General features: G+C 35.5%; 59 protein-coding genes, 1 tRNA gene and 2 pseudogenes (2 of these 62 running past the window's edge). 25 read left to right on the top strand and 37 right to left on the bottom strand.

Going from position 1 to position 57671, the window contains the following annotated elements; translation table 11 throughout:
• From AAGD74_RS07055 to AAGD74_RS07045, 3 genes are all read right to left on the bottom strand, one after another.
• Nucleotides 1–198, bottom strand: partial view of a uroporphyrinogen-III synthase gene (locus tag AAGD74_RS07055; RefSeq protein ID WP_341810641.1) — the 5' end (the start) only. The gene continues 510 nt to the left of window position 1, outside the view; only the first 198 of its 708 coding nucleotides appear in the window; it begins with the start codon at nucleotides 196–198; the stop codon falls past the left edge of the window.
• 244 nt (nucleotides 199–442) lie between these two features.
• The gene (locus tag AAGD74_RS07050) at nucleotides 443–940 is read right to left on the bottom strand and encodes a hypothetical protein (protein WP_338482550.1); all 498 of its coding nucleotides are present in this window, start codon (nucleotides 938–940) and stop codon (nucleotides 443–445) included.
• A gap of 70 nt (nucleotides 941–1010) precedes the next feature.
• Nucleotides 1011–1095 (bottom strand) — tRNA-Leu (locus AAGD74_RS07045).
• Nucleotides 1096–1157: 62 nt separating this feature from the next.
• Here AAGD74_RS07045 and tldD point away from each other — a divergent pair.
• Nucleotides 1158–2576: a metalloprotease TldD gene (tldD, locus tag AAGD74_RS07040; protein WP_341810640.1), complete on the top strand. Its 1419-nt coding sequence runs from the start codon at nucleotides 1158–1160 to the stop codon at nucleotides 2574–2576.
• 286 nt (nucleotides 2577–2862) lie between these two features.
• Nucleotides 2863–4110 carry an IscS subfamily cysteine desulfurase gene (locus AAGD74_RS07035; RefSeq protein WP_077188391.1) on the top strand — a complete coding sequence of 416 codons (1248 nt, stop codon included), beginning with the start codon at nucleotides 2863–2865 and terminating at the stop codon, nucleotides 4108–4110.
• A gap of 51 nt (nucleotides 4111–4161) precedes the next feature.
• Here AAGD74_RS07035 and AAGD74_RS07030 read toward each other — a convergent pair whose 3' ends face one another.
• The 10 genes and pseudogenes from AAGD74_RS07030 to AAGD74_RS06985 form a co-directional block, all read right to left on the bottom strand.
• On the bottom strand, nucleotides 4162–5544 hold the full coding sequence (locus tag AAGD74_RS07030; protein WP_341810549.1) for an IS66-like element ISWen3 family transposase: 1383 nt from the start codon (nucleotides 5542–5544) through the stop codon (nucleotides 4162–4164).
• 80 nt (nucleotides 5545–5624) lie between these two features.
• A protein-coding gene (locus tag AAGD74_RS07025; RefSeq protein ID WP_338482219.1) for an IS5-like element ISWpi1 family transposase occupies nucleotides 5625–6457 on the bottom strand; the annotation gives its coding sequence in 2 pieces (ribosomal slippage) (nucleotides 5625–6088 and nucleotides 6088–6457; 834 coding nt in all).
• 96 nt (nucleotides 6458–6553) lie between these two features.
• Nucleotides 6554–7354, bottom strand: a complete 801-nt coding sequence (locus AAGD74_RS07020) for an Rpn family recombination-promoting nuclease/putative transposase (protein WP_341810520.1) — start codon at nucleotides 7352–7354, stop codon at nucleotides 6554–6556.
• On the bottom strand, nucleotides 7351–8898 hold the full coding sequence (gene ltrA, locus AAGD74_RS07015; RefSeq protein WP_341810519.1) for a group II intron reverse transcriptase/maturase: 1548 nt from the start codon (nucleotides 8896–8898) through the stop codon (nucleotides 7351–7353). The genes AAGD74_RS07020 and ltrA overlap by 4 nt, the downstream gene beginning before the upstream one ends.
• A gap of 8 nt (nucleotides 8899–8906) precedes the next feature.
• Nucleotides 8907–9173, bottom strand: coding sequence for a hypothetical protein (locus AAGD74_RS07010; RefSeq protein ID WP_338482311.1), 267 nt, complete (start codon nucleotides 9171–9173; stop codon nucleotides 8907–8909).
• A gap of 350 nt (nucleotides 9174–9523) precedes the next feature.
• Nucleotides 9524–9769: pseudogene (locus AAGD74_RS07005) on the bottom strand (PD-(D/E)XK nuclease family transposase); the annotation flags it as partial.
• Between the two features lie 283 nt (nucleotides 9770–10052).
• A complete protein-coding gene (gene dxr / locus AAGD74_RS07000; RefSeq protein WP_077188384.1) occupies nucleotides 10053–11216 on the bottom strand; it encodes a 1-deoxy-D-xylulose-5-phosphate reductoisomerase in 1164 nt (387 codons plus the stop codon).
• An 82-nt stretch (nucleotides 11217–11298) separates the two neighbouring features.
• Nucleotides 11299–11796, bottom strand: coding sequence for a hypothetical protein (locus tag AAGD74_RS06995; protein WP_338482564.1), 498 nt, complete (start codon nucleotides 11794–11796; stop codon nucleotides 11299–11301).
• Between the two features lie 320 nt (nucleotides 11797–12116).
• Nucleotides 12117–12818 carry an ABC transporter ATP-binding protein gene (locus AAGD74_RS06990; protein WP_006279859.1) on the bottom strand — a complete coding sequence of 234 codons (702 nt, stop codon included), beginning with the start codon at nucleotides 12816–12818 and terminating at the stop codon, nucleotides 12117–12119.
• The gene (locus AAGD74_RS06985) at nucleotides 12811–13593 is read right to left on the bottom strand and encodes an MlaE family ABC transporter permease (RefSeq protein ID WP_015589313.1); all 783 of its coding nucleotides are present in this window, start codon (nucleotides 13591–13593) and stop codon (nucleotides 12811–12813) included. Before AAGD74_RS06985 ends, AAGD74_RS06990 begins: the two co-directional genes overlap by 8 nt.
• A 332-nt stretch (nucleotides 13594–13925) precedes the next feature.
• Between AAGD74_RS06985 and rpmF the strand changes: the two genes are divergently transcribed.
• The 3 genes from rpmF to AAGD74_RS06970 are packed head-to-tail and all read left to right on the top strand — an operon-like array spanning nucleotide 13926 to nucleotide 16105.
• Nucleotides 13926–14108: a 50S ribosomal protein L32 gene (gene rpmF / locus AAGD74_RS06980; RefSeq protein WP_065094662.1), complete on the top strand. Its 183-nt coding sequence runs from the start codon at nucleotides 13926–13928 to the stop codon at nucleotides 14106–14108.
• 10 nt (nucleotides 14109–14118) lie between these two features.
• Nucleotides 14119–15156, top strand: coding sequence for a phosphate acyltransferase PlsX (gene plsX, locus AAGD74_RS06975; RefSeq protein ID WP_236515196.1), 1038 nt, complete (start codon nucleotides 14119–14121; stop codon nucleotides 15154–15156).
• Nucleotides 15149–16105 carry a beta-ketoacyl-ACP synthase III gene (locus tag AAGD74_RS06970; RefSeq protein WP_077188381.1) on the top strand — a complete coding sequence of 319 codons (957 nt, stop codon included), beginning with the start codon at nucleotides 15149–15151 and terminating at the stop codon, nucleotides 16103–16105. The genes plsX and AAGD74_RS06970 overlap by 8 nt, the downstream gene beginning before the upstream one ends.
• A gap of 779 nt (nucleotides 16106–16884) precedes the next feature.
• On the opposite strand, the gene AAGD74_RS06965 is transcribed toward AAGD74_RS06970, so the two are convergent.
• A protein-coding gene (locus tag AAGD74_RS06965; RefSeq protein WP_338482219.1) for an IS5-like element ISWpi1 family transposase occupies nucleotides 16885–17717 on the bottom strand; the annotation gives its coding sequence in 2 pieces (ribosomal slippage) (nucleotides 16885–17348 and nucleotides 17348–17717; 834 coding nt in all).
• 59 nt (nucleotides 17718–17776) lie between these two features.
• Here AAGD74_RS06965 and AAGD74_RS06960 point away from each other — a divergent pair.
• Nucleotides 17777–18776 (top strand): annotated as a pseudogene (locus AAGD74_RS06960) (transposase); the annotation flags it as partial.
• A 9-nt stretch (nucleotides 18777–18785) separates the two neighbouring features.
• Here the strand turns inward: AAGD74_RS06960 and AAGD74_RS06955 are convergent.
• Nucleotides 18786–18995, bottom strand: a complete 210-nt coding sequence (locus AAGD74_RS06955) for a hypothetical protein (protein WP_015589377.1) — start codon at nucleotides 18993–18995, stop codon at nucleotides 18786–18788.
• Nucleotides 18996–19125: 130 nt separating this feature from the next.
• Between AAGD74_RS06955 and der the strand changes: the two genes are divergently transcribed.
• The 5 genes from der to AAGD74_RS06930 all read left to right on the top strand — a co-directional run bounded on the left by der (nucleotide 19126) and on the right by AAGD74_RS06930 (nucleotide 23650).
• On the top strand, nucleotides 19126–20451 hold the full coding sequence (gene der / locus AAGD74_RS06950) for a ribosome biogenesis GTPase Der (RefSeq protein ID WP_010963041.1): 1326 nt from the start codon (nucleotides 19126–19128) through the stop codon (nucleotides 20449–20451).
• Entirely contained in the window at nucleotides 20448–20969 is a 522-nt protein-coding gene (locus AAGD74_RS06945) for a disulfide bond formation protein B (protein ID WP_077188363.1), read from the top strand. The genes der and AAGD74_RS06945 overlap by 4 nt, the downstream gene beginning before the upstream one ends.
• A complete protein-coding gene (locus AAGD74_RS06940; protein WP_006279362.1) occupies nucleotides 20944–21486 on the top strand; it encodes a demethoxyubiquinone hydroxylase family protein in 543 nt (180 codons plus the stop codon). The genes AAGD74_RS06945 and AAGD74_RS06940 overlap by 26 nt, the downstream gene beginning before the upstream one ends.
• 580 nt (nucleotides 21487–22066) lie before the next feature.
• On the top strand, nucleotides 22067–23047 hold the full coding sequence (mraY, locus tag AAGD74_RS06935) for a phospho-N-acetylmuramoyl-pentapeptide-transferase (protein ID WP_065094848.1): 981 nt from the start codon (nucleotides 22067–22069) through the stop codon (nucleotides 23045–23047).
• Nucleotides 23048–23053: 6 nt separating this feature from the next.
• Complete coding sequence (locus AAGD74_RS06930) at nucleotides 23054–23650, top strand: ribonuclease HII (protein ID WP_015589381.1); 597 nt, start codon at nucleotides 23054–23056, stop codon at nucleotides 23648–23650.
• Nucleotides 23651–23664: 14 nt separating this feature from the next.
• Here AAGD74_RS06930 and virB9 read toward each other — a convergent pair whose 3' ends face one another.
• From virB9 to AAGD74_RS06915, 3 genes are all read right to left on the bottom strand, one after another.
• Nucleotides 23665–24450, bottom strand: a complete 786-nt coding sequence (gene virB9, locus AAGD74_RS06925; RefSeq protein WP_338482565.1) for a P-type conjugative transfer protein VirB9 — start codon at nucleotides 24448–24450, stop codon at nucleotides 23665–23667.
• A 185-nt stretch (nucleotides 24451–24635) separates the two neighbouring features.
• A complete protein-coding gene (gene mlaD, locus AAGD74_RS06920; RefSeq protein ID WP_006280054.1) occupies nucleotides 24636–25091 on the bottom strand; it encodes an outer membrane lipid asymmetry maintenance protein MlaD in 456 nt (151 codons plus the stop codon).
• Nucleotides 25092–25093: 2 nt separating this feature from the next.
• Nucleotides 25094–25408, bottom strand: a complete 315-nt coding sequence (locus tag AAGD74_RS06915; RefSeq protein ID WP_006280055.1) for an NADH-ubiquinone oxidoreductase subunit NDUFA12 family protein — start codon at nucleotides 25406–25408, stop codon at nucleotides 25094–25096.
• Between the two features lie 64 nt (nucleotides 25409–25472).
• On the opposite strand from AAGD74_RS06915, the gene AAGD74_RS06910 reads away from it, so the two are divergent.
• From AAGD74_RS06910 to purF, 3 genes are read left to right on the top strand one after another with little or no spacing between them, the layout of a single operon-like run.
• Nucleotides 25473–26939 (top strand): proton-conducting transporter membrane subunit, encoded by a 1467-nt coding sequence (locus tag AAGD74_RS06910; RefSeq protein WP_341810639.1) that lies wholly within the window; start codon nucleotides 25473–25475, stop codon nucleotides 26937–26939.
• Nucleotides 26940–26992: 53 nt separating this feature from the next.
• Nucleotides 26993–28096 carry a rod shape-determining protein RodA gene (rodA, locus tag AAGD74_RS06905; protein WP_236515121.1) on the top strand — a complete coding sequence of 368 codons (1104 nt, stop codon included), beginning with the start codon at nucleotides 26993–26995 and terminating at the stop codon, nucleotides 28094–28096.
• A 25-nt stretch (nucleotides 28097–28121) separates the two neighbouring features.
• Entirely contained in the window at nucleotides 28122–29507 is a 1386-nt protein-coding gene (gene purF, locus AAGD74_RS06900; RefSeq protein ID WP_077188367.1) for an amidophosphoribosyltransferase, read from the top strand.
• 19 nt (nucleotides 29508–29526) lie between these two features.
• Here purF and AAGD74_RS06895 read toward each other — a convergent pair whose 3' ends face one another.
• From AAGD74_RS06895 to AAGD74_RS06885, 3 genes are all read right to left on the bottom strand, one after another.
• On the bottom strand, nucleotides 29527–30036 hold the full coding sequence (locus AAGD74_RS06895; RefSeq protein WP_236515117.1) for a DNA-3-methyladenine glycosylase: 510 nt from the start codon (nucleotides 30034–30036) through the stop codon (nucleotides 29527–29529).
• A gap of 107 nt (nucleotides 30037–30143) precedes the next feature.
• Nucleotides 30144–30779: a transposase gene (locus AAGD74_RS06890; protein WP_082246250.1), complete on the bottom strand. Its 636-nt coding sequence runs from the start codon at nucleotides 30777–30779 to the stop codon at nucleotides 30144–30146.
• Nucleotides 30763–31092 (bottom strand): transposase, encoded by a 330-nt coding sequence (locus tag AAGD74_RS06885; RefSeq protein WP_007548762.1) that lies wholly within the window; start codon nucleotides 31090–31092, stop codon nucleotides 30763–30765. The genes AAGD74_RS06890 and AAGD74_RS06885 overlap by 17 nt, the downstream gene beginning before the upstream one ends.
• Before the next feature lie 787 nt (nucleotides 31093–31879).
• Here AAGD74_RS06885 and htpG point away from each other — a divergent pair.
• The 3 genes from htpG (at nucleotide 31880) to hemA (ending at nucleotide 37852) form a co-directional block, all read left to right on the top strand.
• Complete coding sequence (gene htpG, locus AAGD74_RS06880) at nucleotides 31880–33775, top strand: molecular chaperone HtpG (protein ID WP_338482795.1); 1896 nt, start codon at nucleotides 31880–31882, stop codon at nucleotides 33773–33775.
• 38 nt (nucleotides 33776–33813) lie between these two features.
• Nucleotides 33814–36579: a hypothetical protein gene (locus tag AAGD74_RS06875; protein WP_341810638.1), complete on the top strand. Its 2766-nt coding sequence runs from the start codon at nucleotides 33814–33816 to the stop codon at nucleotides 36577–36579.
• Nucleotides 36580–36643: 64 nt separating this feature from the next.
• Nucleotides 36644–37852 carry a 5-aminolevulinate synthase gene (gene hemA, locus AAGD74_RS06870; RefSeq protein ID WP_338482574.1) on the top strand — a complete coding sequence of 403 codons (1209 nt, stop codon included), beginning with the start codon at nucleotides 36644–36646 and terminating at the stop codon, nucleotides 37850–37852.
• A 118-nt stretch (nucleotides 37853–37970) separates the two neighbouring features.
• Here hemA and AAGD74_RS06865 read toward each other — a convergent pair whose 3' ends face one another.
• The 4 genes from AAGD74_RS06865 to AAGD74_RS06850 form a co-directional block, all read right to left on the bottom strand.
• Nucleotides 37971–38666, bottom strand: a complete 696-nt coding sequence (locus AAGD74_RS06865; RefSeq protein ID WP_006279720.1) for an inositol monophosphatase family protein — start codon at nucleotides 38664–38666, stop codon at nucleotides 37971–37973.
• A gap of 8 nt (nucleotides 38667–38674) precedes the next feature.
• Nucleotides 38675–39241 (bottom strand): elongation factor P, encoded by a 567-nt coding sequence (gene efp, locus AAGD74_RS06860; protein ID WP_006279719.1) that lies wholly within the window; start codon nucleotides 39239–39241, stop codon nucleotides 38675–38677.
• A gap of 62 nt (nucleotides 39242–39303) precedes the next feature.
• The gene (rimM, locus tag AAGD74_RS06855; RefSeq protein ID WP_006279718.1) at nucleotides 39304–39810 is read right to left on the bottom strand and encodes a ribosome maturation factor RimM; all 507 of its coding nucleotides are present in this window, start codon (nucleotides 39808–39810) and stop codon (nucleotides 39304–39306) included.
• A gap of 14 nt (nucleotides 39811–39824) precedes the next feature.
• On the bottom strand, nucleotides 39825–41000 hold the full coding sequence (locus AAGD74_RS06850) for an aspartate aminotransferase family protein (RefSeq protein WP_065094478.1): 1176 nt from the start codon (nucleotides 40998–41000) through the stop codon (nucleotides 39825–39827).
• Between the two features lie 66 nt (nucleotides 41001–41066).
• On the opposite strand from AAGD74_RS06850, the gene AAGD74_RS06845 reads away from it, so the two are divergent.
• From AAGD74_RS06845 to recF, 3 genes are all read left to right on the top strand, one after another.
• On the top strand, nucleotides 41067–42485 hold the full coding sequence (locus AAGD74_RS06845; protein ID WP_341810637.1) for a HAMP domain-containing sensor histidine kinase: 1419 nt from the start codon (nucleotides 41067–41069) through the stop codon (nucleotides 42483–42485).
• 189 nt (nucleotides 42486–42674) lie between these two features.
• A complete protein-coding gene (gene bcp, locus AAGD74_RS06840; RefSeq protein ID WP_006279715.1) occupies nucleotides 42675–43142 on the top strand; it encodes a thioredoxin-dependent thiol peroxidase in 468 nt (155 codons plus the stop codon).
• Nucleotides 43143–43158: 16 nt separating this feature from the next.
• Nucleotides 43159–44256, top strand: a complete 1098-nt coding sequence (gene recF / locus AAGD74_RS06835) for a DNA replication/repair protein RecF (RefSeq protein WP_338482577.1) — start codon at nucleotides 43159–43161, stop codon at nucleotides 44254–44256.
• Nucleotides 44257–44537: 281 nt separating this feature from the next.
• Here recF and AAGD74_RS06830 read toward each other — a convergent pair whose 3' ends face one another.
• Together AAGD74_RS06830 and AAGD74_RS06825 are read right to left on the bottom strand one after the other, a co-directional pair.
• Nucleotides 44538–44681, bottom strand: coding sequence for a hypothetical protein (locus AAGD74_RS06830; RefSeq protein ID WP_341810636.1), 144 nt, complete (start codon nucleotides 44679–44681; stop codon nucleotides 44538–44540).
• A gap of 268 nt (nucleotides 44682–44949) precedes the next feature.
• Nucleotides 44950–45279 carry a TrbC/VirB2 family protein gene (locus AAGD74_RS06825; protein ID WP_338482578.1) on the bottom strand — a complete coding sequence of 110 codons (330 nt, stop codon included), beginning with the start codon at nucleotides 45277–45279 and terminating at the stop codon, nucleotides 44950–44952.
• Nucleotides 45280–45414: 135 nt separating this feature from the next.
• Between AAGD74_RS06825 and AAGD74_RS06820 the strand changes: the two genes are divergently transcribed.
• Both AAGD74_RS06820 and AAGD74_RS06815 read left to right on the top strand, forming a co-directional pair.
• The gene (locus AAGD74_RS06820; protein WP_006279712.1) at nucleotides 45415–46230 is read left to right on the top strand and encodes a YihY/virulence factor BrkB family protein; all 816 of its coding nucleotides are present in this window, start codon (nucleotides 45415–45417) and stop codon (nucleotides 46228–46230) included.
• Entirely contained in the window at nucleotides 46217–46972 is a 756-nt protein-coding gene (locus AAGD74_RS06815) for an SDR family oxidoreductase (protein WP_006279711.1), read from the top strand. Before AAGD74_RS06820 ends, AAGD74_RS06815 begins: the two co-directional genes overlap by 14 nt.
• 124 nt (nucleotides 46973–47096) lie before the next feature.
• On the opposite strand, the gene AAGD74_RS06810 is transcribed toward AAGD74_RS06815, so the two are convergent.
• Nucleotides 47097–47270 carry a hypothetical protein gene (locus tag AAGD74_RS06810; RefSeq protein ID WP_167471214.1) on the bottom strand — a complete coding sequence of 58 codons (174 nt, stop codon included), beginning with the start codon at nucleotides 47268–47270 and terminating at the stop codon, nucleotides 47097–47099.
• 138 nt (nucleotides 47271–47408) lie between these two features.
• On the opposite strand from AAGD74_RS06810, the gene carB reads away from it, so the two are divergent.
• The 3 genes from carB to AAGD74_RS06795 all read left to right on the top strand — a co-directional run bounded on the left by carB (nucleotide 47409) and on the right by AAGD74_RS06795 (nucleotide 51740).
• Nucleotides 47409–50783 carry a carbamoyl-phosphate synthase large subunit gene (carB, locus tag AAGD74_RS06805; RefSeq protein ID WP_338976859.1) on the top strand — a complete coding sequence of 1125 codons (3375 nt, stop codon included), beginning with the start codon at nucleotides 47409–47411 and terminating at the stop codon, nucleotides 50781–50783.
• A gap of 376 nt (nucleotides 50784–51159) precedes the next feature.
• Nucleotides 51160–51366 (top strand): hypothetical protein, encoded by a 207-nt coding sequence (locus AAGD74_RS06800; RefSeq protein WP_077188452.1) that lies wholly within the window; start codon nucleotides 51160–51162, stop codon nucleotides 51364–51366.
• Complete coding sequence (locus AAGD74_RS06795) at nucleotides 51363–51740, top strand: hypothetical protein (RefSeq protein ID WP_077188453.1); 378 nt, start codon at nucleotides 51363–51365, stop codon at nucleotides 51738–51740. The genes AAGD74_RS06800 and AAGD74_RS06795 overlap by 4 nt, the downstream gene beginning before the upstream one ends.
• A 175-nt stretch (nucleotides 51741–51915) precedes the next feature.
• Here AAGD74_RS06795 and AAGD74_RS06790 read toward each other — a convergent pair whose 3' ends face one another.
• From AAGD74_RS06790 to AAGD74_RS06750, 9 genes are all read right to left on the bottom strand, one after another.
• Complete coding sequence (locus AAGD74_RS06790; RefSeq protein WP_010082050.1) at nucleotides 51916–52896, bottom strand: SGNH/GDSL hydrolase family protein; 981 nt, start codon at nucleotides 52894–52896, stop codon at nucleotides 51916–51918.
• Nucleotides 52897–53036: 140 nt separating this feature from the next.
• Nucleotides 53037–54989, bottom strand: coding sequence for an RNA polymerase sigma factor RpoD (gene rpoD / locus AAGD74_RS06785; RefSeq protein ID WP_341810635.1), 1953 nt, complete (start codon nucleotides 54987–54989; stop codon nucleotides 53037–53039).
• Between the two features lie 138 nt (nucleotides 54990–55127).
• Nucleotides 55128–55439 (bottom strand): cation:proton antiporter subunit C, encoded by a 312-nt coding sequence (locus tag AAGD74_RS06780; protein ID WP_006279706.1) that lies wholly within the window; start codon nucleotides 55437–55439, stop codon nucleotides 55128–55130.
• On the bottom strand, nucleotides 55436–55855 hold the full coding sequence (locus AAGD74_RS06775) for a Na(+)/H(+) antiporter subunit B (RefSeq protein ID WP_338482584.1): 420 nt from the start codon (nucleotides 55853–55855) through the stop codon (nucleotides 55436–55438). Before AAGD74_RS06775 ends, AAGD74_RS06780 begins: the two co-directional genes overlap by 4 nt.
• Nucleotides 55848–56375: a DUF4040 domain-containing protein gene (locus AAGD74_RS06770; RefSeq protein WP_006279704.1), complete on the bottom strand. Its 528-nt coding sequence runs from the start codon at nucleotides 56373–56375 to the stop codon at nucleotides 55848–55850. The genes AAGD74_RS06775 and AAGD74_RS06770 overlap by 8 nt, the downstream gene beginning before the upstream one ends.
• A gap of 1 nt (nucleotide 56376) precedes the next feature.
• Nucleotides 56377–56664 carry a monovalent cation/H(+) antiporter subunit G gene (mnhG, locus tag AAGD74_RS06765; RefSeq protein ID WP_338482585.1) on the bottom strand — a complete coding sequence of 96 codons (288 nt, stop codon included), beginning with the start codon at nucleotides 56662–56664 and terminating at the stop codon, nucleotides 56377–56379.
• Between the two features lie 6 nt (nucleotides 56665–56670).
• Nucleotides 56671–56916: a monovalent cation/H+ antiporter complex subunit F gene (locus AAGD74_RS06760; protein ID WP_007548527.1), complete on the bottom strand. Its 246-nt coding sequence runs from the start codon at nucleotides 56914–56916 to the stop codon at nucleotides 56671–56673.
• Nucleotides 56917–56944: 28 nt separating this feature from the next.
• A complete protein-coding gene (rpoZ, locus tag AAGD74_RS06755; RefSeq protein ID WP_341810634.1) occupies nucleotides 56945–57352 on the bottom strand; it encodes a DNA-directed RNA polymerase subunit omega in 408 nt (135 codons plus the stop codon).
• A 60-nt stretch (nucleotides 57353–57412) separates the two neighbouring features.
• Nucleotides 57413–57671, bottom strand: the 3' portion of a protein-coding gene (locus AAGD74_RS06750) for a helix-turn-helix domain-containing protein (protein WP_010081926.1). It continues 38 nt past the right edge of the window; only the last 259 of its 297 coding nucleotides appear in the window; its start codon lies off the right edge, out of view — the gene reads right to left on this strand; it ends in the stop codon at nucleotides 57413–57415.

Below are 57671 nucleotides of genomic sequence, written 5' to 3'. Positions count from 1 at the left end.
TTTGCATATTTGACTAAAAGCCTTTACACTGTTTTTACTTGTAGATATCACAACGTCAAATTCGTACACAGATATATCAGGATTTAAGTACTTTATTGTGAATACTGGTTCTATAAAAACTTTGTATCCATACTTTCTCAATATATTTCTTGTATTGAACGAGTCCAATAAAGGCCTCGTTAATAAAATAGACTTCATTCTGATTTATTTCACTACTAGTAAAATAGTACCCTTTATACACAAATTACTGAATAAAAACTTTTATTTTGATAGCTTGAGCAATTATTCAAGTAATTGATGTGGAAGTAGGAGTACTAAGCGCTCCTACCCCAATAAGCCCACAATTTCTGCTTACACTTTTTTGACGCTAATTACATCGAACTCTTTTGAATGGCTTCCTTCAGTGGAATTATATAGCTAATATTCCTGTATAAGTTAATACTTAAGCTTGTACTCTTGTAGTATTTGAAGAGAGATTCTCAAGGACGTTTTTTGTCTGTGGTTCACTAATCATAGTTTGAACGATATTAGCTGCCATAATAACACAGCCTAGAATAAAAAAAGGCGTAGAAACAAAATAAATAACAGAAGACTCAAAAAGCGACACAGATGCAATACCTCCTATTAGAAATGAAGCACTGGATGCTATATCAAGATAGATCTTTGTTAACTTTTTTTGTCCTGGAGTATTTTTTATGCCAGATTTCTTATTAAGATTCTGTTGTCGGGAATGATCATTTAGTGACCATATATTTAAAGCAAACGAAAGTGCACTGAATATAGTGCCGGCAATACTAAAATACAGACTTAAGACAGGAATATTCAAGACCAATGCCGCTATGTATCCAATGAAAGAGATAGTAGATAGTGTAGTAACTAAGCGTTTCGAGTAAGTTCGTACCTTCTTTCTGCAGGCTAGCTTATTTTTTTCACTATACATAGCATGAATATTACCTAATATGTTATATTATAACATTAATTAATTCAATAAGCAATATGGAAGCTAAGAGTGCCCGAGAGAAGACTTGAACTTCCACAACTTAAAAAGTTACTAGCACCTGAAGCTAGCGCGTCTACCAATTCCGCCACCCGGGCTTTTTATAGTTTACTATGTTAAAGTTAAATAATATACTTAAACAATTTTTAGTTCAAAGGTAATGCCAAATCTAGATCAAATATTTTTTGCTCAAAACAATGTTAATATTAATAACGTGTATAAAATAGTCAATAACGCTTTGAGCAATAGCGATGGTGGTGAGCTGTTTCTAGAATTTTGCCAGTCGGAGTCCCTGGTTTTTGAGGATAACATATTAAAACACATGGACTTGAATACTAGAAGGGGATTTGGTTTAAGGTCTTTTTGTGAAGATAGTACATCTTTCGTTTGTTCTTCTGAGATCAGCGAAAAAGAAATTAGTAATGCTGCTTCTATGGTAAAAAGCTCAGTGTCTTTAAACAAGACAAATTCAATAAATTTAAACGAAGAGACAAAAAGCCTATATTCGAGGATTAACCCTATAAATGAAATGGATCTGAATTCAAAGATTAAGCTACTCAATGAGGTTAATGAGTATGTAAGGTCCAAAAATAACTGCGTGAAGCAAGTAAAAATAACTCTAAGTGTAGAATGGCAAGTTGTACAAATAATAAAGGGTGATCACAGATTAAGCGATATCAGGCCTCTGGTACGTTTTAATGTGCTAGTCATTGTAGAAAAAGATGGCCGTACCGAAAGAGGTTCTGCAGGGCATGGTGGAAGGGACTCTTATAGTAAGTTTATTTCTGAGAAAAAGTGGAAAGAAGTTGCAAACCAAGCGTTAGAACAAGCACTGGTAAATCTTGAAGCAATTCCAACTCCAGCCGGAGAAATGACAGTCGTTTTAGGTCCAGGCTGGCCAGGAATATTGTTACACGAAGCCGTGGGTCATGGACTTGAGGGCGACTTCAATCGCAAAAAAGTCTCAGCATTTTCAAATTCTGTGGGTAAACAAGTAGCAGCTAGTGACATCACAGTAGTTGATGACGGAACTCTGCCCAATTTGCGCGGTTCTATCAGCGTAGACGATGAAGGCACTCCACCCAGTTATAATATATTGATAGAGGATGGGATCCTAAAAGGATACATGCAGGATCATATGAACGCTAAACTCATGGGTGTAAGCCCAACTGGTAATGGTAGAAGAGAAAGTTATAAAGAAGTTATTATGCCGCGCATGACAAACACCTATATGTTGCCCGGAAAGTATACACCGAAGGAAATAATATCTAGCGTAAAGAAAGGTCTATATGCAGTAAATTTCGGTGGTGGGCAGGTTGATATAACGTCAGGAAAATTTGTTTTTTCATCTTCGGAAGCTTACCTAATAGAAAATGGCAAAATTACACAGCCAGTCAAAGGGGCAACACTAATTGGTGACGGTCCAACAGTGTTGAAAAAAGTATCTATGGTTGGTAATGACTTAAAGTTAGATCCTGGTGTTGGCACATGCTCGAAAGATGGACAAAATGTGCCCGTTGGAGTTGGTCAGCCGACACTCAAAGTCGACGCAATAACTGTTGGTGGAACTGAGATATAGATAAGGGCTAAAACGGATTCCAGCACACGGCGCACAATTGTACAAACATTGTGATTTGGAAGCAATTGCCACCAGTAGGGTGTCATCCCAGTGTTTGGGCACTGCCTTTGTGTTTGAGGCAAAACTGGCTATAACATTTAACACACTGCTTTCGCAAATAAATGTTCGTACAGTTATGTGTCAGCTACTTGGATGACACTTTTGTACTTGATGCAAGATTATATCTTGAAAAAATTAAGTTTTAGTGCTATTAAATGGTTGTAAATTTTGTCTCTGTGGTAGCTTTATGAATGTTGAAAGTAAAAAAATACATGATGCTAAAATAAAATTACCAATATTTCTTGATTATCAATCTACTACTAAAGTGGATCCCCGTGTTTTAGAGGTGATGATACCTTACTTTGGTGAGTTCAGCAATGCACACTCTCGCAGCCATTCATTTGGTTGGACTGCTGAAGAAGCAGTGGAAAAAGCAAGGAAACACATCGCTGATCTGGTGAACGCAGATAGCAAAGAAATTATCTTTACCTCAGGTGCAACTGAGTCAAATAATACAGCAATCAAGGGCGTTGCTCACTTTTATAAAAATAAAGGAAATCATATAATCACTGTCTGCACGGAGCATAAGTGTGTTTTGGATTCTTGTCGGCATCTGGAAAATGAAGGCTTTAAAGTTACATATTTGCCTGTTAAGCAAAACGGAATTATAGATTTATCAAAGCTTGAGGAAGCAATTACTGATCAAACAATCCTGGTTTCAGTGATGATGGTAAATAATGAAATCGGAATAATTCAGCCTGTCAAAGAAATTGGTGCAATATGTAGAAAGTATAATATATTTTTCCACACAGATGCAGCTCAAAGCTTTGGAAAAGTTCCAATTGATGTTAATGAGATGCGCATTGATCTTATGAGTCTCTCTAGCCACAAAATTTATGGACCTATGGGAATAGGCGCATTATACGTTCGTAAAAAGGGCTCTCGTGTTAGATTGACACCATTGATCAGTGGTGGTGGACAAGAAAGAGGTATGCGTTCTGGAACAGTTCCAACTCCCCTTGCAGTCGGTTTTGGTGAAGCAGCACGTATTGCTAAAGAAGAAATGGAACCAGAAGCAAGCAAATTGGAAGGACTGAGAGATATTTTGTACAATAAGATAAAAGAAGCATTTCCTGATGTTGTTTTAAATGGTGACTATGAAAATAGGATTCCTGGCAACCTAAACTTGAGCTTTCCCTATGTTGAGGGTGAGTCTCTCATCATGGCAATCAAGGATTTAGCAGTAAGTTCTGGTTCTGCGTGCACATCTGCGTCTCTTGAGCCTTCCTATGTCATACGGTCGTTAAATAATGGCCATGACCTTGAGCATTCATCAATTAGATTTGGCCTAGGCCGATTTACAACCAAAGAAGAAGTTTTGTACGCAACAGATCTTATTACTAAAAATGTTGGCCGACTGAGAGAAATGAGCCCACTTTGGGAGATGGTACAAGAAGGAGTAGATTTGAACACCGTGAAATGGGACTCTCATTAAGAGGTTGTCCGGAAACAAGTAAATTCAAGCGTATCCGTTCAGGAGAGTGGTTTAAGAAACAATAGATAGGAGATTTTGGAAAGGATTGAGACCCCTTTGTTTCCAAGTTAAGTATAATGAAATTATCCGCTCAAGGAATGTATTTCCCCGCTTTGATTGTGTAAAATATGAGTTTTTGCGATAAACGACATAATGCCGAATTTGCCGTTCAGCGTGGTTATTTGTCAGCGGAATATTTTCTGGGTCATCTAAAAATTTCCACATCATTCTTTCAGATCTCAGAACATTTTTTGCAACTCGAGAGGCTCCAATTGCTTCAGGTAAACGAGATATCTCCTTCAAGTAATACTTTGTACGTTTTCTTAATTTTCTGGCACGTCTGACAAACCTCAAAACATCTATCTCACTTTTTAGTAAAGCTTTTTTTAGTGCAAATAATTCAGTGGCCACGTTTCTCAAGTAACAACCCAGAACTTTAACTTCAATATTCCAACTATGTGCTAATCTTTCAAAATCTCTTGATAAATGTGCCCAACAGATTTGCCTGTTTTTATCGGCAAAATAATTGTATGCTGCATACCTGTCAGTTATTACCAAGCTATTGCGATTGCAGAATTTACTATTTTGTAAAACTTTCATTCCTCTTGACTCTGTAAATTTTACAAAACTTGCCGTATTGCTTGCAAACATCCAACACCAAGCGAGTTTACCTTTGTTATAATGGCTCGTTTCATCAATATGTAGAACTTTACTCCTACTTATCTCTTGTTCGATCTGCTCATACATTTTTTTGCATTTTGAAGCAACTCTATGTTCACTATTTGATATGCTACCGACGCTTATGTTCAAATTGAAGATATCATTTACGACACTCGCTATTTCGCGTTTTGAATTTTTGTAGAATCCGCTGAACGCTGCAATTATTGACTTAACCCTTGGACCAAATGTATCTGGCGTAACACCTTCCGGTAACTTGCTACTTCTTCTCTTTCCGCATCTCCGACAACGGCCATGTTCTAACTGATATTCCACTACATAAGGCTTGATTTCTGGAAGATCAACTTTCTGATGAATATATGGTTTTTCACGTATTGCAATTTCTCCTCCGCATTCGCAAGTATTAGGCAACTCTATCTTTACTACTTTATCTGCATCCATGTTGGCGCGAAAACTTCCTTTATGACCAACCTGACCGCCAATATTCCTTTCGCTTTTCGGCTTATTCTTTTTTATTTTATACAACTCTTTGGAACTTGGTATTGATGAATTTTTTGAGCTTAAACCGAGTCTTTCTCTTAACTCAGCATTTTCTATCTTTAAAGCCTTATTTTCTGCTTTTAAACTTTCATTCTCTTTTTCCAATCTTTCTATTTTTGCTTCTAACCTTTCTATTTTTTGCTGTAAATTTTTGCAAAGTTCTAAAAGGTTTACCATATTATTTCACTTTTGCTCTATGATTATCTTTTTAGATCACCTTGTCTACCTTATTCTGCCACTCCGCTGAACGGATACATTCAAGCATATTCCCTCTTTAACATAACCCTACTCATAGCTAGGTATATGAAATTCTCAGTGGATGTTGTGAGTAAATCATACTCCTTCGATAGCCTTCTATTCCTATTAACCCAAGCAAAAGTCCTTTCTACAACCCATCTTCTTGGCTGTACTTTAAACCCTTGTTCTCTTGTTGGTAGTAGCTCAGGTGGCGTATCTTTGTGCACCCAAAATCTACATGGAGGCCTTGTAACAATTTCAATATCTATGTCATATTCTTCCTTTGTGTGATTCTTTAAATTTCTTCCTTGGTATCCCATGTCAGCCCACATTTTTTTAACTTTAGTATATTTTGTTCTCATATTGTTTAATGCTATTTTAATACCATCTCTATCATTTTCGTTAGCAGCGCCTACGTAACAACCTAGTATAAAACCCTGAGTGTCTGTAATTATATGCCTTTTTCTACCCTTTACTTTTTTACTTCCATCATAGCCTTTGATCCCCCCTTTTCTGTAGTCTTTACAGATTGACTATCTACTATACAGGCACTCGGCTGCTCATTCCTTCCTATTTTTCTTCTACTATATTTTGTAATTTCATAATTCATTTTCTCAAAAATTCCCTGCTTCTTCCATTGCCTGAACTGCTCATACACAGTCTTCCATAGCGGAAAATCATTTGGTAAATACCGCCATTGACACCCTGTACGCAATACATAGAAAATTGCTTCTAATATTTCTCTTTTGCTATACTTTGGCGGCCTTCCTCCTTTCTTGTATGATACTCTGAAGTGTTTTTCTATTCTTGCCCATTCCCTTTCGCTTAGATCTGTTGGATACTTTTTTCTCATCTTTACCCCGTACTAAAATTTCAGATATTATAGCCTTTTACTTGTTTCCGGACAACCTCTAAATGTATCCGTTCCAACTGCAAATGCACTTTGAAATTACTCTGTACCGTTCACACTTAATTCTTCAATCTCACTAATAGAAAGGCCAGTAAACTTGACAATAGTGTTGACATCAACATTATTAGCCAGCATTGCTTTTGCAACTTCAATTTTCCCTTCAATTTTCCCTTCCTCTTTACCGATTTTGATGCCTCTTTCTTCGCCAATTTGGATGCCTTTTTCAGTAGCAAGGTCAAGTCTGTATTCAAGAATAGCTTCTTCTTTGCGTAGATCCATTATCCTTTCTTCATAGGCTACTAAATCTTTTTCGTTCCAACGAAACTTGTCTAATTCATCATATGCTAGCTTTATTATTGGCGCTTTTTCTGCTATCTCTTTTAAGTCCTCTTCTGTTGTTTCTTCTGCGTATTTAAAAAAGAAACACCACCTTTCTACTATACTTTCTAACTGCTCTACTTTATTTTTTGCGAATTTAGGCAACTCAATAAAGACAAACTGAAAATCTTTTAAGTAATGGCCGTTAGTTTTTATATCACGTATATTGTGAGTAGAAATATAATCAACTTCTTCAGGAAGTAAGTTACAATTTGATATAGCAATAAAGAAGACTTTCTTTAAATCAATGTAGTTGCCAGATTTATCTAATTGTCTTGAGTAGGCTTTAGCGGCATATAATTGAGCGCGTTTTTCGAAGCTCTTGTCTCTAGCGAGCTGGTCAGGTAAGGAAGCAGTATTACTACTACCCCCTCCCTTAGAAACGCAGCATGCAGGTTTCCCAACACTACGCTTGAGCCCCTTATCTAAGTTCTTCTTTTCTAGAACCGGCTTGTCCTTCATGATTCCTCAGGAAACATCATTCTTAATGGTGACACCAACAGTAGAGAACCTTCTCTTGAGAAAGAGCTTGCTAACATTCTTGTTCGTTTCACTCTCTCATCAAAATACTTTTTCCATTTTAAGTCAAGGGGATTTGCATCCGCTCTGATTTTAACATGTCGTCTGATAGGTATATCAATCAGCTTAAGCAGTCTTAAATACCGTATCTCTTTTGGTTTGTTCTTGCATAGGGGTGCAGCAAAAACCCATTGGCGTTGACCCATTACTTTGAAGTAACGATTCTTTATCCAACGTAATCCTTTACGAGGATGTCTTTTCTTTGCCCATTTCCATAAACTATGCCAAATTTCATTGTCGATCTTTCTAAACGCTTTTTTAGCACACACATGGTGATAGTAATTTCCCCATCCTCTCAGTAGAGAGTCGAGTGACTTAATTACTATAGCCTGAGTGTTCGCTATATTTGCTTTTATCAATGTACGTGCTTTATTAAGAAGTCTTTTAATACTTTCTTTCGAAGGTTTAATAATTAACTTCTTATTATATCTACGTACATTACAACCAAGAAAGTCAAACCCTGTTGTGATAGATGTAATCTTTGTCTTCTCTTCTGACAGAATTAAACCTCGCTCATGAAGAAAAGATGATACTAAAGGCTTAACTTCCTTTTCCAGTACTTCATGTGTGAAACCTGAAATAATAAAGTCGTCTGCGTATCTGATTACATTCACTCCACTTCTGATTTTGTTTCTTTTTCTACTGCCGAGTTTACCAAATCGACTTTCCAATAACTTTTCAAGTCCGTTTAAGGCTAAATTGGCTAGTATTGGAGAAATTATACCACCTTGCGGGGTACCTGCAGTTGTGGGATACAGAGTTTTTGATTCTAGGAAGCCAGCTTTGAACCAACTATGCAGAATTTTTTTCTCCATAGGAATATGCTTCATAAGCCATTCATGATTAATGTTGTCAAAGCATCCTTTGATATCACCTTCAAGTATCCATTGTAGTTGATTACGACTTGCCAGTAACAAATGACAAGCTACTGTAGCATCTGCACAGGATCTTTTAGGTCTAAAGCCATAGGAGTGACGATCACTGATCGTTTCAGCTATCGGTTCCAGAGCAAACAGATATAATGCTTGCATGGCTCTATCTTTTATCGTGGGTATTCCAAGAGGTCTTCTTTTGCCATTAGATTTACTGATATAAATCCGTTTTAGCGGAGAAGGTTTATATCCTCTTTGCTTTAACTGCTTTATTCCTTGAAATTTAGCATTGCAAGTTGACCATAGTTGACGATCTACACCCGCTGTGTTTTTTCCTTGGTTTTCAGTTACTCTCTTAACAGCCAAAGCTTTTCCGCTAAAAGAGCGTGTGAGAAGATGTTGTAAAGTTTTTACCTTACCCCATCTTCCTTCTTGGACAGCCTTAACAATACGTCTTTGTAGCCTCACAATAACTTTCTGGCATTTCTTCCATGGCAACTGCTTCCATGCTTCAAAGCTTTTGGTAGATGCACTTACAGGTTTACTTGTAATCATCTGCTTTCCTACCTTAAGTGGTTAACAAAGTTTCTTGTCACGAGGGACCAAACGGAAGTCTGCTCGTTTTCACGCGAATTAATGTTACAAATTCTATCCATTTCGTTACAAAATGGCATTCGCTTTCTCCATTCTCCTTTACCTGCACTTCCATCAGCATTCCTTGCGGTTTGCTTGCCATGTAGGCGAAAATACAGGCTTACCCTGTTTCTCCAGTCATACAATAGTGGGTTAGGTGGCTTCTCTATACCGGTGGAGTTATTATTTGCGTACATCTAGAAATGAAAAATGTCACATTACCTTTTGGTCAGAGCTTATCAGCATCTTTAGCTCTTTCATCGTATCGGTACTTATAAAGCTTCACTTACGTTCACCATACCACTAGCCTAGCCCTCCAACCACATGATGCTTGCAGTTTATGCCCCTCTCACGATTGAGCATCTTCTTTTTCAAGAGGAGGTTCATTGTCCGCATCGCTTGGCACCAACCGGTTGCCCGATTCGCACTGATGCGTAGACTCAGACGGCAAAACATCTGGTTTAATAAGTTTTAGAATCCTTTCAGTTTCTTTCTGAATGAATTCCTCTCCTTTTAAACAATATGACCGAAGACTTTCAGGTCGCACCATTTCAATCACATACCTGGCCCCACTAGAATCCCTGCAAAGAACATCAACTATACTTTGTTTATCAGATGCAATTTCAGGATCCATTATAGTACTGAGGAATTCCACTTCTTGTATAGTATTTATCTCAGTAAACCCTAAAATATCATTCAAAAAATGTATGAGAATATTCTTATTTTTTTCAGTGCCAAATATTTTTTTGAAGGTCAAATCCAGCTTAGGGTCGAGAAACTTAGATAAAGCCATAGCCAAAGTGCTTAAAAATATTAATAATTATACACACAATTATTCAACCATATTTTTGAAGATAGCTATGCCGCCGCGAACCGTCATACCGCCGCGGTATCTCTAGATCCCGCTAACAAGTAGCGGGATGACGAATTACTTAACCGTCATACCACCGCGAACCGTCATACCGCGATTCATTCGCGGTATCTCGGCATAGATTCCGCTAACTAGTAGCGGAATGACGATTGTGTATCGTGCTTTGCTAAAAAAAAATCACAGAATGCAGTCTGGTTACATTACTCTAGCTATACGCAACAACTTTACTTTCAACAATTTTATTAGCAATAATACGACTTTCACAATCAATATTTATTATATCAGATAGTGAATTAATATCAGTATAACTATCAAAACTTTCTATTGTTGATTCCACTATCTCTACTATTTTTAAAAAGCCAATTCGTGACTTCAAAAATTCATTAACAGCTATTTCATTTGCAGCATTGAGCACAATACTATTTGCTTGTGGAGCAGAAGAGTTTAACACTGCCATGCTAAGCTTTAGCGCAGGAAAACGTTTATGGTCTGGTTCTTGAAAGGTCAATTTTCCTTGCTCTGTTAAATCTAGTCTACAATTTAAAGCTGATCTTTCCGGCCAAGACAAAGCATATGAAATGGGAATTGCCATGTCAGTCTCTGCAAGCACAGCAAAGTTGAACCCATCCTTATAAGTTACAATTCCATGTACTATTGACTCAGGATGCACTATTGCTTCAATTTTATCCGGGCTGATGTTAAACAAGTTATGTGCTTCTATTATCTCTAGTGCCTTATTCATCATTGTTGCGCTATCAACCGAGATTTTCTTTCCCATATTCCAAGTGGGGTGACTAAGCGCCTGATCTACCATGACATTTCTTAATTGCTCAGAACTATAATTTAAGAATGGTCCACCAGAAGCAGTAAGTATGATCTTTTCTACGCATTTGTCGTCATTTTGCAAAATTTGAAAAATTGCATTGTGCTCAGAGTCAATAGGGATTATTTGTACATTTTTTTCTTTAGCTTTTTTGAGTAATAACTTTCCACCGCAAACAATGCTTTCTTTGTTTGCCAATGCAATGACTTTGGTACCGCTTTCTATAACCTCCATAACTGGCTCAAGGCCTGCAATGCCAACTATTGCAACAACTGAGAGATCAACAGGTATGGTAGCAATATTTGTAGCACCAATTGCTATTTTTACATCTGTACCAAGTAAACTTTCTTTCAAATCTTTGTAAAGCCTTTCATCGGAGATAGCAACATATTTTGCATTTAGCAGTTTTGCTTGGTGTGCCAGTAGAGCAAAGTTCGAATGGGCACTTAGTGCTTCCACTTGGTATTCTTCTTTTCTCTTTGAGAGCAAATCTACAGTCTTTTTTCCAACACTTCCTGTTGACCCTAAAACTGAAACCTTTTTCACTAAGACAAACTCATGTTAATTATAACAACAGCAACTTTTCTTATTAGGCCTTCTCGCATACTATTCAGCAGTTTTTAAGCGTTTAACCAAGTTCATGCCCGTGGTCATCACCAACAGATGGTGAAGGACCAGGTGAAAAAGATTGACCATGGTGATCACCTGCATCATGCATGTCTTGCAAACCATCAGCATTATGAGCTATTTCATTATTGGCATGAGGGTAATCATCTGAGTGAGGTCCCTCATCACCATGAGCCATATCCATTCCTTCTGATGGCATATCTTCCCCACCTCCACCTGAAAAATATTCTGCAAGGCCTTCAAGAAATTTTATGCCAAACATATTACCTGATTTTCCAAACAGCGTTACTAGACTACTACCACTCACCAAACCTTCAAACACGTTACTATAAGCAGCAATTGCTCCTTCATGAAAGTTGAACAACCATTTCATTCCATCGACAACTGTTGAAACAGAGTCACTATGACCAAGACCAAAACCACTTTTCTCACCAGCAGCCTCTTGGTGTTGCTGCTGCGCTTGCCATTCTGCAATGTTTGGACCTTGAGCTTCACTCATAAATTTTTACTCTCAACCTTAAGCTATTATTTTATCACAAATATTGCAAAATATCAATAGAGCTTTTGAATATAGCTAATACAAACAATTTCTGTCATCCTATATATAGCTAAACTGACTTACGACAATTTGAAAAACGACAAATTCGTCATTCCGCTACTAGTTAGCGGAATCTATGCCGAGATACCGCGAATGAATCGCGGTATGACGTGTTAGCTATAGGATCCAGTTTGAAAAAAATCTGAATTCCAATGTTCACTACCTTTTACAAAGTTAAAACTTAAAAATATGACTGTTAGCAATAGTGTATATATCTTTAGCTATATATAATGAATGAATTTTTTTATATATTCGTTATTAGTATTTTGTATTTCCTGAACAGTTCCATGGGAAATGATCTCCCCTTCATATAATACTGCTATTTTATCAGCTATTTTAAATGCGCTATGAATATCATGTGTAATCGTGATAATTGTAGGGTTAAGATCTCTAGATAATTTTATTATTATCTCGTTTACTATATCTGACATAATTGGGTCCAATCCTGAAGTTGGTTCATCCAAAATAATGATTTCTGGGTTGTGTGCAATCGCCCTTGCAAGTGCCACTCTTTTTTTCATTCCACCTGATAGCTCTATTGGAAACATATCTGCTATGCTTTCCTCCAGTCCAACATCATTTAACTTCTCGATTGCTAGCTGTTTTGCCTCTTTTTTGCTGATATTAAAGCGCTTTTTATAATTAAAAGATATATTTTCCCACACTGTAACGTAGTCAAATAAAGCGGAATTTTGAAATAAAACCCCAAATTTATTTTTGCTTTTACTATTTATTTTAACAGACCCTGAGTCTGGAGCAAGCAAGCCGATAATTGTTTTTGTTAATACAGATTTGCCGCTTCCTGAGCCACCAAGTATGACTAATGATTCCCCTTTTAATATATCAAAATTTAGATCTTTTAGTACTGTCCTATCATCAAAAGATAAGCTTAAGTTCAATATTGATATTATGGGGTTACGCATGTATCAAAGTAATCATGTAGTTTGCTAAAATGATCAGTATGGACGATAAAACAACAGTTGATGTTGTAGCAACACCTACTCCTCGTGCACCTTCTTTGCAATGGTAACCGTAATAGCAGCTTGAGACAGAAATTATGGCGCCAAATACAGTTGCTTTTATTAGCCCAGTTATAAAATCATACGTATTAAAGAACTGAGCTGTGTGTTTAATGTATATATTTAAATTGTGGTTAAATTCGAAGACTGCAGTGATACATCCTCCAAATATTCCTATTAAATCTGCACATACTGTAAGTATGGGAAATACTATGATTGACGCTAAAATCCTTGGTGCAATTAAATATTTGAAAGGGTTGATGTTCAAAGTTGTAAGGGCATCTATTTGCTCGGTGATGCGCATCGTACCAATTTCTGCTGCAACTGATGATCCAACCTTTCCTACCATTATTAAGCTGATCAAAACTGGTCCTAACTCTTTAATGATAGTGATCGTAACAAGTTTGGGTATTATCTGTTCTTGGTTAATTAATGGGTCACTCAAGCTACTTTGTAAAACTATTGCCGCTCCTATAAAAACTCCAGTGAGCCCAACAATTGGCAGAGAGAAAAAGCCTATCTCTATAATTTGTCTTGCTATGTTGCTAAAATAATATGGTGGCACAAGGCAGTGGTATAGAGATTGAATAAAAAATATGAATGCACTACCAAGCCTTAACAAAAAATTGATAAAGTACCTACCAATTATTCTAACACTATTTATATCAAAAAAGCTCACTTTGTATTCATTTTAGCTAGAGTTACTGATTTTATTAAAATTTTTATTAACTTTATCGCAAAGTATAGCTGAGATATGTTTTAAGTTCAATATACTTGATGTTTTAATTTAAAGCTTAACCCAAGAAAGGTTTCCCTACGTCATACCGCAATTCATTCGCGGTATAGATTCCGCTAACGAGTAGCGGAATGACGGTTTTTCAAATTGTAGAGCCACTTTAGCTATAGAACTCAATTACATAAGCAAACCTTACTTATTTTACTATCCCTGTTTACTTCCTGTAAAAAACATGTTACTAATGTATTGTATTTTGTAGTAGAATGGAGGAAATTTTGGCAGTTCCAAAAAGAAAAAAGTCAAAGTCAAGGCGTAATATGCATCGTTCTCATCATGCTATTCAGCCTAAGAATATTGTGGTGTGTTCAACAACTGGGGAATTCATGTTGCCTCATAACGTAGCAGTTGATGGCAGTTACAAAGGAAAACGGGTTTTCATTAAGCAACAGGCGGAGTGACTATTATGATATGTTACCTACGGTCAATAATAATATAGTTATTGCACTTGACGCTATGGGGGGCGATTTTGCGCCTCTTTCCGTAATTCAGGGTGCTGGTTTTTTTTTAGACAACCTTGTTGACCCAGGCATTAAAGTTTTTTTTCATATTTATGGAGATAAGGAAGAAGTATCTCCTTTGCTTTTGAAATATAAAAAAGTAAGTAACAATTCTGAATTTACTCATTGTTCTGACAATGTCCTTGCAAATGATAAGCCATCTTTTGCGCTGAGACATCGTAAAGACTCAAGTATGAAAGCTGCAATTGTTGCAGTGAAAGAAGGTAAAGCTTTCGGAGTGGTGTCTTCAGGCAACACCGGAGCATTGATGGCAATTTCCAGATTTATTTTAGGAACATTACCAAACATTTATCGTCCTGCTATTGTCTCTATCTGTCCAACTAAAACAAAAAGCTTTGCTTTGCTTGACCTTGGTGCAAATGTCGATTGTAATGCCGACTCATTATTTCAATTTGCATTAATGGGAAATATATTTGCAAAAGTAGCGCTAAAAATTGATAATCCTGAAGTTGCTTTGCTAAATATCGGCACAGAAGAAGTTAAAGGTAATGACTCAGTGCGCGGCGCTTTTGAGTTGCTTAAAAACGCTCCAGGCATTAATTTCAAAGGGTATATAGAGGCAAGTGAATTTTTAGAGGGCAATATAGATGTGATTGTTGCTGATGGTTTTGTTGGCAATGTAATGCTCAAAACGGCTGAGGCAACCGCTAATACTTTTATCAATCTAATAAAGCAGGAAGTACTGAGCTCATGGGCAACAAAGATGCTTGTTGGTATGTTGTTAAAATCCAAACTAAATAGAGCTTTAACACGTTTTAATCCCAAAATTAGAAGTGGAGCTATGTTTTTAGGGCTGAATGGTATCATCATTAAAAGTCATGGAAATTCTGATGCTATTTCTTTTGCCCATGCCATAAAATTTACAGTGAATGCAATTAGTGAAAATTTAAATCAAAAGATAATTAACGGGGTAAGTCATATTGAATAAAAGTTTCATATTAAGCACTGGATCTTACCTACCAAGAAAAATGTTGAGTAACAACGAAATTGCATCGATAGTTGAGACGAGCGATGAATGGATAAGGCAGAGAACAGGAATAGTTCAAAGGCATATAGCAGATGAAGGAGAACTAACGTCAGATCTAGCTGTAAATGCAGCAAAAAGTGCTATAGAAAAAGCTAAAATTTCAGTAGATGAAATTGATTTAATCATAGTTGCCACAACAACGCCTGATAAAACTTTTCCTAGCTGTGCAACGATTGTACAAAGTAAGTTAAAATGTAAAAACGCATTTGCTTTTGATGTACAAGCAGCATGCTCTGGTTTTATATATGCAGTTACAATCGCAGACTCGCTTATCAAATCTAACAATAGCATTAAATATGCACTAGTTATAGGTGCTGAAATAATGTCTAGGATTGTTGATTGGGAAGATAGATCAACTTGTATACTCTTTGGTGATGGTGCTGGTGCAGTGGTGATGAAATCAGAAATGGGTAGAAGCGGCATCATATCAACAAACTTACACTCTGATGGCAATTTGGACATACTATGTACGAACGGAGGGGTATCCTCTACTGGTGATTCTGGAAAAATATACATGAATGGAAGAGAAGTGTTTAAACATGCAGTGGATAAGTTAACAGCCTTAATAGAGGAAACTCTGAAATGCAATAATTTGAAAATTACTGATATTGACTGGCTCATTCCCCATCAAGCAAATATTCGTATTATTGAAGCAGTAGTAAAGAAGTTAGATTTCCCTATAGAGAAAGTGATTAATACCGTTGATCAACATGCAAATACCTCAGCAGCATCAATCCCACTAGCACTTGATTATGCAATACAAAAATCAAAAATAAAATTAGGAAACCTGGCACTGCTGATTTCAATAGGTGCAGGCCTGACCTGGGGTTCCGTGTTGTTGCACTATTAGACTTCCTGCATTACCTCCTGTCATCCAAGTACCCTCTTTGTCATTCCAGTGCCTCTTTCTCCTGTCATCCCAGTAGCCCCTTCGGTGTCATTCCAGTCTGGAATCCAGTTCTTATTGTACATTCACCTGGTGTAAAGTTAAGTTTCCTGGATCCCAGTGGGCTTTGTTGCATCGCTACTTATGAAAGGCTAACTATAGTTAGGATTATAAGCAAACTATTGAAAATCTTGTTTTTTTGCAATCAATCTGATCAAATTTAAGAATAGTAATTTGTTATTTATATTAATAAATTTAATTCTATTGAAAATAGCTAAAGCATTGAAATTCTTGAATTTTAGCCAGATTAGTGAGTGGTAGTGAAATTTCTTTTACTCAAATTTAGGTATTCACTGACCGTTCTTGTTATAAATACCAGAATAATAAGCTACTGATATTCGCTATCTTTTTTATCTTTAATCCATCATAGCTAGCGATGCAACAAAGCCATCCCAGTGTCAGCTACTCGGATGACAAAAAAAGGAGCACTGGAATGACAGCAGTCCTACGTCATACCGCGATTCATTCGCGGTATCTCTAGATCCCGCTAACAAGCAGCGGGATGACGGTTGTCGTTTAGCCACAAATATTTAAGAAATTTACCAAATGAAAAAAAAGGCAAAAGAAGCCCTGGGGTTATTATCCGCTTTAAAATATTGGCGTTTTTTATGTTTTAAACGCTTGACAAGCGAGATTAAGCTGCTTTTAATTGCAACTAAGAGGTTGTCCGGAAACAAGTAAATTCAAGCATATTCCCTCTTTAACATAACCCTACTCATAGCTAGGTATATGAAATTCTCAGTGGATGTTGTGAGTAAATCATACTCCTTCGATAGCCTTCTATTCCTATTAACCCAAGCAAAAGTCCTTTCTACAACCCATCTTCTTGGCTGTACTTTAAACCCTTGTTCTCTTGTTGGTAGTAGCTCAGGTGGCGTATCTTTGTGCACCCAAAATCTACATGGAGGCCTTGTAACAATTTCAATATCTATGTCATATTCTTCCTTTGTGTGATTCTTTAAATTTCTTCCTTGGTATCCCATGTCAGCCCACATTTTTTTAACTTTAGTATATTTTGTTCTCATATTGTTTAATGCTATTTTAATACCATCTCTATCATTTTCGTTAGCAGCGCCTACGTAACAACCTAGTATAAAACCCTGAGTGTCTGTAATTATATGCCTTTTTCTACCCTTTACTTTTTTACTTCCATCATAGCCTTTGATCCCCCCTTTTCTGTAGTCTTTACAGATTGACTATCTACTATACAGGCACTCGGCTGCTCATTCCTTCCTATTTTTCTTCTACTATATTTTGTAATTTCATAATTCATTTTCTCAAAAATTCCCTGCTTCTTCCATTGCCTGAACTGCTCATACACAGTCTTCCATAGCGGAAAATCATTTGGTAAATACCGCCATTGACACCCTGTACGCAATACATAGAAAATTGCTTCTAATATTTCTCTTTTGCTATACTTTGGCGGCCTTCCTCCTTTCTTGTATGATACTCTGAAGTGTTTTTCTATTCTTGCCCATTCCCTTTCGCTTAGATCTGTTGGATACTTTTTTCTCATCTTTACCCCGTACTAAAATTTCAGATATTATAGCCTTTTACTTGTTTCCGGACAACCTCTTAGTTAAAAAAAGTTTGGGAATAGAATGTGAACTTATGGAGCCATTGACATGTACCCTCAAAGCAAGCTTTTTCTAAAGCAAGGTATAAGATTTGCCATACAGGCTTTCAAGAATTTAAGCATCCAAACAGCCTATCAGGATGAACCTGAGTTGGAGAGGCTATAGACTTATTGCAGCAGATGGTTCTGGTATGAGATTACCCAGCTCTGGGGAAATTGTATCCGAGTTTGAACCAAATGGAACAACAGGCACCATTGGCAATTTGTTTGTTGATTTGTGTACTTCGCTGATTTGTAGTGCTCGTCTTGCAGCTTGGAATATAGGTGAACAAACGTTGGCGGCAGAGCAATTACCCGAAGTTATCACTCAAATGCGTTTATTAAATCAAGAGAAATTATTATTTATCTATGATCGTCTTCAGTAAAATTCATTCAGCAGCATTATGATTTGGAAGTAGATTTTATTTTTCGCTTGCAAAAAAGAAATTATAGTAAGCTATGGGAACGCTGGCGAATTAGATTTTGATTTTATATTAGAAAATGAAAAGCTAAAAAATAAAATGAAAGGACAGAAAGTAAGAGTTATAGTGCTGACATTAGCCAACTGAGAAACAGAGTTTTTGACCGAGACTTTGGAGCAAAGCTTATGTGTTAAGGTGGCACATAGAGGAAACGACTCAAAGTAGGAGCAGAGTTAGAGAATTTTTCTGGAGAGGCTGTATTACAAGAATTTTGGGCAAACTTGGTCATGTGCAATATATTATCGCTTCATATATGTGATGCACAAGGGCCTTGGAACCCAGATCAAATTACTGAGTATCGTTTAAATTTTTCAGTTTTATTTAGTGTAATGAGACAGAAACTCTATCAGGTACTTATTGCACCAAAAAACTTTCAAGCCCTTTTTAAGTATACGCGCTAAAGTTAAAATCCGACCGGGACAGCCGCAATAAAGTAGATAAGCCTAAACGCCATCATGTCTTTAGGAGAGTTTGCTAATGAAAGTTCTTAAGTTGACGTCATTGACTGTTCCGATTCGTTATATGACATAAGAGCATCATATATTTCATGCAATGTATTTGAGATGTTTTTTTCCATATGTTGATTAATATGCCCATATATTGTCGTCTCTTCCGAACACTCTGTATCTTTATGTATATGATTTTGTTGCTTTAATTCTTCTCTATCTACACTCTCTATTTGCTCTGACACTAGCATAACTACCCCATATTTTACATAACGAAATAAAAAATTCTAACTGTAGTATGCTTATATAATCTACGAAGTCAATAGTTAAATTGAAAAGTTTCGGTTATAATTTACTTCATATAGAACATGCCCTTGAATTATGCTAAAAATCGCCATAGTAGGCCTACCAAATGCTGGAAAATCGACCCTATTCAACAGATTAGTAGGAAGAAAAGCAGCAGTAGTGAGTAACATTCCAGGAGTGACAAGGGATAGGCGAGAGGGGATGGGGAGAATTAGCGATTTGGAGTTTAAAGTTATAGATACAGGAGGATGGAACGACCAAACTAATTTTTCACTACAAGTTATTGAACAAATCGAATTTTCTTTATCCAATTCAAACATAATTTTCTTTCTTGTTGATGCAAAAGTGCAAAATGAGCGAAATGAAGAGTTTGCAAAGTGGCTGAAGAGAAAAATAAATAAACCTGTAATACTAGTAGCAAATAAATGCGAGAGTCATAAATCCGAAAATGTTGATTATTTGCAGTTTTTTGATTTTCTTGGCCCGGTGTATATCTCTGCCGAGCATAATCTTGGCATGGTTGATCTTTATGATGCATTAGCTGGTGTTATTGAAAATTTTAACGAGAACACTGAGTTACCTAACAATGAACTGAGTAGGCTGAGGATCGCGATCATCGGCCGTCCGAATGTTGGAAAATCAACTTTTTTAAATGGTTTACTTGCAGAAAACAGACTAATAACAAGTTCAGAGCCAGGTACCACACGTGATTCTGTGGATATTACATATGATCATGATGGAGAGTTAATTACTCTAATTGACACTGCCGGAATCCGCAGAAAGGCGAATGTTGTAGATGGCTTAGAATCAAGATTTGTTGAGAAAAGCATGGAATCAATCAAGCGCTCTCATGTGGTAGTTTTAATGCTAGACTCCCTAGTTGGTATTGAGCAGCAGGATTTATCAATTGGTGAAGCTGCAATTAAGGGAGGGAAAGGGATTATTGTTGTTTTAAATAAGTGGGATTTAATAGGTAAGGATGACAGAAGCAGGTTAATAAAATTTGTCAAACAACAGGAAGTAACCAGGTTATTCTTGGAAGTGCCAACTATAACAATTTCTGCGTTAAAAGGCATGCGCTGCGGTGATGTGATAGATAAGTGTCTTGAAGTGAGTGAATCCTTGAACAAGAAGATCAGCACTGCAAAACTGAATAAGTGGCTCATAGATGCTGTAGGAAAACATTCTCACCCTCTTGTAAAAGGCAAAGCAGTTAAAATGAAGTATATCGCTCAAATTGGTACTAAACCTCCAGCTTTTTCTTTGATATGTAACATACCTGAAAGTGTTGATGAAAGTTACAAACGCTATTTAATTAACGATCTCAGAAAAAATTTCTTTGCAGACGGTGTGCCAGTTAGATTGCTTTTGAAAAAAAATAAAAATCCCTATGTAAAATGAATACTCTGCTTTATACTTTCAGGGGTAATTTACTTAAAGTTATGTGTAATAATTCCAGAATTCCTGCAATCTTTCTGCTGTCGAGTGCCGCTGCTCTAATTTTTGCATATGTGCTAGAATATTTTTTCAACATGCTGCCATGCAAGTTATGTACATACGAGCGAATAGTTTACTATATCGCCGGATTACTTGCAGTAGCGTGCATGCTTAAAGACAACAAAATTCTAATCTATGCAATGTTTTGCAGCTACCTCATAGGTGCAGTAATATCTTTTTATCATGTAGGTCTTGAACTCCACTTATTTCATGATGTTTTGGGTTGTACAGAGCAAGCAAGTGGTAACGTTAGTATAGAAGAGCTCAGAAATAATCTACTAAATCCTAATTACTCTCCATCTTGTGACAGACCTCATTACGTTCTAGGTGTTTCCTTAGCAACATGGAATCTAATTTATCTCATAGTAGCTCTGTTCGTATCAGGTAAGGTGTATTGTGGAGAAAGAAAGAAATCTAAATAATTTAAGGTACAGCAACAATCAGTTCTTGCAACAGGCAATTAGAGTAGATCACGCTGGAGAATATGGAGCTATTTGCATTTATTCTGGTCAAAAATTTATTCTTAAGAAATCTTCTATAATCAATGAAATAATTGAAATGGAAGAGCAGGAAAAAAAGCATTTTCACTATTTTAATGAGAAAATCAAAGAGCAAAAAGTTCGTCCTACTGTTTTGTTGCCTGTTTGGCGTGTTTTAGGAGTGTCGCTTGGCGTTGCAACTGCCATTATGGGCAAAAAAGCTGCTATGGCTTGCACTGCTGCAGTTGAAGAAGTTATCGGGGAGCACTACAAAGAGCAAGTTTCACATTTAGAAGATGGGGAATTAAGAGAAACTATAAGTAAATTTCGCGACGAGGAGTTAGAGCACAAAGATATTGCAATTCAGCACAATGCTGAAAGCGCATTTGGCTACAACATTTTATCATCATTCATAAAAACAGGCTGCAAAACTGCTATTTACTTGTCTAAGTTAATTTAACTAAGCAGCTTTCTTAAAGTGTTTTAAATGTTCTGATAACAACAGAAACCAGGAAGGAATTCAAGTGTAACAATTATTTTATAACTATATTTACATATCACCATTATTAATAAATAATTAGTATTTGTAAATTAAATACATCTAAAGTATAGACTGCAAAGGAGGCAAAAGTGCGTTTTAATTTAGAAGAGGGAAATGCTCTTATGTAATACCTGCCACAGGTTCACAACTGTACGAACATTCATTTTTGAAGGTAAATTGCACAGCAAATGGTGTCATTCCAGTCTGTAATCCAGAAATTTTGCTTATAACTGAGCTGATAAGCTAAAGGTAATTGTCTTACACTAAAACAAACGTTTTTAATTAAGTTGCATAGAAACAGTGTCTGGGCACTGGGATGACACCCCACTGGTGGTCCAAACTACAACGTTCGTACAGTTGTGGATTCCAGACTGGGATGACACCCTACTGATGGGCCCAAATCACAATGTTCGTACAGTTGTGGGTCAGGCTATAGGATGACAGAAGTTGACTTTATTAGCTATAGGTGGTATGACACTTAGTCAATTTAAGTAAGCAGATGATCTTAGCTACAAAAGTATTTTTTACCTCATTTGTTTTTGGGTTTATTCTTTTTCCCTATTTTATAAAGCTTCTAAAAAAAATAAGCAAAGATGGGCAACCAATTAGATCATGTGGACCAGAAAGTCATTTAATAACAAAAAAGAATGTACCACCTATGGGCGGAATAATAATACTGATTTCTTCTTTATTACCAATTTTACTCTGGGCTCAGTTAACACCAGAAATTTTGCTGCTGATATTGATAACTCTATTTTTTGCTCTACTTGGATTTATTGATGATTATTTAAAATTGAAGACAAATCACTATCGAGGTTTAAGTGCAAAAACCAAAATACTTATTCAGTTTATTGTTGCTCTGGTTGGTGTGTTTATACTTAAGCTATACTCTGCTGAAGGTTTTACAAAAACGTCCCTATTTAAAGGAGTAATAATAGATTTTGGCTATCTATATGTTCCGTTTGCTGCGTTTGTAATTGTCGGCTCTTCTAATGCTGTGAATCTCACAGATGGTTTGGATGGCCTTGCTGCAACTCAAGTTATCACTTCCTTTGCTTTTTTGGGGCTAATTGCATATATAACTCAGGCAGATATGAATATTACTTTATTCTGCATTGCATTTATAGGAGCTATTCTAAGTTTCTTGTGGTTTAACACACATCCAGCAAAAATATTTATGGGTGATGTTGGTAGCTTGTCGGTAGGTGCGGCTTTAGGGTTAACTAGTGTCCTAATTAAAAGAGAAATGCTTTTTGCCATTATTGGAATAATCTTTGTAATAGAGACTCTATCTGTTATTATTCAGATATCATATTTTAAATATACAAAGTTTAAATATGGAGAAGGAAAAAGAGTTTTTCTTATGGCACCAATACATCATCACTTTGAGAAGAAGGGATGGTCAGAAAATGCAATCGTTATGAAATTTTGGATAATTTCTATTATCTGTTCAGTTTTTACTATAACTTTCTTATTATAAAAACCCATGAAATACCCAGACTTTACATTAGAAAATAAATTATCAGGAGTGATAGCAGGAGTGGATGAAGTTGGAAGAGGTCCGCTAGCTGGTCCAGTAATATCCGCAGCCGTAGTGTTTATTGATAGAAATACAATTATTGATGGAATCAACGACTCGAAAAAGTTGACTCCTCAATGTAGGCAAGTCCTATATGAAAAAATAATATCCGTTGCAAAATTTGGTATAGGAATGGCAAGTGTAGAAGAAATAAATTCATACAATATCTTGCAAGCAACAAAACTTTCAATGAAACGTGCGTTGATAGACTTGGACCTAGAGTTAGATTATGTGCTAGTTGATGGTAATCAACCACCTGAAGTGAAATGGCAAGTGAAATCCATAGTAAATGGTGATAATTTGAGTACATCAATTGCAGCAGCTTCAATCGTTGCAAAAGTTACGAGAGATCGGCTTATGCAAGAATTGCACAATAAGCATCCTGAATATAATTGGTATAAAAATAAAGGATATGGGACAAAAGAGCACCTTAACGCTATTGGCCTTTATGGAATCACAGAACATCATAGAAAAAACTTTGCACCCATATCTCGGGCATTATAGCCTTTAGATAGTAATCACTTACCTTTTTTGAAAGGCATGTTTTCATTAAATAGGCAAACTGTACTCGATCCATTCCTTAAGGTAAATACTGAACTTACCCTTTCGATTATCAGATAGGTGTCAACTGTACGGAAATTTACTAAAGACTCATATCCTGCAGAATCAACCATAAAAACTGCCGGGAAATCAGAGTTTATTTTATTGAATTGTAGATATGTAAATTTTCCATCATCAAAAACCTTGATTGGTATTATTGACTGACTGCCTTTAACGTGCGAGATGGAATAATTAAAATTTAAACCCTTCTTTACAACTTCAATATCGTTTATATCAGGAATAATGGTATGACTAGCTTGTTCGAGGATATCACCGTTATTTGTTGTGTAAATCTCATCACTGCTAAATAGTGGATAAAGAAACCTTACTTCATATGCTAATCTTGGATCATCTAGTCCAGTTGCTTCTTCAGCATGAAGTTCAAAGTAATAAACTCTTTTATTGGTAATTATAGTTGCGTTGGTATCGGCAATATCATCTATAGGCTTAATAAACAATCTGTTACCTTGAGGAAGGAGTTGCCAACCAGTTGAATCACCCATTGAAAGGTTTTGTATTACCTCCCCTGGTTCAAACAATATACTGGACTGATAACCATAAAAACCCGTATACTTATGTATAGCCTGTGGGTTATAATTTATTACCTTTATGTGATTATCTCCAGCTATTGAACGTGGCTCCTGTTTTGCAAGTGCATCACTACCACAGAGGAACAATAGTACGGAAAACAGTAAACCAATCATAATATCAAAATGAATTAATCTTCATTTTATCATTAATAGACATGCACTGCAACTGTTAAGGCACTTTCTATACTATAAACCCCAAAGCAAGCGGTAGAAAAGGCAAGAAATAAGGCAAACTCCTAAAATACTTTAGAACTACAGGAGGCTTTACCTGAACGGATATACTTGGAATCCTGCCATTTTCACTTTATAAACATACCAAGAATTCTGTCCATTATTCCACCCATATTTGCTTCAGCTTGAGTATACTCTATTTTACCACCATGCAAGATTAGTTTAATATCTGATCCAGGTGATATATTAACAAATTTACTGCCAACAACTCCACTGCTAGTGATCAGAGCTGAACTATCAATTGGCAATTTTATGTCTTTGCTTATACACATATCGATTCGTGCTACGTAGGTAGCTTTGTCAAGTGATACACCAGTTATGCTTCCAACATCTACACCAGAGATCTTGACACTATCACCAACTCCTATACCGTTAGCGTTAGCAAAAAGACCATATATTTTATAGCAATCCTTATAGTTTTTCTTTATGTAAGATAGCTTATCAATAGCAAAGAAAATCAGAAAAATAGTAAAAATTAATACAAATAATCCAGCGGTTATTTCAAGTATATTTGACCTTCGCATCTTTAGTTATCAGGACTCCAGCTTTTATAGTAATTTTTCACTTTTTGGTTTGGATAGTATGCATTTTTTGTACCCGTTAAATTAGGAGTATGTTTTACTTTTCTTTTTTTATTATTAACTGGTACTACATTATCAGTATAGTGAAGCCATATATGCCATTCCGGAGGCACTGTTGTAGGCTCAGAAACACTGCTATACATAACCCACCTTTTTCCTTTACTTGATTCATAGTAAGAATTTCCATTTTCATCTCTTCCTACAAATTTATCTTCTCTTCGTAATAGGCGTTTTATTGCATTACAAATTTTAGATAACATAAGGGTATTAAAACAAAAAGTATTATATATACTAATACTTTAACGATATATTAACAACAATTTAATGCAATTACCAATCTTACAAGTTATTATCCCAATAATTGCATCAATGTTTTGCTTTCTTGCCAAGAAACACAAGGTATCTTGGTTTATTTCTTTTATTGCAATAACAATCACTCTTATCATTTCATCAATACTACTCATTAAAACATATAAAGGTGAAATTATAACTTATCACCTTGGAAATTGGGCTCCTCCGTATGGAATAGAGTTAAGAATCGACGTGTTAAATTCCTTAATTCTAACCCTAGTGAATTTTATAGCGCTGATTAGTGTGCTTTATAGCTTTTATATTAACGAAAAAGAGATTAGCAAAAACAAAATCACTGGTTTTTACTCTCTATTTCTACTGTGCTTAAGCGGACTGCTCGGGATTCTAGTAACAAACGACATATTTAACCTTTACGTTTTCTTGGAAATTTCATCTCTTTCTTCTTATGTATTAGTTTCAATGGGAAGGGATAAAAAAGCCTTGGTTGCAGCATTTGAATATCTAATTAGTGGAACAATAGGTGCAACATTTTATTTATTTGGCATCGGGCTCTTGTATTCAATGACTGGAACGCTCAATATGTCTGACATGGCTGAAAGAATAGTTCCATTATACGGTAACAACATCATAAAACTTGGCACGTTGTTCATTTTTGTTGGTCTCTCAATCAAAATGGCACTGTTTCCATTAAGCAGGTGGCTGGTTAATGCATATAGTGAGGCGCCAAGTTTCATTAGCATATTCTTTTCAGGCACAGTGACAAAAGTGATGATATATGTTTTCATCAGGATCTTTTATACTGTTTTTCATCAAAATTTTTTCTTGTTTAAGCCGCTACTGGACAATGTGATAATTATCCTCGCACTTTGCGCTATTGTATTTGGGTCGATATTTGCAATAACCGCAAAAGACATAAAAAGACTGCTTGCTCACTCTAGTATTAGCCAAATTGGTTATATAATTTTAGCACTGAGTTTTAACTCAAAAACAGGTGTATTTGCAGCAATTCTTCACATAGTAAACCACAGCATAATAAAAACATCTTTATTTATGGCTGCAGGATGTATTTCTTACAAATTTGATACAACAAAAATAGAGAATTTATCGGGACTCAAGAAATCAATGCCTTATACAGCACTTGCGTTCACTCTACTCAGTTTAGCATTAATCGGTGTGCCTTTAACAAATGGCTTTGTAAGCAAGTGGTATATAATGAAAGCAATTATCGAATCTCGCGCGTGGATTTCCCTGATAGCTTTTGCTGCCGGTTCTTTTCTCGCACTAATATACATGTGGAAGATGGTAGAGAAAATGTATTTTGAAAATGATGCAACGTCACGCACTAGAATGACACTAGGCAAAATTAATGATGTGCCATTTCCTATGCTTTTCTGTCTATTGTTTATGGCAGCTTTAACAGTAGTAACTGGAATATATAGCACTCCAATTCGGTTAGTAGTTGAGAAGTTGGTTTTTTGATTTTTATCTTTGTTTCATATTTTACTATACTTTAAGGTTATAAGGTCTTTATTGTGGGTAGGCTGAAGAAGATTCATTGGTTATTAGTCATTAACGTGATAGCGCTGTTTTGCGTTGGCATTGTTGTTCAATACTCTTCTGCTGGAGGAAAGTGGGTGCCATTTGCGATTCACCAACTGGTCATATTTTCCTTCTTTTTCCTACTCGCTATAGCTATGTCATTCATAGAGCTAGATTTTTATTTGAAGTACGCCTACTTTTTTTATATAGCAGCAGCGATTTCACTATTAGCAGTAAATTTTTTTGGCTCACACATAATGGGTGCAACAAGGTGGATAAGAATTGGATCAATTAGTTTGCAACCATCAGAATTTGCAAAAGTAGGCTTAATACTTGCGCTTGCTCGCTATTTTGATAAGCAGAGTGTATATAAAATGATGGAATTTAAAAGATTGCTTAAGGCACTTATAATTATTTTCTTACCCGTGTTCTTGGTGTTAAAGCAACCTAATTTAGGCACAGCTATGATAATGTTATTTATAGGGATGTCAATTATATTCACAGCAATAATAAAAAGATCTCATTCGATAATATGTGGAACGCTTGGCATTTTTGCAGTACCAGCTATTTGGCCTTTTTTACGTCCTTATCACAAGCAAAGGATATTGTCATTTTTGGATTCATCAGTGGATCCACTTGGAATAGGTTATAATGCGCAGCAATCTCAGATAGCTATTGGTTCAGGAGGTTTACTTGGTAAGGGCTTTGTTAACGGAAGTCAAACTCAACTTGGATTTTTGCCGGAGAAACGTACGGATTTTGCTTTTGCAGTGCTGAGTGAGGAGTGGGGCTTTTTAGGTAGCATGGCTTTAATTTTGCTTTATACCTCATTACTTGGAATAATTTTCTCTATCGCTTATAGGTCGAAAAATTATTTTTCTAAGTCGGTATCTATCGGCATTTTCTCCTTTTTTAGTGCTCATTTCTTTATAAACATCGGAATGACAATGGGCCTCTTACCTGTGATAGGCGACCCATTGCCATTTCTGTCCTATGGAGGAAGTACAACTGCCGCAAGCTTAATATGCATAGGATTATTGCTGGCAATAAAAGCAGATGAACAACAAAATGCTTGTATTTTACCTATGCTAAAGTAAAATTAAATTTTACTTAATAGTTTTTATGCTAGATGAAATGCGTGAGGAGTGTGGGGTATTTGGTATAAGTTGCAACCAAAGTGCTGCTTTTAACTCTATACTTGCTCTCCACGCTTTGCAGCATAGAGGTCAAGAGTCTTTTGGCGTAGCAACCAGTAACAACGATAAGCTGCACTCTTATCACTTTCAAGGTCAAGTGAGCAGCGTATTTGATGATATAGATGAAATAAAGAAATCCTTACCTGGAGATTGTGCAATAGGTCATGTTCGATACTCAACAAGTGGTAGTAAATTTGGAGTGCAGCCCATGTTTGGCAAAAGTGGCAAATTTGGGGATTTTGCCATAGCACATAATGGTAATTTAATTAATATTTCTCCGATACGCGAACAATTAATTAAACAAGAGTGTGTTTTTCAGTCAGATATTGACACAGAAGTAGTAGTACATCTGACAGCAAGCGGTGAAAAAGATAGCTTCTTAGAGAGTTTTATATATGCATTAAAGCAAATACAAGGTGCTTATTCTTTTGTGGCAATCAATCAAGAAGTAGTTATTGGAGTACGTGATCCATCTGGAATCAGGCCTCTTGTTTTAGGAAAGTTAAACGGTTCTTACGTTCTTGCATCTGAAACTTGTGCTCTTGATATAGTAAATGCAGAGTTTGTTAGAGAAATAGAACCAGGCGAATTAGTTACCATCAGTTTGGATAGTAAGCTAGCCTCAATGTTTCCTTTCCCACAGCAAAAATCAAGTTTTTGTATTTTTGAATACGTTTACTTTTCGAGACCAGACAGCATAATGGAGAATAGGTCTATATACGATACAAGAAAAGAAATAGGAAGAATACTTGCGAAGGAAAGTCCACCAAAAAACAATGTGGATATGATTGTACCAATACCTGATTCTGGAATACCTGCAGCTATTGGATATGCAAAGCATTCAGGGTTACCTATGGAACTGGGAATAATTCGTAATCATTACATAGGAAGAACTTTTATACAACCAACCGCTGAAGTACGTAAAGTTAGAATAAAATTAAAATTCAATGCTAATAAGCACACTTTGAAAGGTAAAAACATAATTTTAATAGATGATAGTATAGTGCGTGGTAGTACGTTAACAAATATAATAGTTATGCTAAAGGATGCAGGAGTAAAAGAGATTCACCTCAAAATTTCAAGCCCACCAATTAAGCATTCTTGTTTTTATGGAATAGATACGCCAGAGTGCAAAGATTTAATTGCTGCAAATAAATCTGTAGAGGAAATTAAGGAAATTATAGGAGTAGATAGCCTAGCCTTCTTGAGTATTGATGGACTATATCAGGCTGTTAAAGGAGAGGTGCGTAACAATGCTACACCACAATATTGTGATGCTTGTTTCACTGGTGATTATCCGATTGGCAAATAGTCTACGCAAGGTCTTAAGTTTAGAAAATCTTAAACCGCCAAAATTTCTCTTGGCCTTTACTAATTCCGATTCTCGGAGTGCAAATATAACCTGGTTTGAGGTGGGATTCATAAACACAAAATTCGTGGCTTATAGTAAGGTCCTGTTTGTTATGTTCTTTTGTAATATTTAATCTTTTGCACAATATTCCTGGTCCACCTAAATTTGCTTCAAGTGGTTCAATAAGCTTTAATCCCCGTATTAACACTGCTGCTGGGAACCCTTCTGCTTCTGTTACAATGTTTAAACAGTAGTACATTCCATATATAAAATATACGTACGAAAACCCCGGCACACCAAACATTACTGAGGTTCGATTAGTATAGCCTCTTGCCGCATGACAAGCTGGGTCATTCATTCCTATATAGGCTTCAACTTCGGTTATTATTCCACTAAAGTTAGAAAATTTCAGCATCTTTCCTAGTAACTCCCCGGCTACAACCAAAGTTGGGCGTTCGTAGAAATTTCTTGGCAGTATTGTGCTACCCATTTTTTATTTTTGTTCTGAGGTTCTATATAGAATTCAGTTTAAGAATTTCTGGATCCCAGTGGGCTTTGTTGCATCGCTCTTCGGATAGTAGGTAACGTACAATAAATTCATGAAGCTATCTCAAACTTAGCCATGCCTATTTCAGTAAATTTGTTAAGCAAATAACACTTGAGTAGCAGTTCCTTCTCACGATTAATTTCAGATTTGCTCCTAAAACTAAACCCAAATATTCGCTTCAACCTTGAGAAAAATCCTTCAATATACGATCTTTTTCCGTAATTTACTTCTTCTTTCCATCTTTTTATACCATTCTCACCATGTAATTTCATTAACTGAATAGCGGCATTTCTATCAAGCATATAATCCAATTTTGGATGCTCTGCTGCGTTGTTTTTCGGAGGAATTTTCGTTTTTATACCATATTGATTACACAGCTTATAGAGCTTTTCTCTGTCATATGCCCTATCTGCATATAGTACTTTTATGACATACTGAAAATCGACTTCTTTTAGCAAATCACAAGCTCCATAGTGATCAGAGTAGACACCGTTACTGTATTTTACAGCTATGGCTTTTTTGCTGTTTGTATTCAACATTACATGCAATTTTCTTGTCTGTTCATAGCTGCGATACTTTCTATCTTCGCTATTTTCTTTGCTATGACCAGGAGTGTTGTTGTATATACTAATTCCTGTACTGTCTATAGCAATTTCGATATCTTCCATATTATTTTCTGCAATCATTGATCTTAATATTGAGTTTCTTAAACCTTCTTGATGATTGTGAATAGCTGATAACTTGCAAATTTTTCCCAATTTGCTCAAGGTATCCTGCTATAAACCCAACTGTTTGCCTCAGGCCTATTCTAAATAAACAAGTTATTATGTGCACCAAAATTACAACTTTATCGCTATAAATATTGTTGCCACCTGGTATTTTTGGACCATTCTCGTACCACTTTTCTATGGCTTCGTTGATATAATGAAAAATATTTCCTCTTTTTTCTAGAAATTTGTTATATTCGCTATGGTTACTGACCCTCATTTTTTGTGGCATATTTTTTCTTTCAAGGTTAAATGGCTATTTTATAATGAATTTTGTCAGTAGCCACCAGATTTTTCAGTTGCTATGCAACAAAGCCATCCCAGTGTCTGGGCACTGGGATAACAAAGGAGGACGTTATTCCAGTGTCAAGCACTGACCATTTCTGGTCTCTTAAATTGCAACTAATCTAAGTATTAAAAAATTTACCAAGCGAAAAAAAAGGCAAAAAAAGCCCGATGGTTGGCTAGTTACTTACATTATACTTTCAAGTATGGCGTTTTTTTATTCTAAACGCTTAATAACCGTGACTCAGCCGCTTTTAAGCCGCAACTAATCTAAATTATAAACGTTAAGAAATTTACTAAACAGAAAAAAAGGCAAAGAAACCCTAGGGTAGCTAATTATTCACTATCCATTTTTTAAGTTGGCGTTTTTTGATGTTTTAAATAGCGTACTTCAGCTTGTGTAGCTAGAAATTTGGTAAAGACATGAGGTGCACATAGTGCAAAAAATTAAGCATGATTTACGCCAAATACATTAAGTTTTTTTGTCATTAATCCACTGCAGAGATTGCGAAGATAAATAAATAGCTTCAGTTTCATGATAAGGGGGCTGGCGAAGGGTGTCAAGTAAGTTTTTCGTTTCATCCAATGCGCTGCCAAAAGTTTGTTATGCAAGAGATCCCATAAATTGGGTGTCATAATAACTACACCCACATTAATTTTGGTGTACGTGACCTTGAAAGATCGTGATTCAATACTTAAATTATTAGGGTAGTAGGCAAATAATGGAGCTCAAAATGCATAATGTACAAGAAACTGAAAATTTAAAATTTGACGCTGAGGTAGGGAAAGTACTGAATATAGTGATTCATTCACTTTACACCAATAAAGACATTTTTCTGCGTGAATTAATATCAAATGCATCAGATGCATGTGATAAGTTGCGCTATGAATCTCAACTAAACCCTAATTTGCTAGATTTGAGTAACGAATTAAAAATCACTATCAGCTCCAATAAAGATAAGAACGAGCTATATATCACTGATAATGGCATTGGAATGAATAGACAGGATTTAATAGACAATCTTGGTACAATTGCAAGCTCTGGTACGCAAAAGTTTTTGGATGCGATTAAGAATAGCAAGGATTCAAGCCAAACTGTGGAGCTGATTGGGAAGTTTGGTGTTGGTTTTTACTCATGCTTTATGGTTGCATCAGAAGTAATAGTAGAATCAAGAAAAGCTGGAGAGGAGGATTCTTGGGTCTGGAAATCCAAGGGAGATGGAGAATATTCAATAAGTAAATCAGATAATCAAGTCCCTCGCGGAACCAAAATTACGCTCATTATGCATCCTGAAGAGAGTGAGTTTTTAGATAAATTTCGTGTTGAAAACATTGTCACTACTTACTCTGATCATATAAATTTTCCTGTTGAATTCATAGATGAAGAAGGAAAAAGTGAAAAGTTAAACAGTAAGGCTGCAATTTGGACTAAGCCAAAAAATGACGTTACTCAAGAGGAGCACAACGATTTTTTCCGCAGTGTTGCCCACGTTGGCGGGGAGCCTTGGATGATATTGCATAATAAAAATGAAGGTGCAATAGAATATACAAATTTGCTTTATGTTCCCTCTATTAAACCTTTTGATTTATTCCATCCAGATAGACGTTGCTCTGTGAAGTTATATGTAAATAAAGTATTTATCACTGAAGATAACATACAGATCATACCGCAGTATTTACGTTTCTTGAAAGGTATTGTTGATTCACCGGACTTGCCTCTTAATATCAGCAGAGAAACGTTGCAGAATAATCGTGTTGTTGAGCAGATCAGAAAATCCCTCACTAAGCGCGTGATATCAGAGCTCGGTAGAAAAGCAAAAGAGAATTTAGAGGAATATACAAAATTCTGGACCAATTTTGGTGCAGTTTTAAAGGAAGGTCTTTGTGAAGCTATGCCAACTGATGAGAGAGAAGCACTACTCTCAATTTGCAGATTTCATAGTACTGGTGATGAGAAATTAGTCAGCATTGATGACTATATAAGCAGAATGAAGCCTGAGCAGGAACATATCTATTATCTCACCGGAAATAGCCTCGATTCAGTGAAAAACAGTCCGCAACTTGAGGGGTTCGTCAGTAAAGGGCTGGAGGTTCTTCTGTTCGTTGATCCAGTGGATGATTTCTGGACTAGTGTAATTCATGAATATAAAGATCAAAAGTTTAAGTCTGTGACTCGCGCTGATGTTGATTTGGAAAAATTCTCTTCAGAAGAAGATAAGAAAAATGAAGAAAACAAATCGAATGAAGAAAAAACTGAGGAAACTATATTGCAATATTTTACCACAGTGCTTGGAGATTCAGTAAAAAGCGTAAAAATTTCCAAAAAATTGACTGATAGTCCCGTATGCCTAGCGGTTGATGAAGGTGCTATGGATCTTCGCATGGAGCGTTTTTTGCGTGAACAAAAGCAGCTAAATTACCGCACGCCAAAGGTGCTTGAAATTAACACTAAGCATCCTGTAATAAAGAGTATAATGAAATCTTATGCTGAAAGTGGTGAAAACCCAACATTGGAGGACATGGTTCACTTATTGTTTTACCAAGCTTGCATCGTGGAAGGCGAAGAGATGGATGACGCGAGCAGCTTTGCTAAGAGACTGAATAATTTGCTTGGCAAGATTTCTGTTTAATGCTATACTTAGCTTAGCTGCTAGTTAGGAGGTAAAACATGTTTGCTTCCAATTTTAGAGACTTTGTATCACAAGATACAACTTCACAGGGCCAATCAAATTCTGAAAGATTAATCAAAAGTTGGCATGGTTTTGAAAAACCAGATTCTGAAGATTCAGGTATTGAAGAAGAGTTTGAAGTTTTAGATAGCGAAAGTCAAGAGATACCAGCTACTCCATGTAGCACACCCCCTGAAGATCTAAGTTTAGAGAATGCAATACTTGCAAACTTTCCTGATGGTTGTGATAGGTCGTTTACTGTAGAGTTAAAAGATGAAGATTCATATGGTATCATTCCTAAAAACTTAACTTTTGCTGAGATTATAAATATCTTAAATCAAGCTATACAAGAAGATAATTGTGAAGAATTAGACAAGGTTGTACAAAATATTGAAGATTATGAAGGCAGGTCTATTACGCTGGATAATGAAAATCTCAAAGATTTCTGTTCAAATCAACTTAATTTGGAGTTACAAAACGGAAGCAACCATCAACATATATATTCAAATGTACTATCACAATATAAATTTGATCAAGAGGGTTTCAAGTATGATTATTCAGTAAAAGAATTGGTACTATTGGCAATTGCAGCTAATGACAAGCTAGTAGAGCAATATCAGGATTTTCTTTTTGCTGAAGGAAATTTAAGTCTTTTACCTGTACTTGTTGGTGGTCAAGAATACGTTAAAGCTTTTATAGGAAGATTCCGTGATACTGATGGGATTTATGATAAATTAAAAGATCAATCCATACAACTTGGCCAATCCAATAAGATTGGCTTTTTCTCAGTTATAGCATTAAGAAAAGAGCAAGAATTATTAAATGCAGTTTTTGTCGAATACGTTTTAAGAGATTTTGGACAGGTGTTAAAAACAAGTAAACCTGATCCTTTGTATGGTGTGCTTGAAACAGCGTCTCTGATCAAAAATGAAGAATTCATCACGATAGTGCTAGATGCATTTGAAAGATATATTAATGAGCTAACTAAAAAAGCCTCAACAGAAGAGTTATTAAAAAAGAGCTTTGCTACCTTGTTAGAAACTGCGATAAGCCAGGAACACACATCTGTCATTGAATACCTGTGCAAACGATACACTAATAGTGCAGATCGTGCCATTTACGATGTATATGAACAAGCATTTGCAGATGATAAAGTTATTACAATACTAGGGCAACAAATCCTGAAAAACATAGGAGCTCGTGGCAGAAAAGAAATTTATGATTTAATTCTGAAAACTGCATTGGATGCTGGTAATATTGCATTTATCGAGCACTTGTGTGAAAAATGTGCTAAATGCAGCAATGATGTTATTAATTATCTTGATCATAAATCTAAAAACAACGAGTTTGATGAAATATATGAATCAATTCTGATTGCATTGTCTAATACTGAAAGTCAAGACATTATAGTCAGTGTTCTAGCTCATGTTCAAATTTATCAAAGCATACTCAATAATAAACAGCAAGTAGTCAGGCAAACCATACAAAATATACTGAGAAATGCAATAAAAGAAGCTAGTTATGGAGTTGTTGTACCCTTATGTCAGCATGTTGACCTAAAATTCGCAGCTCTTCAGGCAATATGCAAGGAAGAATTTGAGAAAGCTTTACCAGTAATTGCAGAACAGCTTGAAAAAATAAGTATGGAACTTTCTCCAAGTATGACTCGTAATGAGTATCAAAAAAATAGAGATACTTTGAGTCATCTATATCTAATTAGAAATTTGTTAGAAAGTAGTAAATTAATCAATACTTCCAGTAAGGGAAATATACAGACACAAGCGAATACACAAGTTAATAAAAGAAGCAGCAGTGATAATGCAGTATCACCTGTTATAAAAGGCGATACGGCTGTAGTAAATGAAGAGAATAACAATCAACCAAGCAGTCAAAGAAACCCAAAATCCAAAAGTGCTGGCAGTCAACAGACAGAAAAAAATGTTCTTGCAGGGGAGGAAGAAAATGCTATCTTAAATAACACAGGGGTTTCAACGCAGGAGCCTTTAATTAATAATTTTGAGGAGGGTGAAATCAAAAAAGGCAGCGGAAAAAAAGGTGTTAAGCAACTTGCCAGTCCTGTTAAGAAAAAGATTGATGGACTTATAAGCAAAACCAGTACTAACTCAAGAGAAGAACTCGAAAATATTCTAAAAAGTAACTCTCCTACTCTTGTACTACAATATGTAAAAAATAAAGAAGGTCCCTTTAAGGGTAAAGTAGAAGAAGTTAAAAAAGAAATTAAAAACCATAATACAAAACAAGGTAATGTTAATATTTCACTGAACAACGATTTGCCAAATTCAGGAGACCAATCTACAAGTTCTAATAATACCGGAAGCAATAGTACACTTACCACAACTCCAGAAATTACGGGTTGTGAAAAGAAGTTGGGGGTAAGTGAAGTTTCTTCGAATGCTGACAATGTGTCTACAATTGGAGGTGTTATTAACAGTAAGGAAAAGCCTGCAGCAGTAGAAAAAACTAGTGCTATAAACAATCAATCAACCTCTATTACTGCAACACAAAATACGCAAAAGAGTAAGTGGCCTACCATAGCTACATGGACGTTAGCAGTAGCTGGAGTTGTTTCAGGAGTAGCTATTGCAGTTTATTTGGAAATGCTAGCTGCAGGAATAGCAGTTGGAGCTTGTTGTCTGGTTGCTGCTGCAGTTATATACTGCTGTACACCTAAAAGCCAAGTTGAAAACAACGAGGTTGAAAAATCTTTCAACACGGGGAAAGTACCTACTGCCGTACATGTATAATAAATATAGTAGTTTACCATTTAATAATTTATTATAATTATGTTAATTATCGGTAAATAAGGACTTGGTAAACTACGAAGAAATATTCTTGAATAAAATAAAAGATATAAAAGATGAGGGGCGCTACCGTGAATTTACGCACTTTGCGTCATTACCAGGTAGGCTCCCCCACATTATGGACTATGAAAGAAATAGGGAAGTAATAGTCTGGTGCAGTAATAACTATTTGGGAATGTCACAAAATGAGAGTGTAATTGCCGCTATCCAAAATTCATCTGTTGGTGCTGGAGGAACAAGAAATATATCTGGTACAACAAAAGAGGTTGTTGAACTTGAAAAATCCTTAGCTTGTTTGCATAAAAAAGAGGCTGCTTTAACTTTTGCTTGTGGCTACCTCGCTAACCAGACAACACTTAGCACTTTATCATCTGTTATTTCGGGCGTAGTAATTTTTTCAGACGAGAAGAACCATTCTTCGATGATAGAAGGCATAAAATCAGGAAAAAGGCCAAAACATATATTTAAACACAATGATGTTAATCATCTAGAGCAGTTACTCAAGTCTATAGACAAAAAGACACCAAAAATAATAGCACTTGAATCCGTATATTCAATGGATGGTGATGTAGCTCCGCTTAAAGAAATATGCGACCTGGCAGATCAACATAATGCAATTACCTATTTGGATGAGGTGCACGCAGTTGGCATGTATGGTTCACATGGTGGCGGAATTGCAGAAAGAGAAGGTCTGATGGATAGAATAACCGTTATTCAAGGTACACTATCAAAGGCTTTTGGAGTGATGGGTGGGTATATAGCGTCTTCAAAGAGCTTGGTAGATGTAATAAGAAGTTCCGCTCCAGGATTTATTTTTACCACTGCTATGTCGCCTGTTTTAGCAGCGGCAGCAAAGGCAAGCGTTGAGCACCTAAAATCGAGCAACATTGAAAGGGAAAAGCAAAAGCAAGTCGTTGAAAAAGTAAAAAACTCACTGAGAAATGCAGGAATTAACTTCATTCCAACAGAAACTCATATAATTCCAATAATAATTGGCAACTCAGAGTTATCCAAAAAAGCATCAAAATTATTATTTGATGAGTATGGAATATATGTTCAACATATAAATTACCCGACAGTTCGAAGAGGAACTGAGCGTTTCCGTATTACCCCTACACCTTATCATACCGATGAAATGATAGAGCATTTAACAGAATCTCTTGTAAAAGTTTTCGAAAAGTTGTCTATCTCTGTAGCCTGCTTATGCTATAGCTAGTACAGCCCTACGTCATACCGCGATTTATTCGCGATATCTCAGCATGGATTCCGCTAACAAGTAGCGGAATGACGAGTTTTACGCTTATCAAATTGTAGGTAAACATAAATTACTTTAGCTATAGTTTTATATCTCCAGCAATGATTAGCCCGTTGTCTTCCGTTAGCCTTCCACCGCTTTCTTGCAGAAAAAGTCTACCGAGCAAGGCTTTATATTTGTTAACTCCAGAGTAAATTATTCCACTGTGCCTTCCTGCCGCAAGGTATGCAAAGCCTAAAATTGTTGAACCTATGGAGCGTACATTACTATTGCCAGGCAGCAATTTATTTAACAAATTACCACTTACATCTATTAGACCCCCTTCACGGCTTTTCACTCGCATTTTTACATGACGAGATCTAAAATCCTCAAGAAAAGCACCTTTCTTTTCTTCTGCCCAAAAAGTTTCTCTAAGAGCCGGAGCATCAATTACAGCTGCCACAACTTTATTTTTATGAATGAGACAGACTGATACTGCAAAATAAACCATGCAACTAGAAAAGTTCTCCCTGCCCTCTATAGGCATAATAAACCAGGTATAAGTGTTATCTTTTACTTCTTGATCAGTATCATCTTCAAAAATAAAACCATAGTCTCGTTTGTAGTCGTGCAAGCAATCGTATATGGTTTGCTTGGATTTTGAATAAGTTTTATTAATAAAGTCTGCTGATTTAACATTAGAAATTTGCAATTCATTAAAATCGCGCATAAGCTGCTTGGAAGCATTACGCACAGAATCAAGCATCACATTAATTCGTGGTGATGAGAGGGACATTCTTCCTTTTACTCTTTCACTCTTTCATAATAGCTGTCACCTGGAGTATATACTACAATTTTATCCTCTTCTTTTATAAATTGAGGCACGTTAACGCGCATTCCGTTTTCCAAAATTGCAGGCTTATAAGAAGCAGTAGCAGTTTGTCCTTTAATAACAGACTCTGTTTCTTTCACAGCAAGTGTAACATAATCAGGCACATGCGCAGAAATTATTTTGTCTTGATAAGCTACAACTTTAATTTTCATGTTATCCTGTAAATAAATTTTTTTTTCTCCCAATAAGTCCAAATTTATAGTGATTTGCTCGTAATTACTTGGATGCATAAGATTTACAATGTTTCCTTCAGTGAAAAGGTAAACATATTCCTCTTCATCTAAAATTGCCCTTCTGATTGTTGCATCAGAACGAAATCTTTCATAGTGTTTTGCTCCGGTTTTGATGTTTTTCATTTCGGCTTGTATGTATGCACCACCTTTACCAGGTTGAGTATGCATAATACCTACAACCAAAAATAATCCGCCGTTATGTTCCAACACCTGACCTGGTCTGATATCGTTAGCTCTTTCTGCCATAATTACATTTTCAATTTGATCTTATAATTATAAATAGCTTTATATAAATATCAAAGTCTTTATTAGTCAATAAATTCTGGTATATTTAATACTATATACCTCCCCTTTATATTTATATGTGGAAATATCTCTTTAGTGAAAGACAGCATAATACGTTTTTTTGTGCTGATAACTAAAATTTCTAATATATCCCCTGAGCCGAAATTATACACAGATTTTACATAGCCATATAATTCATTACTTTTCAGCCTTACTTCCATATCTACAAGGTCACTTTGGTAAAATTCATCCTCATCATTTAGCTCTGGTAACTTGCTTCTTTCTATATATAGCTTCTTATTCCTTAAAAGCTCTGCTTCATTACGGGAATTTACTCCGCTTATTGTAGCTATTACTAAATTATCACCTATGACGGATACTGAGTCTATTTTATAATTCTCATCACCACTTATTAGCTTACCATATAAGGAGATATTTTCAGGCTTTTCAGTAAAGGTTTTTACTTTAACAGCTCCTTTAATTCCGTGAGGAGAGGTAATAATTCCTAAGCATACCAGATTGTCGTTCATATTAATGCAAGTATCTAATCAGAAGATTTCTCAGATAAATATTGAGTCAAAATCTCGATGCCTTCATCAATCTCTTTTTCAGTGATAATGAGTGGAGGTAAAATTCTCACAACGTTGTCTGATGTTACCCCAACAGTAAGCAAGCCGCGATGACTTAACTCTTCTGCAAACTTTTGATTGTCTGCTTTCACTTTTATTCCAAGCATTAACCCTTTCCCTCTTACTTCCTCTATTATTGGAAATTTACTTGCTAAGTCTTCTAGTTTATTTTTTAAGTATTTACCTCTAATTTCAACATTTTTCAAAAAGCCGGGGCTGAGCAATTCTTCGAGCACAGCATTACCTACTGAGGTTGCAAGCGGATTGCCACCAAAAGTGGAACCGTGCATACCAACTGCCATATATTTAGCAGCCTTTTCAGTTGCAAGACAAGCCCCCAGCGGAAACCCCCCGCCTATTCCCTTTGCAAGAGCACATATATCAGGTTCCACTCCTATATGTTCGTATGCGAATAATTTTCCTGTCCTACCAGCACCGCATTGTACGCAATCAAAAAATAACAATATGTCATTTTCATCACACAGCCTTCTTAGTTCTTTCATAAAGACTTCATTCATTACTTTGATACCACCTTGCCCTTGTATTGGTTCTATTAATATAACGCCTATACCACTTGAAATTGCTTTCTTTACGCTCTCAATATTGGGCTCGATGTTATCACACCAATCAATGTAGGGATTTAGTAATTCAGAAAATTTCTGTTTATCGTTTGTAGCACAAGTTAAAAAGGTTCTTCCATGAAATGCACCATGAAATGTTAAAATTCTGTGACGATTTTTATTGCCTTTTCCATTTTGATAGATCCTAGCAATCTTAAGTCCACATTCTACTGCCTCTGATCCAGAATTTGAGAAAAATACAGTGTCAGCGAAACTATTGTTTATTAATTTTTCTGCAAAATTATTGGCAGCAGGTATATTATAGGTATTTGATATATGCCATAATTTTTCTCCTTGCAATTTAAGAGCACTAATTAATCGCGAATTAGTGTGACCTAAGCTACTAACGGCTATTCCGGAGTGAAAATCTACGTAGCGCTCACCATCAACATCATATAGGTAGATACCTTTGCCATGAGAAAAATTTATATTAACAGGAGAATAAACTGGCAAAATAGGAGAAATTGTCATAAAATATTATATGCTAAATTTTATTATTAATAACATAAAAGCCGTTGTTTCGCAATGAGTAAGGATATGTATAAGATAGGTAAATTAATGTTTTCTGCACTGGGGAAAAACAAATACACAAAAGTTATCGCATTATTCTCATCAATTTTTATGATTTTATTCAGTGTGATATATTGTAATTATTTACTAAGGAGTAATTTCCTTTCTTCTTACCGTGATTCAAGTGTAAACTTAAAAAGCGTACTGGAAAATGGCATAATAAAAAAATACCATTATTTACTAATAGAAAAGCATCACATTAAATACAAAAATTTTGACTACATAAACCAACTAGTAAAACTACGTGCTGAATTATTACAATCAGTGAGCAAAGTAAAGGATTTCAGCTTAATACTGTATGATCAAAACGGCAGAATAATATTCAGTAATTTTAACACTCAAGATTATGATTATGAACAGTTACTTACAAACGATGAAATTGATAAACTATTAAGTAACCAAGAAATATTTTATACTACAGGAAATACATTAACTTCTATTTTCCCTATATTCCATGAAAATAGCGCTAAACCGTCGTTTTTTTTGAAGATTCTTCGAAGCTACAATAATTCTTATGTTATAGCATATGGCCTATTTTTAGGCTTATTATTAATAATTTTAATATTAATAATGTTCTATTTGCACTTTTCTAATACCAAAATGCTGGCCAAGCAAGATAAAACTAACATTGAATTACAGCAGATAAAAGAGGCATTAGAGCAAGAAAATGCAAACAAGCTAAAGTTTTTTGCAAGCGTTACACATGAGTTACGCACACCTCTTAATGCTATTATTGGATTTGCAGAGTTGATCAAAAATGAAACTTTAGGTTCAATGGATAACTCTCAATACAAGGAGTATGCAGACGATATATATAATGCAGGGACGCATTTACTTGCTTTAATTAACGATGTGCTCGATTTTTCTAAAGCTGAATCAAGTAGTTTAACAGTAGAAAAAGTGAAGTTTAACCTGAACAAAATAATTGATTCATGCATAAATATGCTATTACCTAAATTAAGGGAAACTGAGATTAATTTAAAAAAAGAGATAACTAATAAGCAATTATTAGTTATTGCAGATCCTAAGAGAATGAAACAAGTTATAATAAATTTATTATCAAACTCAATCAAATTTATCCCAAAGGGTGGTTTAATAAGAATGGTGGTAAAAGAAAATATAGAAAAAAACTTATTAACTATTGAGTTTCATGACAATGGAATAGGGATAATGCAGCAGGACATATATAAAGTTATGTCTGTTTTTGGCCAAGCAGATTCGGGGTATAGAAACGAAGGTACGGGCATCGGATTGCCGCTAAGCAAGAAATTAGTAGAGTTAATGGGTGGAACTTTTGACATTAAAAGTGAAGCAAAACTTGGTACTACGATAACATTGAACTTCTTTTATGAAGAACAAACATGTGAAGATTCGATTGATTTTTAATAGGATCTATTTGATATGGCCTTACATCAGACGAAAACCACACTTTATCAAAAGCGGCAAGCCGAGAAGGTAGGCAGAAATTCATCAATAAGCCCCCATCAAGAATCTTATCTGTTAGCTATATATAAAATTTGATACTCTGACTACAATATACTACTATAGATAGAAGTGTTATTAATGGAGCAAGGTATGGAATTAGCAGTAGGAAATAATGCACCCGATTTTAGCTTACCAACAGATTCTGGTGAAAATTTATCACTGAGTGAATTTTTTGATAAAAAAAATGTAGTTCTTTATTTTTATCCTAAAGACGATACTCCGGGTTGTACAATGGAGGCAAAAGGCTTTAGAGATAAAATAGATGATTTTTCTTTCCTTGACACAGTGATAATTGGTGTATCAAAAGATAGTGTTAGATGTCACACTAACTTCAAAGCAAAATATTCTCTGCCGTTTTCTTTAGTTTCTGATGAGAATGCTGAAATGTTGGGAAAATATGGTGTTTGGGTAGAGAAAAGTATGTTTGGCAAAAAGTATATGGGAATAGAACGCACTACTTTTTTAATAGATAAAAAAGGTAAAATAGTGAAGATCTGGAAAAATGTAAAAGTTAGTGGACATGTTGATGAGGTTCTGGAAGAAGTAAAGAGAATATAAACTAAAGAATAGGTTAATGGCTACCCATTGCTACATAAAAAAGCTGAAATTACATAATTTTCGTAGCCACTCAAACTTTGAACTGGATTCAGATGGTAGCTCAGTTGTAATAACTGGCAAAAACGGTATTGGTAAAACTAATATACTTGAAGCAATCTCGTTGCTTGCTAAAAGCAATGGAATGAAAAAAGCAAAAGCCAGTGAGATACAAAATAGATTCAGTAATGAAGATTGGATAGTGCACTATGATTTTTTTAATGGAATGGATTTTAATTCAATTGGTATCGCAAAGAGTTTTGATAAGAAACTAATACAAATTGATGGAAAAACGCAATCGAGTTATTCATCTTTGTATAAGATATCCAATGTAATATGGCTGATTCCACAAATGGACTATGTTCTTCTTAATTCTCCAAGTGACAGATTAAAATTTTTAGACCGTATAGTCTCACTGTTTGAGGAAAATTACACTTGCTGCTACATGAAATATAGAAAAGCTAAACATGAGCGAAGTAAACTATTGAGGGAGAACATTTTGAACAAAAACTGGCTCTCTAGTCTTGAAAACATAATGGCCGTTAATGCAGTTAGTATTTTACGTATGCGATCGTCTGTTTTAAAGACACTACAAGACACAATTGATAACCATTCCAGTGAGCTTTTTCCGAAGGCAAGTTTGAAATTCAGCAGCCAGCTAACTTTGAACGATACTGCAGAATATTTTCAGAATCGTCTAAAGGAAAACAGAGAAAAAGACTCATTGACTGGTAGAGTAACCTTTGGTGTGCATAACGATAATTTTCGGGTTTTTTGTCAAAAAAGAAACGTACCAATAAATCTGTGCTCCACTGGAGAACAAAAGTTATTACTGCTTTCTATTATTTTATCCAGTGTAAAAGCAAGGTGTATTCATTACAATAAGGCACCACTTCTTCTACTTGATGATATAATGTCTCATCTGGATAAACATTACAGAAAGGCGTTAATGGAGGAAGTGTTAAGTATTCAATGTCAAACTTGGATAACTGATGTAAATCAAGATAATTTCAATAGCTATCTTTATTCTTTCAAGTTTTTTGAATTATCAAATGAATTAAATGCAAAACCTACTTGACAAACTCCGCCAGCCCTCTTATCATGAAACTGAGGCTATTTATTTATCTTCGCAATCTGTGCAGGTTAATGACAAAAAACTTAGGGTATTTGGCGTCTCATGTTTAATTTTTCGCACTACGTGCATCGCATGTCTTTAAAAATTTTTAGGTTTTTACCTATATAAGCCGAAACGCGCTTACAAAGCGTTTAAGACAGCAAAAAACGTCAAATTGACAAGGGAGAATTTGAATGCTAGCTACTACGGGATTTCTTTGCCTTTTTTCCTGCTTAGTAAATTTCTTAAACACTTGCGGTGTAGGTTAGTTGCAAGTTAAAAGCAGCTAAATCGCTCTTAATCAAGCGTTTTAGAATAAAAAAACGCCGATATTTTAGTACATAGTAAATAGCCAACCACCATGGGGCTTCTTTTGCCTTTTTTTTCATTTGGTAAATTTCTTAAACATTTATAGCTAAACGACAACCGTCATCCTGCTGCTTGTTAGCTGATGAGATACCGCGAATGAATCGCGGTATGACGGTATGCGGCGGCATGACGATAAGCCTTGTCATTCTAGCGCGTGGCGCTGGAATCCAGACTTTAACTGATATGATTACAGAAAGAGAATTTATTAGGTAGTCATAGACACTGAAAGTGGTAAAACTTACCACTTTCAAGTAAAGAAAACTACGTTTGTGCCTCCAACAATTTCTATTACCTATCTACTACTGCACCGTTTTTACAAATCACACCTCCTGGTGTTATTTTTGAAACGACTACAGGAGCGCCAAAAAACACAGCAGTGAATGCACCGAGTGCAAAAAGCGCTGGCCACGGCATTCTGCCGAATATTGCAAGCAACGCTGCACCAATGATCACTATTGTGATCATTGGTCCACCTATGCCATGAGTATAGCCTATTATATTGCATATCACCAATGATGTTGTATCATCTGTATCAACAAAAGTAGTACTTGTAGGAAGAGCACCTGCATCAAACGCAAAGGAGAGAATTAAAGCTACAAGTAGAAGAAAATTTTTCATTATGCCTCCGATAATTTCTGTTTCATATTTGATTATCTATCACATTGATTAAGTTTAAGTAAATGGTGAGGATTTTTTGCTTAAAAGTATCCTTTATTTCATTTAGAATACTTTTCTTGGTTCGTTTATATTACAGTGCTACAGAAATTTTACAGCATCGTTTATTGCCTTTATCGTGCTTTGATTGACACAATTCATAATGATGGAGTGGAGCATGCAGGGTATTTATCATTTTTAATTCTGTTATCAATATTTCCTTTTCTCATCGTTTTAATGGCTGTGGCGTCAACATTCGCAAATTTTTTAGACCAGTACAACATTGGCTGGGTATTTATCATTGATAACATGCCACAGGATATTTTATCATCTTTGATGCCGCGTATTAGGGAGATAATATCAGGCCCGCCGCAAAGCTTACTAACTTTAGCAATTGTAGGTGCTGTTTGGACCGCTTCATCGACAATTGAAGGGCTTAGAACAATACTCAATAAGGCCTATAAAGTTCCGGTTTCGCCGCCTTATATATTAAGAAGAGTACTAAGTATATTACAATTTTTAGTAATCACGCTTATTATAACTCTAACTATAGTGTTTTCTACACTAGTACCAATGCTAATTGATTTTTCCTATCAGGGGCTAAGTTATACTAGGTATTTACTTATTGAATTTGTACTTTTCACAGTAGTCTCTTGGCTATATTTTATGTTACCAAACATAAAACAAAATTTATCAGACGTATTTCCTGGATCTTGTGTAGCTGTTATTCTTTGGACGATTTCTGCTTCAGCTTTTAAGCAATACTTAAAAGCTTCCTTTGACCAACTGGATTTGATATATGGAAGTTTAGGTGGTGTGGTAGTGTCATTACTATTTTTTTATATGCTAAGTTTGATTTTTATATATGGAGCAAAATTCAATTTTCAGCTAAAATATTTCAATGGATCTCGCTAAGGAGAAAGAAATGGGTAAGTTAGAAGGTAAAGTAGCTTTAATCACCGGAGCTTCAGGTGGAATAGGCTCTGCTGTTGCAAAAAGGTTTATAAGAGAAGGTGCATGTGTGATTCTGATTTCAAGATCTCTTGATAATCTCAAGCCACTATATAATGAAATTGAAGAGCTTGAAGAATTTAAAGAAGGCTCTGTGAAACTAATTCAGCTTGATCTTCTAGACTTTGAGAATGTAAAGATACTGACAAACATGATAGAAAGCCTGAAATTATCAGAATCTGGAGCACTTGATATATTAGTTGCGTGTGCTGGAATTTTAGGCAAACTGAACCCCATTCATGACTGTGAGATTGAAGAGCTACAGAACGTAATGAATACAAATTTTACTGCCAATTGGTACTTACTAAAAAACTTAGATCCAATGCTAAAAAAGTCTAATGCTGGAAGAGCGATATTCATGACCTCAGAAGTGACACTTTCTCCTTCCTCTTATCCATATTGGATGCCGTATGCTGCAAGTAAAGTTGCACTAGAAATAATGGTGCAGATATATGCATCCGAGACAAAACATACAAAATTATGTGTAAATGCTGTATACACGGAAGGACCTGTGGGTAGTGAGCAGGCATTTCCTGGATCTGAATTGGTGTCACCTGATAAACTAACAGATAAATTTGTGGAATTAGCTTCTGAAGACTGCAGCATATCAGGAAAAATCTTACCGCTCAGCAAATCTCCCGAATAAATTACCATAGTATCTGCAAAGATACCGTTAAGCCCACAACTGTATGAACATTGTGATTTGAGAGTAATCTCCACTAGGAAGGATGTCATCCCAGTGCCTCTATGGTGTCATTCCAGTCTGGAATCTAGTCTTTATTATGCAGCCACTTATTTAAAGTTAAGTTTTCTGGATCCCAGACTGGGATGACACCTCTGGGCACTGCCGTCATAAAGGAACCAGTGTCAGCTACTTGAATGACATCATTTGCTGTGCAATTTACCTTCAAAAATGAATGTTTGTACAGCTGTGTGTCAAGCACTGGAATCTGCCACGCAAATTGCAATGTTCGTACAGTTATGCGTCAAGCCTAAAAGTAATTAGCTAATAGGTTTAATAAAAATTCACATATACAGGAAAGATTGGTAACATTACTTGAATAGAGACCGTTATTGTAATTATGCCGAAACGCACAGATATAGAATCTATATTAGTAATAGGAGCAGGCCCAATAGTTATAGGTCAGGCATGCGAGTTTGATTATTCCGGAACGCAAAGCTGTAAAGTATTAAAAAGCGAAGGTTATAAAGTCATTTTGGTTAACTCCAACCCCGCAACTATAATGACAGATCCTGAGTTTTCTGATGCGACGTATATTGAGCCGGTACTGCCTGAAATCATAGAGAAAATTATAATTAAGGAGAGGCCAGACGCAATATTGCCAACAATGGGCGGGCAAACAGCGCTCAATTGTGCAATAAAACTTGCAGATGATGGAGTGTTAGACAAATACAACGTAGAATTAATAGGGGTAAATAGAGAAGCAATAAAAAAAGCAGAGGATAGAGAGTTATTCCGCCAATCCATGGATAAAATAGGACTGAAATACCCCAAAAGTATCATTATAAAAAATCAAGAACAAATAAAAAAGGCTTTGGATTACGTTGGATTACCAGCAATCATTCGTTCATCATTCACTCTTGGTGGTGCAGGTAGTGGCATAGCATATAATAAAGAGGAGTTTTTCAATATCGCAGAAAGTGCTCTCAAAATTTCGCCAATAAATGAAGTTCAGATAGATGAATCAATTATCGGCTGGAAAGAGTATGAAATGGAAGTTATCCGCGATTGTAAAGATAACTGCATAATAGTCTGTTCGATAGAAAATGTTGATCCGATGGGAGTGCACACCGGAGATAGTATTACGGTTGCTCCTGCTTTGACTCTGCGTGATGCTGAATATCAACAAATGAGAAATGCATCTATAGCAGTGCTGAGAGAAATTGATGTTAGTGCCGGTGGTGCAAATGTTCAATTTGCAGTGAATCCTAAAGAAGATGGAAGCCTCGTTGTGATTGAGATGAATCCAAGGGTTTCTCGCTCTTCTGCACTTGCTTCGAAAGCAACAGGCTATCCTATTGCAAAAGTTGTAACTAAACTTGCTATTGGCTATTCGCTCGACGAAATACGTAACGACTGTGCTCCAATAATACCAGCAGCATTCGAACCAGTGATTGATTATATCGTCACTAAAATTCCTCGATTTGAGTTTGAGAAATTTAAAGGAACGAATTGTGAACTATCAACCTCCATGAAATCAGTGGGAGAAGTAATGTCTATAGGCCGCACTTTTAATGAGTCACTGCAGAAAGCTTTTCGTTCACTTGAAACTGATCTTACAGGACTTGATGAAGTGTTTCCTGAGAACATTGATATTGATCACGTAAAATCTCAATTAGCAAAATTGCTACCAAACAGATTACTGATTGCTGCTGACGCAATGCGCCACGGAATTAGCATAGAAGAAATAAATTCAATTACAGGTTATGACTTATGGTTTTTGCAGAATATACAGCAAATCATCTTGGCTGAACAAAAAATCAAGGAAAACGGCCTCCCTGGAACTGCATATGAAATGTTAGAGCTGAAAAAAATGGGATTTTCAGATGCAAGATTGGCGAAATTAAGCAATAAGAAAGTAGAGCAAATCGAAGAAACAAGAAAAAAATTTGGCATCAAACAAGTTTATAAGCGTGTAGACACCTGTGCAGCTGAATTTGAATCGAGCACTGCTTATATGTATGGCTGTTATGAGGGAAACATTACAAATAGGACAGAATGCGAAGCGGACATTTCTGACCGAAAAAAGGTTGTCATTTTAGGAAGTGGTCCAAACCGCATTGGTCAAGGTATTGAATTTGATTATGCATGCGTACATGCAGCTTCTGCCGCCAAAGAAATGGGGTATGAAACAATAATGATCAACTGTAATCCAGAAACTGTTTCAACTGACTACGATACCGCTGATCGTTTATATTTTGCCCCACTGATTGCAGAGGATGTGCTTGAAATACTAAGCAAAGAGCAAGAAAATGGCACACTGGTTGGTGTAATAGTTCAAATAGGTGGTCAAACACCTTTAAAGTTAGCCAAAGTGCTTAACGAGAGAGGTTTCAAAATTCTGGGAACTTCGTTTGATTCTATTGACCTTGCAGAAGATCGCATGAGGTTTAAAAATCTTGCTTTGCAACTTAATTTAAAACAACCTGAAAGTTCTATCTGCCATTCAGTAGAAGAAGCGTTAACCAATGCAGAAAAGGTGGGGTTTCCACTAGTAGTCAGGCCATCATATGTCCTCGGTGGTCAATCCATGTCGATTAGACACGATACTCAGAGCTTTAAAGAGTACGTCTTAGATCAAACTAAAATCTTTGAGCATGGTTCGCTGCTTCTTGATAAATTTTTAGTCAATGCAGTTGAGGTTGACGTTGATGCTGTATGTGATGGGGAAAAAGTTTTCATTGCAGCGGTCATGGAGCACATTGAAGAAGCTGGTATTCATTCTGGCGATTCAACATGCTCAATACCGACAAATACATTGAGTGACGAAGTAATAAAAGAGATCGAGCTCCAAACTGAGAGAATAGCATTAGCATTAAAAGTGAAAGGTCTGATAAACATTCAGTTTGCTGTTCAAGAGAATAGACCTCTTGCAGAACCTGTTTGTGATGAGAAATCTTTAGGAAAAGTGCAGGTGAGCACCACAGAATACTCGAATGTATTTGAGGAGCGCAGACAAGCTTTGACGACAAAATTGCCTTCAGAAATCGAGTTATGCAAGAGGTCTAGTGATGTATACATACTTGAAGTGAATTTAAGGGCTAGTCGCACAGTTCCTTTTATTTCCAAGGTAATCAATATTCCTATTGCAAAGCTTGCCACTCAGGTTATTTTGGGTAAAAAATTGAATCAGGAAAACAAGCCTTTCAATCATTTTGCAGTTAAAGCTGCTGTTTTTCCATTCACGCGTTTTTCGGGAATTGATACTCTACTTGGTCCTGAAATGAAATCAACAGGAGAAGTGATGGGAATTGACTCATCATTTGAAGCTGCACTTGCAAAAACGCACATGGCTGCAGGATACAAGTTACCAACAGAAGGAACAGCTCTGGTTTCAGTAAAAGATGATGATAAAGAGTATATATTGCCTGTTGTACGAATGTTGAAAGAACTGAGTTTTGAAATATATGCAACCAAAGGTACAGCTTCTTATCTGAATAATAATGGCATTGCTGCACAAACTGTAAATAAAGTGAGAGAAGGCAGACCCCACATAGTTGATATGCTCAAAGATGGAAAAATAAATCTAGTGATCAATACCTCAAAAGGTGTGAAATCAGTTTCAGATAGCAAAGATATCAGGAGAACTGCTATTTTGCAAAATATAGCTTACAGTACCACAGCTTCTGGGAGTAAAGCGTTAGTGCTTGCAATTCAATATGTAAAGAATAGCAAATTGGAAGTGAAATCATTACAGCAGATACAAAACGGTTAAATATCAAAACTAGAATAATTCACTCTCAAAATGCTAAAGAGAACATAATAAAAAGATGGAAATTTTGAAGGAAATAGTATACCTAAAGAATCAACTAGCGTAATTGAACAGCCAAATGCTACAACGAATACTCCACAATCTTACCTAGAGGACACTTCCCTTATATGTTAAGAACAAGTCTTTATAAATATCAAAGTAGTGATATTAAAGACACACAGAGAAGAGGAACCGTCACGCCCCTTGATTATAAGAATCGTTGTTCAGCAAGGTTCTCTTCTCTGGTTTATTATACTGAAAGTTCCGAACAACTGATTGAGCTTTTAGGCTCGTATATAAGGCTGGAAAATGCAGTATATGTTATTATTACGGAGGAATTATGAATTCATCAAACATTATTGCTGGCATTGATGTTAGCAAAAGTAAATTAGATCTCCACATTCACCCACTTGAGCATTATAAAATATTTGAAAACAATGTACAATCCATTGATGAAATGCTGGACTTTTTACGTTTGCATAATGTAACCAAAATTGGTCTTGAGGCAACTGGTGGATACGAAAAATTATGTGCCTATACTTTATGAGGTGTACGTCATTCAACCAAGGTGGGAGAGACTATGCTAAAAGCCTTGGTATTACCACAAAAACTGATAAAACAGACTGCAGTATCATCTCACGTTATATTAATAATACAGATATGCGTGTTACTCCTTTAACAGTTAGTAATGGTAATATTGATTGCTTGAAACAAAAATTATCTCGTAGAAACCAACTTGTAGAAATAGCAAAAATACAAAAAACCCAAATCCAACAGGTAACTGATACATCTATAATCAAACAAATAGAGGAACTTCTTGCAATTTTACGTAATCAAATTAAAACTTTAGAAGATGAAATGATTACATTTATCGATCAAAACCAAGAGCTTAAAAGAAAATATATATCAATAACTATATAGTAGCGGGATGACGGTTTTTCAAATTGTCGGTAAATCTAAGTCAGTTTAGCTATAGGCAGCAATTTTCTGTATTTATTTTAAATTGAAGAAAGCTCAAATGAAAGATCGTGTTTTGCTAAAAATCACAGAATGCAGTCTGGTTACTATTTAAAAGGATATGTTCAAAAAAACTGTGTCAAATCAACTCATACACTTCATTACCAACTTCATGATGAAGTTCCGCAGTTGGATGGAAATAATCAAAAAAGAAATAATCCTTTAGTGTTTCTTTGCTACACCCAGGGTTATAGTGAACGTCAAGTTCCCCTTTAAATATCAACTTTAAGAGTATTTTTATATTTTCTTTAAATCTCCCAACTTGGTCTGCAATGTTCGATGTGCATGCATCTTGACAATTTAAACCTTTGCTCTTGTATTCGCTAAACATACTTCTCATTTTAGAGTTAAGATCAAATGCTTTTATTTCAAGATTTGTACTTTTCTTCATATAATCTAAGCCTTTAGCCAGTTTTGCATTGAAACTCTCCGTGAGCTTTGTAGCTAGTTCCCTTGCTTCTTCATCTCTATTAAAAGCTGGTATTGAGCCAACTTCAGGTGCATTTGCAACAACTACATGCTTAACACCATGTTCATTTAGAACCTTAAGTGCATTACATATTTCACTCACTGCTTGTTCCAACACTTCTTCCGCTTTAGTATCGTCATAAGCAGTGGCAACCATAACATCATTTCCGCCGATTATGATGCAAAATAAATCTTCTTTACCTATATCTGGATGATGTTTAATTACCGCATCTAGCTGGTTAGCTAAACGAAATTTATTGAAGAAATAAGAAAAAATAGGGTCAAAAATTTCAGATGCTGTTGCATATGAAACTGCGTAATTCTGACCTTGCTGTTCGTGGCATCTCCCAAAAAATGAATAACTCCACCCAGGTTTAAATTCATCTAAATCTAAATATTTTGCTATATATTCAACAGCAGTAGGGCCATTGCTAAAAGATCTTCCTTGATAAAAAGGATCATCAAATTTTACGCTTTTTGCAAAGGATAAATTATTTAAAATTCCAATGATTGCGCCATTATCGGATAAGCTATCACCCAGAACATAAAAATTTCTATACTTTGAATTAGAATTGTCATTTTTGTTTGTCATAATATTTACCGTAGATTAGCATGTTGTTTCATTAGATTCATAGAAAAAGAAAAATAGCGGTGAAATTATACAACTTTGGCCTAACTTGCTCTCCACTTTTTCCGGGCAAAATCAGCTTTTTCTTAACTTGACACGTATACTTAAAAGAACCCTCTAAGTTTTCTAGCACGGCTTGGATGTTTCAACTTGCGCAGTGCTTTTGCCTCTATTTGCCTAATTCTCTCACGTGTTACATTAAAAATTTTTCCTACTTCTTCTAAGGTATGTTCCTTCCCATCTTTACCAAGGCCAAAACGCATTCTTAAAATTCTTTCTTCCTTTGGTGTTAAAGTTGCAAGAACATTGGTTGTAATGCCACGCAAGTCAGCAAGTATTGCAGCATCCTCTGGCCTGGAGACTCGCTTGTCTTCTATACAATCACCAAAGGTACTACTATCATCTTTTCCTGTTGGAGCTTCAAGACTTACTGGATCCCTTGCTATTTTCATAACTTTGCGTATTCTTTCCAGTGGCATTGTCAGTTCTACACTCAATTCCTCTAACGTCGGCTCTCTTCCCATCTCATGAGTCATCTTTCTTAATGCTCTGTTGATTTTACTGATAATTTCCACCATATGAACTGGTATTCTAACTACTTTAGACTGCTCAGGTATTGCTCTAGTGATTGACTGTCTTACCCACCAAGTGCCATAAGTTGAAAATTTATATCCACGTTTGTAATCAAACTTATCCACGGCCTTCATAAGACCAATATTGCCTTCTTGTATCAAATCAAGCAGATCAAGGCCTCTTTTTGAATACTTCTTAGCAATGGAAACTACTAGCCTTAAGTTAGCCTTAATCATTTCTTGCTTTGCTTCAGAGACTTCTCGTTCGCGTTTTTGTATTCTCTTGATTAGCTCCTTAAATTCTTGTACGTTATCTTCCTGTATATGCTGCTTAATACCGTTCAAGGTACTAGCTATATGTTCAGAGTTATCGTCTATAAACCTTAAAAATTTGTTTTTTAATTCACCTGTAAAAGAGGACTGATTTTCATTGATCTTTAAAAGACTTATCTTTTTCAATTCGTGCTTTAAAAGCACGTCATCATAAACTTTATAGAAACTTTCTCTATCGATGTCGTATTTTCTAGCCTCAGCAATAAGATTAGCCTCTTCAAGCGTAATGGATCTATTTATCTTATAAAGTTCTTGTGTAATTCTGGCAACAGCGGCATCACTTAACTTAATTTGTAATGCTATAGACCATATTTGATTATACAAATTTTCTAGCTCATTAGAGAAATTTTTAGAATTTTTTCTTAATATCAACGCTTCATTTGTTAAAGTAATTATCTCATCCAATGCAACTATGACCTTTGGCAATAAGTCACTTTCCATTTCAAGAATAGAAACATTTAAATTGACTGAACTTATATCTTCATTATTACCGTCTTTCTCATCATCACTTTTTTTACTATCTTTCTCATCATCACTACAGTACTCAGCATCTTCAGAAACATCCTCAGAATCCTCAACATCTTCAGCACTTTCTTCACTCTCTTCACTTTCTTCTTTGGGTACCACATTAAAATCAGAGTTATAAATTGCATCCAGATCTATAATTTCTCTCAGTAAGAGAGCTCCATTACTTAAATCATCACGCCATACTTTTATCACCTTTAATGTTACTGATGTTTCAATTATTGCACGTAACATGTTATGCTTTTCAGATTCAATTTTTTTTGCTATCTCGATTTCATCTGCCCTTGATAAAAGCTTTACGGAGCTCATGTCTTGTAAATAAATCCTCACTGGATCATCATTTTGTACTAAAGTTGCAGTAACATTTGGCGATGTGTCATCATCATCAAGTTTACTATCATCACTGTTGGAAGGAATATCTTCTTCATCTTCGCTACTTTCAAGCACATTAATTCCGGAATCCTGCAATAAAGATATAGCATCATCTATAAAGTCAGACGAAAAATTTTCATCTGATAATTTATCATTTATATCATCAAAGGTGATAAAACCACCCTTTTTTATACTCTTAGTTACCAGATCTTTGATAATTTTTTTCTTATCTTCTGCATCATTAATAGTTGACATCATTACCTTTATAGTTTATAACTTTATTTCTTATTAACAAACAAACTTACAACGAGCAAGTCTATAATTTTACTTTTAACTTGTGGCTATTTGTTACTTCATATAGTTTAAGATACTGTTAATTTATGTACACTTGTCTTAATCGATTGTTCCATACTTTTCTTCCATTTTTACTGCTATGGATAATCCAACTGAAAATGTTGCAATTCCAACCACTATAGCAGTAAGCATTAAAACATGGGGTATAGGATTGCTATATGAATAAAAATTTGAAACCAATATAGGAGGCAAGGAACTTTTTATATATCCTAGAGATATGTAAAATAACAAAACAGATGCTTGGAAGACGCTTACCCCTATCATCTTCTTGATTAAATTTTTATCGTTTATAATAATATATAAACCTAGCACCATTAATACAATAATAATCGTATAATTATATAAAGTCATTGTTTTTTCCTACGAGCAAAATTTATATATATAATTAACATAGAGGAGCAGACAGTAAATGCTACACCTAATTCCACCAAAAAAATACCTAATTTTTGACCGTTTCTATTATTGGTTAACAAGATATCATAAGATAAAAAATTTTGGCCAAGTAAAGTTGTTGCAACGCCCGTTCCTCCATAAATTAAAATACCTAACACGTTATTCAATCTAATCACAGAATAAGGTATTGCTTTTAGAGTTGTAGATACACCAAATAGCATTGAATATAATATTATCCCGGAGGCAATAATTATTCCTGCTTGAAAACCTCCACCCGGAGTGTAATCACCGTGAAATTGTATGTATAAACCAAATAAAATGATAAAAGGTATCATCAAAAATGTTACTGCATTTAATATCGGATCTTTAATCATTTTCTTTTTCTTCTTTTAATATCAACGTTATACAAAGCGCAGCAGTAAAAACTACTATAGTTTCTCCAAACGTGTCATAACCACGAAAGCTTGCCAAAATAGCTGTCACTATATTAGGAATACCGGTAGCTTTTTCGGTATTTTCCACATAATAAGGAGCAACATGCAAGTGGATCGGAGCATTGTGGCTGCCAAAATCTGGCAATTGAATCATAAAATATGACAAACATACAGCCAGAAATAACATAAAAAAAAGCGTTATAGGGTTATGAGATAGATTTACTTTATGATTCTTTATCAAGGAGAGTGCTGCAAACGTAAAAACTGTACTGAGCCCCGCACCAACAGAAGCTTCAGTAATTGCAACATCAGGTGCATTCATAATTAAGTGTATAAGCGCAATCAGTGAACTAAATACACACATTAGAACAGCACTTACGACTAAATGTCGCGAGAAAACTATAAAAACCGTAACTGTTAGTAACAACAAAAGTAACACTACATTTAATATTTCTAACACCTTAGCCTTCTTTAACAGTTTTTTTCTTAACTTTATAATGAGTGCGCGCTAAAATATAGCTATTAGTTGAGTTAGCTAACCATATTATAAAAATTAATAATACTATTTTAACAGTATTGATTGAAAATCCATTCTGCAAAGCAAAACCAATTAACAATAACGTTGCACCGCTAGAATCTGTAATACCTGCTGCATGTAACCTAGTATAGAAATCAGGAAATCTGATCACCCCTATATTTGAAATAATTATCAAACAAATACCTAAAAATATGAAAATGGATCCTATCATAAATTATCAAAACAACATTAATCTCATTAGTGCTATAGTTGATATAAAGCTAACGCTAGCATACAACAATGCTATATCAATTAAAAAAAAATTATTCAGAATGATTGATATTGCTGTTATAAGTACAACTACTTGCGTTGAGAAATTATTGAACGCTAAAACCTTATTGTACACATCATTTGACTTAGACACTATGCAACACAACATTACACTCATACAGAACAACAGTGTATAGATAGCAATGCAAATCATTTAAAGACTATGTAACTTCAGTAGATTTCTAAACGGATACTTCTTCATCGCCATCTTGATCATTTATTTCATCATCTATTTCACCATCCACTTCATAATCTTGGCTTTCTTGACTTGCATCAAGGTCTGTGTTATCAGAAAAATTTAATAAATTCGCTAGCTTACTTGTATTACTGCTGTAAACATTATTCATATTTCCTTTCATGTATTCCTTGCATCTACCTACCAAAAGGCTAAACAGCTCATGAGTATCCACCTGTTCTCCTGCTATTTCATGTAAGGAAACTATGGTATTTTTATGACCTTTAAACTTAGCTGCTTGAATTGGATTACTTGCCCCTGTATTTAAATCATGTGTTCTTTGACTTGCCAACAGAACCAATTTGAAACGGTTACTTACCCGTTCTATACACTTTTCTACAATAGACTCAGCCATAAGATACTACCTTAATAAGTTTTATACTATATCACAAAAAACAAGTTGTCAACTTTGTATCTATTGCGATTCAACTTCATGTTTTACTTTTTCTGCCTCAGATTTTATTTCTTGGCTTTCTGTCATCGTGATTGTTATCTCATGATCAAGTTTTTTTAGAAATCCTAACAATCGCTCTAAAGAAAAACCATCTATTTTACCATTTTTAATTTGCGATACCTTTGGCTGATCAATACCAAGTTTCTCAGCTGCAAAAGCCTGAGTCCAAGCATTTTTTTCTATAATTTTATTTATTATATAAAGCAACTTTGTTTTTATT

The organism is Wolbachia endosymbiont (group A) of Campoletis raptor, assembly GCF_964026755.1.
GTDB lineage: Bacteria > Pseudomonadota > Alphaproteobacteria > Rickettsiales > Anaplasmataceae > Wolbachia > Wolbachia pipientis.
Note: the sequence above shows the minus strand (reverse complement) of the source record. Positions and strands in the feature narration are given on the sequence as shown.

Bases quoted from the DNA above. Each gene is read 5' to 3' on its own strand.
- AAGD74_RS06775 (WP_338482584.1), bottom strand. From the start codon at position 55,855: ATGATTAAAGATCCGATATTAAATGCAGTAACATTTTTGATGATACCT.
- carB (WP_338976859.1), top strand. From the start codon at position 47,409: ATGCCGAAACGCACAGATATAGAATCTATATTAGTAATAGGAGCAGGC.
- rimM (WP_006279718.1), bottom strand. From the start codon at position 39,810: ATGAACGACAATCTGGTATGCTTAGGAATTATTACCTCTCCTCACGGA.
- AAGD74_RS06850 (WP_065094478.1), bottom strand. From the start codon at position 41,000: ATGACAATTTCTCCTATTTTGCCAGTTTATTCTCCTGTTAATATAAAT.
- AAGD74_RS06945 (WP_077188363.1), top strand. From the start codon at position 20,448: ATGAATACTCTGCTTTATACTTTCAGGGGTAATTTACTTAAAGTTATG.
- AAGD74_RS06815 (WP_006279711.1), top strand. From the start codon at position 46,217: ATGGATCTCGCTAAGGAGAAAGAAATGGGTAAGTTAGAAGGTAAAGTA.
- AAGD74_RS07050 (WP_338482550.1), bottom strand. From the start codon at position 940: ATGTATAGTGAAAAAAATAAGCTAGCCTGCAGAAAGAAGGTACGAACT.
- der (WP_010963041.1), top strand. From the start codon at position 19,126: ATGCTAAAAATCGCCATAGTAGGCCTACCAAATGCTGGAAAATCGACC.
- bcp (WP_006279715.1), top strand. From the start codon at position 42,675: ATGGAATTAGCAGTAGGAAATAATGCACCCGATTTTAGCTTACCAACA.
- tldD (WP_341810640.1), top strand. From the start codon at position 1,158: ATGCCAAATCTAGATCAAATATTTTTTGCTCAAAACAATGTTAATATT.
- AAGD74_RS06795 (WP_077188453.1), top strand. From the start codon at position 51,363: ATGAGGTGTACGTCATTCAACCAAGGTGGGAGAGACTATGCTAAAAGC.
- AAGD74_RS06760 (WP_007548527.1), bottom strand. From the start codon at position 56,916: ATGATTTGCATTGCTATCTATACACTGTTGTTCTGTATGAGTGTAATG.
- AAGD74_RS06825 (WP_338482578.1), bottom strand. From the start codon at position 45,279: ATGAAAAATTTTCTTCTACTTGTAGCTTTAATTCTCTCCTTTGCGTTT.
- AAGD74_RS07035 (WP_077188391.1), top strand. From the start codon at position 2,863: ATGAATGTTGAAAGTAAAAAAATACATGATGCTAAAATAAAATTACCA.
- AAGD74_RS06990 (WP_006279859.1), bottom strand. From the start codon at position 12,818: ATGCGTAACCCCATAATATCAATATTGAACTTAAGCTTATCTTTTGAT.
- mnhG (WP_338482585.1), bottom strand. From the start codon at position 56,664: ATGATAGGATCCATTTTCATATTTTTAGGTATTTGTTTGATAATTATT.
- mraY (WP_065094848.1), top strand. From the start codon at position 22,067: ATGATCTTAGCTACAAAAGTATTTTTTACCTCATTTGTTTTTGGGTTT.
- AAGD74_RS06845 (WP_341810637.1), top strand. From the start codon at position 41,067: ATGTATAAGATAGGTAAATTAATGTTTTCTGCACTGGGGAAAAACAAA.
- plsX (WP_236515196.1), top strand. From the start codon at position 14,119: ATGTTACCTACGGTCAATAATAATATAGTTATTGCACTTGACGCTATG.
- AAGD74_RS06915 (WP_006280055.1), bottom strand. From the start codon at position 25,408: ATGTTATCTAAAATTTGTAATGCAATAAAACGCCTATTACGAAGAGAA.
- AAGD74_RS07020 (WP_341810520.1), bottom strand. From the start codon at position 7,354: ATGAAGGACAAGCCGGTTCTAGAAAAGAAGAACTTAGATAAGGGGCTC.
- AAGD74_RS06995 (WP_338482564.1), bottom strand. From the start codon at position 11,796: ATGAGTGAAGCTCAAGGTCCAAACATTGCAGAATGGCAAGCGCAGCAG.
- mlaD (WP_006280054.1), bottom strand. From the start codon at position 25,091: ATGCGAAGGTCAAATATACTTGAAATAACCGCTGGATTATTTGTATTA.
- purF (WP_077188367.1), top strand. From the start codon at position 28,122: ATGCTAGATGAAATGCGTGAGGAGTGTGGGGTATTTGGTATAAGTTGC.
- AAGD74_RS06895 (WP_236515117.1), bottom strand. From the start codon at position 30,036: ATGGGTAGCACAATACTGCCAAGAAATTTCTACGAACGCCCAACTTTG.
- efp (WP_006279719.1), bottom strand. From the start codon at position 39,241: ATGGCAGAAAGAGCTAACGATATCAGACCAGGTCAGGTGTTGGAACAT.
- AAGD74_RS06930 (WP_015589381.1), top strand. From the start codon at position 23,054: ATGAAATACCCAGACTTTACATTAGAAAATAAATTATCAGGAGTGATA.
- AAGD74_RS06890 (WP_082246250.1), bottom strand. From the start codon at position 30,779: ATGATTGCAGAAAATAATATGGAAGATATCGAAATTGCTATAGACAGT.
- htpG (WP_338482795.1), top strand. From the start codon at position 31,880: ATGCATAATGTACAAGAAACTGAAAATTTAAAATTTGACGCTGAGGTA.
- virB9 (WP_338482565.1), bottom strand. From the start codon at position 24,450: ATGATTGGTTTACTGTTTTCCGTACTATTGTTCCTCTGTGGTAGTGAT.
- AAGD74_RS06910 (WP_341810639.1), top strand. From the start codon at position 25,473: ATGCAATTACCAATCTTACAAGTTATTATCCCAATAATTGCATCAATG.
- AAGD74_RS06885 (WP_007548762.1), bottom strand. From the start codon at position 31,092: ATGCCACAAAAAATGAGGGTCAGTAACCATAGCGAATATAACAAATTT.
- AAGD74_RS07030 (WP_341810549.1), bottom strand. From the start codon at position 5,544: ATGGTAAACCTTTTAGAACTTTGCAAAAATTTACAGCAAAAAATAGAA.
- rpoZ (WP_341810634.1), bottom strand. From the start codon at position 57,352: ATGGCTGAGTCTATTGTAGAAAAGTGTATAGAACGGGTAAGTAACCGT.
- recF (WP_338482577.1), top strand. From the start codon at position 43,159: ATGGCTACCCATTGCTACATAAAAAAGCTGAAATTACATAATTTTCGT.
- AAGD74_RS06875 (WP_341810638.1), top strand. From the start codon at position 33,814: ATGTTTGCTTCCAATTTTAGAGACTTTGTATCACAAGATACAACTTCA.
- AAGD74_RS06800 (WP_077188452.1), top strand. From the start codon at position 51,160: ATGAATTCATCAAACATTATTGCTGGCATTGATGTTAGCAAAAGTAAA.
- AAGD74_RS06790 (WP_010082050.1), bottom strand. From the start codon at position 52,896: ATGACAAACAAAAATGACAATTCTAATTCAAAGTATAGAAATTTTTAT.
- AAGD74_RS07010 (WP_338482311.1), bottom strand. From the start codon at position 9,173: ATGTACGCAAATAATAACTCCACCGGTATAGAGAAGCCACCTAACCCA.
- AAGD74_RS06955 (WP_015589377.1), bottom strand. From the start codon at position 18,995: ATGCTAGTGTCAGAGCAAATAGAGAGTGTAGATAGAGAAGAATTAAAG.
- ltrA (WP_341810519.1), bottom strand. From the start codon at position 8,898: ATGATTACAAGTAAACCTGTAAGTGCATCTACCAAAAGCTTTGAAGCA.
- AAGD74_RS06865 (WP_006279720.1), bottom strand. From the start codon at position 38,666: ATGTCCCTCTCATCACCACGAATTAATGTGATGCTTGATTCTGTGCGT.
- AAGD74_RS06830 (WP_341810636.1), bottom strand. From the start codon at position 44,681: ATGAAAAAAAAGGCAAAAGAAGCCCCATGGTGGTTGGCTATTTACTAT.
- AAGD74_RS06780 (WP_006279706.1), bottom strand. From the start codon at position 55,439: ATGACTTTATATAATTATACGATTATTATTGTATTAATGGTGCTAGGT.
- rpoD (WP_341810635.1), bottom strand. From the start codon at position 54,989: ATGTCAACTATTAATGATGCAGAAGATAAGAAAAAAATTATCAAAGAT.